Raw genomic sequence first — 57,238 nt, 5'->3', positions numbered from 1 at the left:
TGCTGGTAATCTGTCGCCACGACCGAGGCGGTCGAGGTGTCATCGTAGTAAGTCAACTGCACCGGCAATTTGTGGTTAAGGCTGCTAACGTAGATTCCGCCCGAGGCGTTGACGTTCATCGCCCACATCTTGAGCCCGTCCAAGCTCATCACCCCGTCGGAAGCGAGCGACCCCGAGAGAGGCATCGTCATCCCGATCTTGATTACGGAGGGACCGCTTGGAGTCGGGGCCTGGGTCGTGCTGTAGTAATAGTAGCCACCGCCGACCGCTATGACTACCAGAAGAACAACAATTCCAATCGCCAAACTACGGCCAATTGCAGCTCTGGCTCGCGAGTGCGCGAAAGCCATACTCATTAGGTAACGAGACCTTGCCTTATACGCCTATTGCCTTGTCATCGCTTCGCCCCTCGCGTTTCCTTTGGGTCGAGGGCCCGGAGGCTTCTGGACCCTCTTCTCACGCTGAAACGCAGGAAAGGAGGAAGCGCTATGCTGACCGGTTTGCCCTCGTGGGCCACGCTCATCACCACACCCCTCCTTCGGAGCTCTGCGCTGCTGTAGATGTCCATTAGCGAGCTCACACGCGCACACGGCACGTCCTCGCCTAGAATGGACAAGAGCTTCTCTGCGGTGAACCCGCCGACCGAATGCTGGACGATCGAATTGACATCCTCCCTCGCCAGAATCCTCTCGTTCGTCGAGGAGTAGTGCGGAGGACTCTCGATTCCAAGCTTCGTCACGAGTTTGGCCCACTGCGAGTCCGCTAGCACTCCGATGAAGACGAACCCATCCTTAACAGAGAATATTCCATACGGGGAGAACGCAGGGTGCGAAGAACCCAAGTGGGACGGCTCTCGGCCGTGTATGTCTATGTAGGGGAGCCAATAGCCATTCCAGTATACAACGACGTCGTAAAGTGGCACCTCGACATACGCCGCGCGTCTTGGCCTCTTGAGCAGTGATGCCAGCGTCCCCACGGCCCCAAACGCCGCTGCCGTAAGGTCGACGCAGGGGTTCCCCACCCTGGACGGTCTGCCTCCCTCCGTGCTGGCGACATGCATCAGCCCTCCCTCCGCCTGAGCTATCGTGTCGAAAGCGAGGCGTTGAGAGGAGGCGCTGTCGCTTGCGAATCCCTTGATGGAGCAGTACACGATCCTACCGTTGATGCGCTTCACTTTCCGAAAGTCCAGACCCAGATTCCTTATGGCCCGAGGCGAGAGGCTCTCGACGAACACGTCGGAACGCTTGAGGAGCCTTCGCATCTCTGCCATGCCAGATTCGGACTTCAGGTCGAGGACGACACTCTTCTTGTTCCAGTTGTAGTTGGCCCAGCTCCAAGGGGTCAGCTTCCTCGTGGGGTCGCCACCCGGAGGCTCCACCTTCACCACCTCGGCCCCGAGCATCCCGAGCATACTCCCCAGGGCGGGCGCGGCGACGTAGGTGCCCAGTTCGACCACTCTGATGCCGTCGAGCGCGCCCTTCATTCGCACGCGTGGCACAGCGGTCGGCTAAAACCTTGCTTTCTGGATTGAGAAATGCAGTACATGGTTAAAAGTCCCCAATCTTCGCTGGACTGCGAACGCGCATGGCGATAACACTCCGGGTCAAGGACGTAATGGACAAAAAGGTCGTCCGGATCGACGCGCAAGAGACAGTCTCGAACGTGATTAAGAAGATGGTCGAAGCAAACGTATGGTCGCTCGTGGTCGAGAAGCGTGGACTACCGGAGGGGGTCGTGACCGAAAGGGACGTCATAAGAAGATGCCTCGGCAAGGGCCTGCTCCCAGACAGGATGCCTGTAGAGAAGATCATGTCCTCGCCGCTGATTATCATAAGCCCAGATGCCACTATCAGAGATGCGATGGGCCTGATGGTCGAGAAAGACATCAGGAGGCTCTTCGTCGTCGACAACGGAAAGATAATCGGCCGGGTGACCCAGACTGGCCTTTTCGAGAGCACTCTGAACGTGATGACGAGCCTCTCGTCGATTTCTGGCCAGCTCTAGCGAAGCATCCAAGCCGAACCATCCCTATGCTTTTAACGACTGAACTCTGGAGACCAAGCCTGCCGGGGTCGCCTAGCTCGGTATGTGTCCCCATTTTGGGGCCACCTAACGGTCGAAGCCGCGGTAATAGAATCCTCGACCATGCGGTCTCCGGGCGGAACGTTCTGCTCTACCATTCTGACATCCTTACCTGAGGACGTATCGCGAGTATAAACCTACCACCAAGGCGGCGCGATTGGGGAGACGACGCTCATGAAGGAGCTACTCGGGCTGGGGACGAGCCGCGGGAGTCGGAGTTTCGAGCTTTGCGAAGTAGGCGTCCATCTCCTCGATGAGGTGGATGACGCGGCGGAGGTTCTCCAGGTCACGGTCGGTCATGCGGTGATTGAGCGGGTGGACACCTAACGGCGTGAAGATTGCGAAAGACACCAGTTGATTGAAATCAAATACCACGGGTAGGGGCCGGAAGGGACTCAGTTGTGCACTTGGTTTTCCGACTCGACGCTTGGCATGACCTAGCATAGGAACTGGCGTGGATTCGAACCCATCTAAGGTCAGCCAGTGTGATTGGAGATTACTTAACAGATCGAATTTGTGTTACTACACACACAGGCATAGATTTCTGGCGGTCAAAACGGACCCAAGCGGATAGCCAATGAAACCTTCGCTTAGAAGACTAAACTCCTTCCTCACACACCTTTTGGATGATTTAGCTACTCTGGTCTTTCTGCTGAGGTCATTGGCCTGATAGAAGGCAAACTCTGACATACGAATGATGCCCGAGTCCGAGGTCACGTCGCGAATGGTTAATGCCTCCTGCGTTCCGACCGAAGAAGATGAGGAAATGAGTGACGAGAGGTCAGCTGTACCATGGGCCTTGCGAGCCGAACGTGTTTTCGATCAGCTGAAGACGGATCCTCGAACGGGCCTCACGTTAGAAGAATCAACTAGACGTCTCAAGACTTCTGGACTTAACATGTCGAAGCAGAAAGAGGAATCTCTCCTAGAGAGAATCCTAGAACCATTCCGAGAACCGATGATGATCCTGCTCCTTGTCACCGCTACCCTATTCGCGACGTTGGGGGAGTTAGTCGATGCGGTTGCACTCGTCATAATAATCTCGATCATGGTTGCCGTTGAAATCTACCAAGAGCGGAGAACCGAGAGCTCAATTAGGTCTCTAAGGCTGCTAGCCCTTCCGAGTACCATCGTCATACGCTCAGGACAGTATCTTGATGTGTTATCCAGCGGAGTTGTGCCAGGAGATGTAGTAATCCTCTCCGCTGGACACAGAATCCCAGCTGACGCGCGCCTAATCGAATCCTTCGACCTAAGCTTGGACGAATCGTCTTTGACCGGCGAATCGATGCCGTCCTACAAGGATGCCGCTGTCCTGCTTCCAGAACATTGCGCCCTTGGAGACAGAAGGAACATGGTATTCTCAGGCACGCTTGTCACCACTGGCAGAGGAAAAGCAGTTGTAGTGGGTACTGGTTCTGGAACCGAACTCGGAAGGATAGCCAGTTTAACCGAGTCGATCCATGAGAAACCGACGCCACTACAGGTGAGAATTTCAGAACTCACGAGGCTAATAGCGGTTACCGTCATCGTCCTGACTGCTGCCACTGCAGCGGTGGGGCTTTTGAGAGGTCAATCGCTCGTTGACAGCGCCCTCATCGGATTGAGCTTGTTGGTTGTCACCATACCAGAGGATCTTCCAATCCTAACGTTCGTCATCCTGGTCACGTCAGTAATTCAAATGGCCAAGAAGAAAGCACTCATCAGGAAATTGTACTCTGCCGAGACGCTGGGATCGACCACCACAATTTGCAGCGATAAAACAGGCACCATCACCGAGAACAAAATGAAGGTCTCCGTGATTTACGCCAACGGAACATCATTCGACTCTTCAGATGTCCACACGGGCGTGCCGCAGGAAACCCTTTCCCTGTTAGCCAGGGTGGCCACATTCTGTAATGATGCGGTGCCCCAAGACGATGCGAAATTGTCGGTGGTGGGCAATCCCGTTGACGTCGCGTTGATTTCTCTCGTGGAAGAAATCGGTTTTCAGCCTAGGTCGATAAGGGAAACAGGACAGCTACTGCACGAAGAACCATTCGATAACAAACGCAAGATGATGCTTAGTGTTCATCGAATGAAGGATCAGTCCGTGTTCGTTTCAACAAAAGGAGCGCCCGAGGTAATAATCGGTCGATGCTCTTCCCTTCCTGGTCCAACAAGGGAGCTGCCTATGACTGAAGAGGATCGTCGAGAATTGCTACGCGTCGTGCAGAAGATGACCAGTAGCGGACTGCGTGTCTTGGCCTTCGCGTACAAGGCTTTGCCGCCCCAAGCATTGACTTCGCAAGACGAATATTCTTCAGGCTGGGGTTTCATAGGTCTGGTAGGACTAGAGGACCCACCCAGGCCAGAAGCGAAGGCGGCAATCGCGGAGTGCAAGAAAGCGGGCATAAGGACGATAATGGTTACAGGTGATCACGCGAACACTGCACTCTCCATCGCCAAGGCCGTTGAGCTCACTGGAGACGACCAGGTTATTACGGGCGAAGAGCTCGATGGGATGAGCGATGACCAGCTTTCGAGCAAATTGGCGGATGTTAGTGTCTTCGCCAGGGTGACCCCAGAACACAAACTGCGTATTGTTAGGGCATTGAAAGCCCGGGGCGAGGTAGTCGCCGTCACAGGAGATGGGGTGAACGACGCCCCGGCTCTCAGGGAGGCAGACATCGGCGCAGCGATGGGGTCGGGGACAGACGTGGCCAAAGAAGCAGCCTCGATGACGCTTGCCGACGACAACTTCACGACGATTGTGACTGCGGTTCGAGAAGGAAGGCGGCTATTTGACAACCTGCGGAAAGCAATTCGATACTATCTGCCGAGCAAAATCGGCATTCTGATGACAGTCTTCTTCTCCTTACTTCTAGGAGTGGGCACGCCTCTGACCCCACTTCAGATAATTCTGATGGAAGTTGTGAATGACATACAAGCATCTACAACCTTCGCTACGGAACCTTCAGAAGCCGACATCATGCGTCGGCCACCGCGAAGCAGCAGAGAACGCATCATAACGGCATCAATGAGTTTGCAAATCTTTTCTCGAGCCATCGCGATTTTCCTGGGTGCCTTGGCTGTCTTCCTGCTCTACGTGAACGGAGGCGGTGTCCTTGATAAAGCTCGGACGATGGTATTTGTGAACATTATGATTTCACTCACTCTTCTCGCACTCTTCTCACGTTCAGAGAAGTCCCCTCTTCATCGTCTAGGAGTTAGATCAAACAGCTACATGCTCTACATCTTGCTCCTCTCCGTCCTAGCCATTTACTTGGTCACGGTTCTGGAGCCTCTGCAGCTGGTTTTCAATACTACCACACTCAATCTTCGGGACTGGCTGGTTGCGGTTTCGCTCTCGGTCCTTGCTACTGGATGGATAGAAACAGGCAAGATAATCTCGTCATTACGAGGCAGATCCTCAGAAGGTTCGGGTTCCAGAACTTTGGAATGAATCGCCTTCTACTTTTTATATATGTTTGACCACCAACACTCGAGCAAAGTTGGGTCTAGATGAGCTGCTGGGAATAGCTGCGTTGGGCGTAGTAGGCGTCTACGTCCTGACGCGTGGCACGAAGGATGCTCCAAATCTTGCAAGGACGCTAGGGAAGATGTCTGCAGATCTCCAACAGGCCTACAGGGAAGGCGTGTCCTTCATCTCAGCCGGGCCAGAAGACGGATGCTGAGTTGCTTACTGGAATTGCCGATAAGCTAGGAATAGACACCAAAGGGAAGACGAAGGATCAAATTGCTGACGAGATTGTGAAGAAGCCCAGATAAAGAAGAACGCTTTTTTGATGCGAACTGCCATAAGAAAACTTCACTTTGGGACCCATCGGGATATCAGGATGGGCTGGAAGGGATTCGAACCTACGGAAAAGGGCGAGAATCGAAAGGTTTGCCCCGGCCGGGAACCTGCATCCGCAGTACGGTTCTCTCCCTCCAGTTTCCTACGGGAGGAAGGCATGAACAGACATTCCCAGCCAAGCGATATAAACGCCACTATTTCGAAGCGTGGGTTAGTGCTGAATCGCGGCCTCTTCACGTGTTATGGGTTCAGGTCCGGAGGGATTTGCTTAAATCATTAAGCGAATCCGAAACCGGTGACTCGATATTCCCTCCGATTAGAAAACGCATGGCTAAATCTCGATGCTCTTTGGGTGATTTCACACGAGAGCATAAATGTGCGCCCCCCCCCCCGAACGCGGTGAAGCCCAGCAAATTACGAGACAACGACGATTCAGGCTCGGCTAACTGCGAATTCGAAGCGCTTTCAAAGTGTTCCGGAGTAGTCGTGAACGGAACCTGTGAAGGTCACACCCGTCAGATTTTCCAGATCGCCATGAGGTGAGAAGATGGAAAAGGATGACTTGGGCGACATATGGCTTGCCGTGGTCGCTGGTTCGCTTATTGGTTTTATGGTGGGTTTTCTGTTGGGAGTCTTGTTCGTTCCTCGATGCTGCACACATGACGCGTACCATTGAGGTTTCGATCGATAGATGATTGCGAGGTCTGCAGGAATCGCCGCGCCGTCAGGTCGTGATGTATACGAAATATACGTCGTTGCGAAATCAAGGCCGGGGGTACTTGGCGAAATCTCCGGCCTTCTCGGGCAGAGGTCCGTCGATATCCTGCAAGCTCATGTCCAAGTTTCGAAGGATGGGGGTCTAGGGTACATCATCTTGTATGTGGAGATGGCGGACTCGAAGACAACGGTGAACGAGTTGCTCGACGAACTGAGAAAGAAGGGGTTTGTAACGGAGGTCAAAGCCGAATCAAGAAACTCCATCTTCTTCGAAACGATGATGTTTCCGCTGACCAGCGGCGGGCACTACAGGATATTCGCCGTGGGCGCCAACGAATGGTTGAAGCTGATCGACTCCTTGAAGGCGTCGCTCGGAACGGCCGCAGGCTCCATACTTTTCCAGGAGGGGTCGGCTGCGGGCGGATCTGTGGTCGAGAACATAGGAAAGAGATTCCAAGGAATGGATAAGAGTACTTTTGTCGAAAACTTCAGGGCGTTCTTCAGCGCTTCGGGCCTTGGCTTGCTCGGGGAAATAGGAGAAGGCGGCGCCATCGAGATTACCATCGACAAGCCGGCCGTAACTAGAAAAGACGGAGCCGTCCTCGACGACTTCCTGATAGGGGTCGTCGCGGGGGCGCTTGGGAAGATCAACTCTCGCAAGTACGCTGTCCGAGATCCCAGATGGTCCGACGAGAACAGGTTGCTCTTCCTGTTGGTGGCGGAAGATTGAGAGCGAGTACAGGCTTCGAGGCGGCACGTCCGGTCTCCATTGAGATGTTTCAGGCAGGTCCCCGGCTCGGCATTGGCAGAATCCTGGTGCATTCCACATGAACGCGAAAGGAAGAACCCCACCAGCAACACGAGAAGCTGCTGAAACAAGCCAAGAGGAGCTTGACCTCTACAACATCCCTGCCGTGCAGGACATCCTCAGCCTTCTGATAGAAGGCGAGGTCAGCGAGCTCAAGCCCGTCTTCGACGCAACACACGTTTGCAGTTACCCAGAGGTCGAGAAGGTCACGGACCTCCAGCCCGCCGAGATACCTCTTCTGCTCGAGAAGCTGGCCTCCATGGGAATCCTCAGCACGCATGAAGGCACCTATGTGCCCGCATGTGAGAAATGCGGCTCCCCAAACCTCGCATTGAATTTCCTGTGCCCATCGTGCAGGTCCAACAATGTTGAAAAACGCATGGTTATCGAGCACACCGTCTGCGGCTACGTTGACGTCGAGACCAGTTTCAGGTGGGAGGGGGCTGCGATTGTATGTCCGAGATGCGGCAGGACGTCAAGAACCGACAGACCTGACATCAGGATGAAGGGCAGCTGGTTCTACTGCAACAGCTGCGAGAAGAGGGCCCGCGATCCGGTGATAGCACTGAAGTGCAGGGATTGCAATAGGACGTTCGATGGAGCTGATGTCTCGCTCGTCAGGGTGTTCTCATACACGCTCGGCGAGCAGGCAAGAGAAAGCTCGCTTGTGCTCGTGAAGCCCATCATTAACCAACTGAGGACCCTTGGGTGGGAGGCAGAACGCTCTGGAGTCTTGCAGGGGCGAAGCGGCGTGCAGCACAAGTACACGATGATTTTCAAGAAAGGCAACAAGACAATAGCGATGGATACCGCTTTTTCAAACGTCATAGTCAGCGAGGCGCCCGTCGTCAAGATTTTCGCGAAGGCTTACGACTCGAAGCCCGATGCGGCGATCCTGACCGCGATGCCTGGCTTGACTAGCCAGGCCAAGGGGATGGCCAAACAGTTCAACGTCCACGTGATAGAGGCGTCGGCGAACGACGAGGTGACCGAGAAGTTGGATGTGCTGTTCCGCAGACTGGAAAAGTCATTTGAGGAGATTACAGCGCAGTCTACGGCACAATGAGCGACCCAGCAGCCGCGATCCTGGTCTATGTCGCCCTCGCAACAGGCCTCTTCTCGTTCAACGATGCCGGCTTGCTGTACGTCGCAATGAGGGTCCTCCGCAAAGACTCGCAGATTGCGGAGGTTTCCGACGTCAAAGCACAGGCAGTACCCGACTCGAAATTGCCTGTCATATCGATACTCCTTCCCCTATACAGGGAGAAGAAGACACTGCCCTTCCTGATAGGGAGCATTCTGGGCAGCAAGTACCCGAAGGAAAAGCTGGACGTCCGGTTCTTGGTCGAGCATGACGACAGGGAGACCATCAACGTAATACTTGACCTCCCAGCCGCGAGAGTCGGCGGTATCGATTACGACAAGTACGGGATACCGAGAAGGATAAAGGTCCAGAATGGCCCGACCGTTGAGATAGATTACGTCTACAGGGGCGTGAGGACGAAGCCAAACGCCCTGAACATGGGGCTCGCGAACGCGAAGGGCGAGATAATAACAATCTACGATGCCGAGGACAGACCTGACCCAAACCAACTGAGAAAGGTTGCTGCGTACATGATTGAACATCCAGATGTCGCGTGCGTTCAGGCGCGCCTCTCATACTACAACCCGGACCAGTCTCTGTTGACGAAGTTCTTCTCCGTCGAGTACACGCAGCACTTCCTTGCAATGCTCCCCGAATTCAAGGCGATGAAAGTAATGATACCGCTGGGAGGCACGAGCAACTTCTTCAGGACAGAGGTTCTGAGGGAACTTCAGGGGTGGGACGCTTACAACGTCACCGAGGACGCCGATCTGGGAATACGCCTCGCCAAAAAAGGCTACCTGACCGTCCCAATCAACACGGTCACCTGGGAAGAGGCGCCGCCGAAGCTCTACTACTGGATACGGCAGAGGGTCAGGTGGAACAAGGGCTTCCTCTACACGCTCGTGAAGCACTTCAGGCACCCCGTAAGCTTGGTGAGGAGCGTCGGGCTGAAATCCACGTTCTATGGCTTCTTGCTCCTGTTCTACCCCGTCATCTCGGCGGTCTCCGTGGTGGGCTGGGTGTTCTTCGTTGTTTACTGGGCCAACTGGTTTGGCCTTCCGCTGCAACCTGTGGCGGGCTGGGTTCAGGCGGCGTTCGAGTACAACCCCTACGCTCTCTACATACTGACAGGCGGCTTCATATTCGGAATCCTGTATTCCTCGACCATCTCGGTAGAGGCTCTCTTCAGAGAAGGAAGCGAGAATTCGCTGAGGAAGGTGAAGTATGCGATCTTCACGCCTCTCTACCAGATGCTGCACGCTCTGGCTTCGATAATCGCGATCGCCGAACTCATCGTGAAACCGAATGTCTGGCACAAGACTCCGCATGGCTTCTCCGTCGAAGAGGAGGAAGAGGGTGGAGCCAAGTCCGGTTAGCAAGTTCAGGCATCTCTCGACCAGGCTTGCGAGGAAACCCGACTTCGTCATCTTCCTCGCCAGCTTCGCCATCGCTCTAGTGTCCGCGCTCTACTTGTTGTCGAGAAATCCATACTCCCTTCTGTATTACGGTGATTCGATATCGCACCTGGTCATATCGCGCAAGGTGATCGACTCGATCACCCCTGGCTATGCCCAGCTCGGGACTGTGTGGCTTCCATTGAATCACATCATGATGCTGCCATTCATCTGGAACAACTACCTCTTCCACACTGGTCTGGCCGGGACGATAGTGAGCGGATTCTCGATGGCGGTTACCGACGCCATGCTCTTTAGAATAGCGAAGTTCCAGTTCAACTCCACGAGGGCAGGCGTTCTTGCGTCGATACTCTATCTTCTGAACCCGTCCGTGCTCTACATGGGCATCATACCCATGGCCGAGGCCCCATTCGTGATGTTCTTCATTCTCGCGGTCTATTATCTCCAGATGTGGTATCACTCGACGGACACGTGGAAGCAGTACAGGAGCATCCTGAAGTGCTCGCTCGCAATCTCACTCGCAACGCTCACCCGGTACGAGGGGTGGATTCTTCCTTTCGCATTGATTTTCGTCCTCTTCCTCGTACTAGTGGTGGTAAGGAAAGAGGGCTGGAAGGCCAGGACAAGAGCCTTCTTGGTCGTTGCGGTAGCCTACAGCTCGCTGGGGCCGATAGCGTGGGCACTTTGGAACTATGCGATTTTCCGTGATCCCTTGGCTTTTGTGGATTCACCGTATTCGGCACAGAATCAGGCTTTGGGGAGGCCGTTCAGGGCGCACCTATTCTTGCAGCCGCTGAACTCTCTGCGCGTAATGGGCGAAGTGGCGAACTCGATGTATGGTATGGAAGCACTTGCCGTAGCTCTCGTCGGTCTCGCCGTCTATCTGATAATGCGCTGGCGAACAGGAAAGCTGACGTTCAGCGTTCTGACATTGTTTGCTCTTCTGGCGCCTGTTCTCGCGACTTTTGCCGCCATGGTTGAAGGCTCCGGCGAGATATATCCGTATCAAGGAGGATTTTTTAACGGGGAATTTCTCGTTTTTCTGTATCCATTCGTAGTCTTCTGCTCCGTCGCTCTGGTCATGTTCTTCGCGAGACGAAGAGAATTGGGATTCAAGATCCTATCGGGCTTTGTGGCTGCATTGATAGTCGCATCATTCGGTTACACATTCGTCCAGCAGCCTCTGGTCTTTGGCAAGACCACTGCGATGAATGATCCCCTCGGCGGCAGTTCGGTTAATCAAGCTGATCTTCAGCTTGCTAACGAGCTGGGGAGCACAGTGCATGGCGGCCACATCGTACTCTATACCCTTTCTGGGTCCGCCTCGGAAATAATGTTGCTCAGCAACCTGGACTTGAAATCCTTCATAGTGTTGGGTTCTGGCCAGTACTGGAATACGTCGCAAAGGTCTCCGTGGGTTTACGGAACATATCTTGTTTGGGCTCGCCAACCGAACTGGGAAATCGAGGCGCTCTATAATTACTGGCAGGCTAATTCTACCATTCTCTCGGAGCACTATCAATTGATTTATCAAAACTCTGCGTACTATTTGTTCCAGAATAGGACAGAGCCCGATTACAGTATTTCATTGAACACCACTTTGCCATGATGAAAGAGAATGCTCCTTATGTCGCTGGATGCGCTTTCCATCTCTCAAGGTACCTAGGCTCGGCGCCGCGTGAGATACGGCCCTTGAGGTCAGTCTGAAGAACAGCAACGTGCGAGAAATTACTACACGCTCTGGAAGGAGGGAGATTACCGCAGCCCGCCGTTGTCTGAAGGAACGCAGTAAGGAGTAGAGTGCTACCTACGCCCCAAGGTTAAGCGTTCTTCTCAGCTTATATATAATTAACTCTCTCCCGAGTTAACGATCTTCTCGCGGCCTCGCCCTTCTGGGTGATGTGGTAATACGCCCTTTTTCTCTCACCGACCCTTCCCACCCAACCTCTGTTGAGCATCGAGGAAAGTGCCCTAACTATCGAGGGCGCTTTCTTGTCAAGCCTCTCGGATAGATCAGATGGGGTAAGTCTACCTTCCCGACTGAGTTCATCCAGAATCAATCTTTCCAGGCCGGTTGGAACTCGATGTCTCTCTTCGGTCGTTTCTGGCTCTATGTGCCTCGGGAGTACTTTCTCTGCACGCTCTTTCTTGGCTCTTTCCAGCCCTGCATACGCGGATTCGAGCATTAGGTGGGTGTTGGGCACGTAGAGATCCAGAATCGTCTTCAGCGCTTCCTCGGAGAAGAGTTCAGAAGCAATGGTCTCTGCTTCTGACTCATCCTTTGCAACCTGTGACAGCCCGAGCACCAGCCTGGGACGCAATATCTCCTTCAACTCGTTGAGAGACGTGATGCCTTTGTAATGTTCAACCGAAGAGAACCTCGCCACCGAGGTTACGAGCGAATCCTTAATCGCTTCACCGAATGAGTGTGAAAGTGAGATCATACTCCTCTTGCCCTGGAACCACTCCTGGTTGCCGTCGAAGAACTCGGATAGCAAGTCATCCCTCGGAACCTTGTCTAGCTCGTCTATCGTGAATACAGGCTCCACGCCCTTCTCAGACAGCCCGTTGAGCAGGAGGTCGATCGAGAGCCTCCTATCGACCTCTTTCGTGAGAACTAGCTTTTCAGGCTGCCTCAAACCTGCTCTGTCGAGGAGCTTTTCGATTCCTTCCTTGACAGCATCCGAGGCGAGAAAGGCGGGAGGGAAGACCAGGCCTGCGGCGTCAACTGCTTTCTCGGCCACCCAAGGCACGTAGGTCCTCGCCGTCTTCTTCATCCGCTCAAACCTTTCTCTCAGCGTAGCGACACTGAGGAGAGCTTGGAGTGTTGACTGGTAGAACCTCTCCTCAAGCTCCTGAAGGGAGCTGACGCTTCTGGAACCCTTGACGGAGACCATGACTGGCAGGTAGCTGGAATTGCCTGACAGGCGCAACCCTGCCGCGAGTATCCCTTGGGCCACCGTCGTCTTGCCTATCCCCCTGACGCCGTAAAGAGAGATGCTTCGCCCGTGTTGAAAGACTCTGGGAGCTGCCTTCTCGGCAAATCCATCCACATCGTAATAGAGAAGAGAGAAGAACTCATCTTCATAGCTGAGAAGCCACCTTGTGAGCTGCTGCTGGGCGGCTGTTTGCGTGTCCATGGTGATGATTAACGTGACACCATGTTAATGACATATAAGGAAGATGCGATAGTTAACATGAAGCCCAAACTACAGCTGGGGCCTTGCCTTCGTTGCCTCTGGCAACTATCCATTCAAATTGACTGACAGCACGACAGGTGAGGGTGGACCAGATGCGCGAGCCGAGCCACAGGCCGTTCTGCGGCGCTCCAATGTCTTGCGGATAGTATATCTCCTGTCTGCGCCCAACATTGACAACTGCAACCACATTCAGGCATGTAGCCACCCTATCCTGCCGTCGGGTGATGTTCGTTTGTCTCAAATTCCCTTCTTCGACTTGAAGCCAAACAACAACAGCCCAACCTGCCGTTACGCGATTGCTCCGGCCAGCCTGTCAATTGCAGTTCGACCTGGAGTTCGAATCACATAGGTGTCGTAGTTGAATTGCCGGTCTACCGACGGTATGTCTGCCTCCTCAATCCTCTCTTTCTCCTGTCTCTCAGGACCGCAATCCGCAAGTCTTCTCCCGCCTCGATGGCGCTCAACCTCAAACCGACGTTGTAGAGCAGCCTCCTGTCCGATGGTAGCCTCTCCTCGTCTGGAATTGAGTCTAGTCCTTCCTTCAGGATCCTCAGGTCGTCGAGGCTCATTACGTAGGTTCTTAATGGGACGTACGCCCTTCCCGTCCTCTGCTGCTTCTTCGATACTCTGTTGTGCAAGAGAAGGAGCTTTCTCACCAATGGTATTGACCTTGGCCCTACGTAAACGCACGCCCTTATCGCTGACCTGAGGGACCATTCCCTGAAGGTCAGTCTTACCATCCTGCCACCCACCTACTTGCTCTTGTCATTGGCGTCTTGGGGGAGGGGCGAGCATCCGCAAGGAACGGGTCGTCCCCAGCTTTCACCTCTTCTAGGACCATCTCCTTCCCTTCCCCAATGATTCGTTTCAGTGTGCACAACTCCTTGCCCTCTTTAGAGACCGTTAGGACCCACATCTCCCTGCGCTTGTCCGGCAACCCTTGGATGGCACCTGGCCTGTAGTCCTTCAGCATTCGCCCGATGGCAAAAACGCATATGAAGCCTGCAAGCTCCCAATTCTCCACGTTCGAGATGGCGTAGTCGAGCAGGAGGAGGGGGCGCTTCACCTGCTCCTTGAAGTACTCCCACAGAAAGATCACGGATTGATTCTCATTCGTGATAATCGTCACCTGAGGGGAGGCGCAATCGTCACGCAGGAGCTCCTCACAGAGTTCGACGTTCTGATTGTGGAACTCAGCCAAGCTGATTATATCCTATCACTCCCGCCCTTTGTTCTGAGTACTCGCTGAGCAGGTCCGAGATGTCGTCCACCTCGTACGTGTCCTTGGACGCCCCGATCTCCTCGAGTATCTTCCTCAGGTCGTTGGCATCCTGTTTGCTCGGCACTACGAAGACTACGTACCTCTGGAGCCTCCACGCCTTCTCGTAGTTCTCGATGACGGAGGACTTGGACTTGCGGGGAGTCGTCTCGAACTCGACGTGGAAGGGCTTCGGGTCCCACTCCTTAGTATCCCATTCCTCCCTGACGGTTCCGTCCTCAAGCCTCTTCAGGTGGACAAGTGGCTCCCAGACCTCGAAGTCAGGCCTCTGCTCCTTCTCGTCCCCTTCGTCGACGTTGACATACCAGCCCTTCTCCAAGTAGAAGTAGTACATCACCTTCATCATCTTGACGTGCAGAGGCCCACCGCCCCTCCTGCCGCTAGGTGGTTTGAACTCCAGCAGTCTCTTTGCATTCTCTGTGAGGCCGTAGACGACATCGCGTGATGGAGCGTCTGCCTGACCGGGGGAGGGAGATGTGGCAGACTGTTCGTGCGTAGCTGAGTTGACCAATTGGTCTCGAGCTCCGTGTGAAGGGTCTGGTTTGGCAGTTCTCGGCGTGAAATCTGCTGCCTGCTGTGGGTGGGCGTCGGCGCTCTTTGAAGTTCCTGTTGCCATGTCCTTCACAGGTTGCGCAGACGTGCTGAGTTCACCTCTTGGGGTCTGTGCCCTGCCGTCGAGCGTATTGACTGGCTCGGAGTCGTTTCGTCCGGGATCTGGCTTCCCGTGATCATTGACCACGCCTTCGGGGGCATTGAAATTCCGACTTGCGGGTGCCGGTCTACCATCGCTCCTAGTTTCGACGTAGATGAGGACCAGCGCAGCTGCGAGCGGGACTATCAGCAACCAGGGAACAGCATCTATCGCGAAAGCACTGGACATGAATGAGGTCAGAAAAGCGAAAGTCAGGATAGGCGGGAACCACTTGGCTATGGAGGCCACGACTGCTTCGGTCCTTGCATTCCCGAGCGAGGATAACCAGATGCGGCTCGTCCGCTCTATAGCTATCGACAGAAGGGTCACGATTCCAAGCGAAAGCTCGGAGGAAAAGTCCACCGGCATCAATTATGCTCCTCCAATTATCGGACGACCGTTCTCGTCCTCGCCGACATTGACGGTGTAGTAGTGATAGACGGGCTCTATCAGGGAGACGTAAGCGACCTGCCTTATCGGTGTCTTGGCGAAGTGTCTCAGTATCCTTGTCCTCATGATCAGGATAGCGGCACCAATCGCGGGGAACACTGCGAACAGGTCGAGTGGGAAGCGTCGAGTATAGAGAAGGAGGAATGTGAAAGAGGCCAGAATGGCGATGAGCTTGTACCTCTGCCACTTCGTGAAAGTAGATACGTTCATTTGAACTCCTCCCTCAGCAGGAACAGATAGATTCGAAGCGCCGCCACGAACTCTGTCGCGGGCATCACATCATTTTCGCTGAGTAGGACGCGCCTCAGCATCGAGTTGCTGCCGAGAAGCTCTGAAGCGAGCCTCTTCAAAGGCTTGGCGTCAACGAATTTCTGCATCTTCCATCGCCGCTGTAGTATGGGGACGGATGGGAGATAGGAGTAAGCGCCGAGGTTCGGGGCTCAGTGTCTGAAGCTCAAGCCTCAACCGTTGAGGCTGTGGCTCGTTTCATTCAGGAGGCGGGCGTTCTTCGACCGCAGCGGCAGGCTTTCTCAGCATGACGTCGAGCTCATCTCTTCGACTCTTCATAGCCATCCTTGCGGTATGTGCGGCGAATCCTAGTAATACGGCAGTGATGATTGCCGCGACCAAGAGCACGGTCACAAAGTATGACGGGTAGAGCTGGTAAGCTGAATAGAGTAATCCGACCACTCCCCCCAGGCCAAAGGCGAAGAGAGTCAGTATCACAACGTCGCCATAGCCGAACGCGTTCAGGAACGGTCTGAGCGCCCTCCTTCCCCTCCAGGTGACTTCGACTTCTCTCGGGTCTCGTATCGTTCCCGCTTCCGGTGGCGGAAAGAGGCAGCCGCGCCTCCTCAGCCTGCTAAACGCCGCTGGAACCACCCCCTCGGCTATTCCGAGCTCCTTTCCGAGCTTCTCCGCAGACGGCAGCCTGTCTTCCTTCCTGTGGGTCCCGAGGTAGAGTAGCACCTTTATGTCGCTGAACTCCCACTCTGAAATGTTCTCGGTACCGAAGTACCTCCTGAGGAATTCAAACATCGCCCATCACCATCGCCACGCGAAACCGCTTCTTCAGAGATTCGAAGGTCATGCCAAGCGACTTCCTGCCAAATCAGACTTCGAACCATTCGTAGACCGAGATGCCAAGGGAGAGGAGGAGAAAGCCGTTGAATATGAAGTACCAGGGGCCCAGCACCCAGGAAGGAACGAGGTTCAGCAAGAAGAGGAAGAAGAGGAGGGTGCCTGTCGTCTTGGCGATGTCGTCGCGTCGGGCTGACTTGTACGCCTCGTAATCGCTCCTCATTTCGCGCATGGTGGCCTCGCGCTCCAGATGGTAGCGGTAGACCTCCCGCGGGTCGTTGTACCTCTTTGGACCCAATGCATCGTACAGGGCTCTCTTCTCATCGTCCGACAGGACAGCATGAGCTTCGGAGACCTCCTTGAACCTCTCCTCTGCCTCGGGTGACCTGTTTCTGTCCGGATGGTATCTGAGGGCCAGCTTCCTGTAAGATTCCTTGACCGCATCGCCGGACGCAGCCTTTGTAACTCCGAGCACAGCGTAGAAGTCGCTCATTTAGAAAGGCACCCTGACTATCGCCTCGCCGTCAGGAAGCGGCGCGACATACTCGTACCCCTGGCCGATGTACGACTTGACCTCTCCTAACGGAATCACCTTCTGCCTTGACCCGTTGTTCGTCATCATGCCTAGAAGCTTCTGCCTCACGATGTTCTGAAGCTCCTCGTTCGACAGGTCGTCCAAATCCATCTTCTCCATGTCCTCCTTGCTGTACCCTGACATGAGGAGGAACTGCTCCTTGAACGCCCGTTTGACCTGCTCCTCGGTCGCCGACTCCGCTCTGGTGGAGAGTACGGGCTCGCACTTCTTGTATGCCTCCCTCATCTCCTCTATCATGGTTGGCGACAATCTGCCTTTGTTGGTCGAATACCTGGCCTCTATGTCTCCCTTGTGCCCCATCAGGAACTGGAGATACGGGTGAGAGATCAGTCCTTTTGACTCTGCTATGATCATGCCCGTATCGCAGTATGCTCTCAGCACATAAGGGCGCCACGAGAAGCCACTCTTGACGATTGCCTCCTTGATGTCTCTGGTCACCAGCGACGTCCTCAGGAACGCGTTCTTCTTGACTCCTCTCGGGTCGAAGGCCAGCAAGGGGCTGTCCGCCATCAGTTTCTCTCCCTGCTTCGTCCTCTCGTGAAGGTACTCCTGAATGTACGTGATGGTTTCGTTTCCGACGAATGTAAAATACTGGTGCCTCGCCTTGCTCAACGGGTTCCTGACGGTCAGCATCGAGGGGACTTTGACGAAGGCGATTCCGTCAGAGATGATCTTCGCCTCCTTGAAATCACCCAGCCTCATTCCATCCGTGCCGGTGAAGTTGCCCAGGCTCTCCGGTCTCAATCCGCTCAGGGCCATCAGAGCGACGGACACCCTGCACCTGCGCGACCCCATCCTCAGGATCTTCGCCAGCTCCTCCTTGCTCGGCACCCTCTCGTTCGCTATGGTCGGGGTCTCCGACTTGCCCTTGATGTTCACCTTCAGCTTCACGTCGAGGTTGTTGTATGACAGCCACGAGAGGATCACCTTCTTGAACCTGATTATGTAGGAGCCTGCCTTCCCCTTCCTCTCCATCTCCCTCACGAAGTCGGTGAAGTCGTCCCTGAACTTCTTCTTTGGAGCGTCTTTGAGAATCTGCTTCGGTGCGGTGTGTGCCAGGCCGCAGTAGAGGCCGAGCGTCCTGAGGTAGACCTCCGCCGTGATGGGAGAGTTGGCAGCCAGATTGTCGTGCCATCTCTTCACGTCCTCGTCGCCGTCCAGCAGGTCGCGATACTTCGCCGTGTTTGGCATGGACCAGCCAAAGGAAGGGCATTCATATAAGGGATTCGCTGATAATATTAAGCGGGCCCGGAGGGATTCGAACCCTTGGCCTCCCGATTATCAGTCGGGTGCTCTAGCCAAGCTGAGCTACCGGCCCATCGTCTGCTGGCGCCCCAGAATCAGCTATAATTCCTTTCCAACTGAGAAGAGGATAAGAAGGAAGGCAGTGCTGGCCTCGATTGTGGGCCGGTAGTTCAGCGGTACGAACGCCCGCCTTGCACGCGGGAGAACCTCAAGAGGTCCCAAGGTCGGGGGTTCAATTCCCCCCCCGGTCCACTCCCAGCGTTCGCGATGCATTTCCCCACGATGTTCGGCAAAGAAGGGCGCGGAACCAAATCGCGGGCGAAACTGAACGGCGAATGGCTTTATGTCTCATCTTGCCAGCCGCGTAAGAGCCAGGAGTTGAACGGCAATTAGCAGAGTACGACGGAGTGCCGGTTCCAAGGTGAAGGGTTCCTCGCGGTGGTCCTACTACGTCGCAGTGGACGAAATCTACCACGCCAAGTGGGCAGCGAAGCAGCTGGCGAAGTTCGAGTTAGTCAGAGAGGCGATCAGGCACTTCTGGCCCGAGCCGGATGGGTATCCAGTGAAGCTCATCCAGGTGGCCGGGACGAGTGGGAAGGGCTCGACCTGCCAGTTCCTGCAATCAGGGCTCTCCGCCTATGGAAAGGCAGGATGCTATGTGAAGCCGCACGTGTTCGACTACGCGGAGAGGTTCGTCCTGGGAAACAAGCTGGTCGGGCACGATGAGATAGTCAGGACCTGGGACGAGGAGGTCAGGCCGTATTGCATAGAGAGCGCGAAGCGGGGAGAGGCGTGGCTCCTCGACTACTTCGAGGTCAGCCTCCTCTTAGCGCTGAAGGTCTTCGAGAAGCACAAACTCGACTGGGGGGTGGTCGAGACCGGTTTGGGCGGGAGATACGACCCCGTGACTGCGCTCGATGTGGAAGCGACAGTCGTCACCAACGTGGGCCAGGACCACGAAAACGTCCTGGGGGAGGAGCACTGGCAGAGGGCCCTGGAGAAGGCTGGAATCTGCAGACCTGGCGTGGCCATGTTCTCAGGTGACAGGGATGCAAGGTCGACCGCAGTCATGAGCGGCATCTGCAAAGACGTGGGCGCGCCCTTCTACTCTCTTGCCGCAAGGGAGGTGGAGGCCATAAGGAAAGACGTGGGACGCCTTCCTGTGCAAGGCGAATCTGACCTGCTACTAGGGTCGCAGTATCAGCTCGTGAACGCCGCCCTCGCAGCGAAGGTAATCAAGTACCTGGTCCCCTCGGCCAGGTTGGACAGGTTGGCCCGGAGTTTCCTCGCGGCTCGTTACGTGGGAAGGTTCTGGAAGGTCGAGAAGGACGTCTTCGCCGACGTAGCCCACAACCCGAGCAAGACGAGGGCGCTCTCGGACGATTTGAAGGTCAGGTTTCCGAATGCCAGGATGGTTCTCGTCGTAGGCATTACAGGGACGAGGGACCCTGTCGCAGTCATTGCCCCACTTGTCCGGCATGCGAAGGCGATAATCGTCACGGCCGCGGGGTTCAAGGGGCAGGACCCGGAGAAAGTGTATTCGCGCCTAAGAGATGCGTATCCAGAGGTTCCAATCCATCCTGCTCCCAACCCGGCGACGACACTTTCTGTGGCGAAGAACCTCAGAGCCTCAGGAGAGAAGATCCTCTACACGGGGTCAACTTACATGATTGACCAGGCACTGAACAGCGACGAGAACCTTCGACACCTGAACGGAAGTGTGGGGTGGAGGGACGTGAAACAGAAGCAGATCGCAGGGACTGTGAACTTCGCCATCCCGGAGAAATCGTGATGAAGCCAACGCGTCCGAAGAATGGAGAGGGGCGGTTCGGATACGACACGTACCTCTCGCCCTTCACCTGGCGCTACGGCAGCGAAGAAATGAGGAAGCTCTTCTCCGAGGAGGAGAAGCGTGCGACCTGGAGGAAGGTCTGGCTGGCACTGGCAGAGGCGCAGCAGGGACTGGGACTCCTTACTGAGGAGGAGGTCAGAGACATTCGCTCGAAGTCAGGCAGGGAGCACGTCGACATCCGCAAGGCCCACGCGCTGGAGAAGAAGATTAGGCACGACCTGATGGCTGAGCTCAGGACCTTCGCGGACCAGGCGAAAGTCGGCGGGGGGAAGCTCCACCTGGGCGCGACTTCGATGGACATCGAAGACAACGCGGACATCCTCCTATACAGGCAGGCGATGGACATCCTGACCTCGCGCCTCCTCGGCTGTCTCACTGCGCTCCGCGAGAAGATTGTGAAGCATAGGGACACCGTCTGCATGGCGTGGACTCACCTGCAGCCGGCCGAGCCGACGACGCTGGGTTACAGGTTCGCGAACTACGCCCAGGACCTGGTTCTGGACATCAGGTTCGTGGAGGCCGTGAGGAAGATATTCCTACTCGGGAAGGGGGTAAAGGGTGCAGTCGGAACCGCTGCTAGCTTCAAGGCTCTCCTGGGGAACGACTCTAGGGTCAGGAGACTTGAGAAGTCAGTGATGGGACGGCTGGGGCTCGAGTCGTTCGAGGTCTCGGGCCAGACCTATCCAAGGAAGGTAGACTACGCTGTGCTGGTCTGCCTTGCCTCGATAGCTCAGAGCTGTCATAAGTTCGGGCTCGACCTCAGGGTGATGCAATCGCCAGCCTTCGGAGAATGGTCGGAGCCGATAGAGAACCTGCAGGTCGGGTCCAGCGCGATGCCGTTCAAGCGCAATCCCGTCACAGCTGAGAGGATGTGCTCGCTGTCCAGGCTCGTCTCCGCCATGCCCGCGGTCGCGTTCTCGAACGCGGCAAACAGCATCCTCGAACGGACGCTGGACGATTCTGCTGCGAGGCGGGTCGCCGTGCCAGAGGCGTTCCTCGCGGTGGAGGAATGTCTGATCCTCTACGAACGGCTCGTCAGCGGGTTGAGAGTGTATCCCGTGATGGTTAGGAAGAACCTGGAGAGGTTCGGGCCTTTCGCTGGGACCGAGGCGGTGATGATGAAGCTGGCAGGGGCTGGAGGCGACAGACAGAAGATTCACGAAATGATCAGGGTCAGGTCGTCGGCGGCGTGGGAAGAGGTGATGAAGGGGAAACCGAATCCTATCGAACGGAGCTTGGCAGGCGACAGAGGAGTATCTTCGAAGTTGACGCGAAAAGAGCTGAAGAGGTTGATGGAGCCGACCCAGCACATAGGCAACGCTAAGGAGAAATGCGATGCATTCGTGAAGGGCACGGTCGACCCGCTCCTCTCCGAGTCCCGCAGAAGGCGGCCTGCGACGAAGTCAGGATTCTAGGCCAACAAGCGGATTAGAGAAGCCTGACGCCGTTGACAACTACCCCTTTCCCCCTTCTCACTTGTCCGAGGTGGTGGACTGGGAACCCCTCCCTCCTGAAGGGGCGGGCGACCTTTCCAATCTCGCTCGAAGGGAGAACTAAGCACAGGCCTATCCCCATGTTGAACGTACTGTACATTTCGCGGTCTGTGACCCCTCCTCTCCCTTGCAGCAGTTTGAAGATTGGCTGGGGCGCAGGCAGCCGAATGTCGAACTTCAGGCCGCGACCGCCCACGAGCCTGGTGAGCTTCGTGAAGGCACCTCCGGTTATGTGGGCTATCCCGTGAACTTGGGCCGACCTCATTGCGGCAAGAGTAGGCCCGACATAGATTCGAGTGGGGGCAAGAAGGGCGTCCCCGAGGGTGGTCCCCAGCCCTTCCAGTCGACTATTCAAGGGCAGGCGACCGAGTATCCTCCTTGCCAGCGTGTAGCCGTTTGAGTGGAGGCCCGAACTCTCGACACCGATGACGGCGTCACCTTCCCTAATGCGCGACCCGTCGATGACCGCGCTCTTCTTCACAAGGCCAACTCCCATTGAGACGAGGTCGAAGCCGTTCCCACGCAGGCCCTTGACCATGTCTCCCAGGATGGCCGTCTCGCCCCCCACAATGGCCGTGGCCGAGAGCCTCGCCCCCTCCGCGAGCCCCTTCGCGAGTTCGGACACCAGTCTGTCGTTCTCCTTCTCGAGCGCTACGTAGTCCAGCAGAGCCACCGGCTCGGACCCGAGGCAGACCAGGTCGTTGACACTCATCGCTACGCAGTCGATTCCGACGGTGTCGAACCGTCCCATCCTTTGTGCGACCAGGACTTTGGACCCGACGCCGTCGGTGTGGAGCGCGAGCGCAGAGTCGCCGCCGAGGTCTATCAGGCCTGCGTAGTGTCCGATGGCCATCAGCGGAGCACCCGTCTTCCCGGCACGAAAGGCGAAGGTTCGGCCGAGCTGCCGGGCGAGCGAGGAGTGGATCTCTCTCACCTTTCGGCGGTTCGCACCGGCCCTTGAATAGGATGAGCGTGCCAAGGCAGAGGCTCCTGGCTACAGCCTTTTTCCTGACAGGCTTTCGTACACGGCAGCATACCTCCGGCCAGTCTCCTCGACCAGCCAGTCTGGGAGCGCTGGAGGCTGTGGTGCGCTCTGACCGGACTTCCTCGCTTGGTCGAGCTTCGCCTTGTATCCCTCGGAGATGAGCCAGTCCCTTACCGGCTGCTTGTCGTAGCTCTCCTGGGTCTTCCCTGGCGAATAGGACTTGGCGGGCCACATCCTGAACTCGTCGGGCCCGATCGAGTCGCCTAGTATGATCTTGCCTTTTTCGTCTCTTCCGAACTCCAACTTGATGTCTGCGAGGATGAAGCCAGCGGCAGCCGCACTCCTTCCCATCTTGTCGTAGATCTCGAAGGAGGTGCGCTTGAGCTGTTCGAGTTCAGCAAGGCTCGCCCTTCCTTCTTTGACGATTTCACCTTCGGTTATCGGCTCGTCCTTGACCTCTGACTTGGTGGTGGGGTCGAAGCAAGGCTGAGGAAGCTTCGAGGCCAGGACCTTCTCGCCGAGCAGTTGGACCTGGCCGCTGGAGGCGCGCTCCATGAGGCTCCCGTAGAGGTACCCTCTGACTACGCATTCGACCATTATCATTTTCATCTTCCTGACGACCATCCTGTCCGATCCTTCAACCCTTACCATGTGATTGGGCACCCCTAGCGTCTCGAAGAAGTGGGCCCCAAGCCTGCAGAGGACCTCGCCCTTGCGGGGTATCTTCGTCGGGAGAACGACGTCGAAAGCGGAGACCCTGTCAGTGAAATGGAAAAGCAGGTGCTCGCCGTCGAGTTCGTAGATGTCCTTCACCTTGCCCGACCGGAGGAAGGTGCCCTGAGGCATCATTCCCAGGAGGCCCTCATCTTCGAAAGTCTTTCTCCGAGTGCCGGATCCCCGAGGGCCAGGATTTCGGCTGCGAGTATCCCAGCGTTCCTCCCGTTGTCAATGCCTACGCACCCCACAGGCACGCCGGGGGGCATCTGGACGATGGAAAGAAGGGAGTCCAGACCGTTGATCTTGACATTGACCGGGACGCCGATCACGGGCTTCGTGGTCATCGAGGCCATCACTCCTGGGAGATGGGCCGAGAGACCGGCGACCGCGATGAAGACGTCTGCGGCAGATTGCTCCATGTACTCTCTGAGCCTTTTGGGGTTCCTGTGGGCCGAGATGAACCTTACTTCATGATTGATGTCTAACTCCGTGAGCGCCTTAGAGACGTCGTCAGTGATGGCCCTGTCGCTCTTGCTCCCCGCTATTATCGCAACCGAAGGGGTAGTCATCTGTCCCTAGCCTCAACTCTGACGATTCGTCTCTCTGTAACTATCACGTCGAGCGGCGAGTCACTAGGTCCCTGCGGCACTGCGGGAAATCTCTGTGACTCGAGAGCCAAACCTGCAGCGAGGGCGGTGCCTCTGGACCTCAAAGCCTTGTCGAAGTAGCCCTTGCCGTAGCCGAGCCTGTGGCCCTTCTCGTCCCAGGCGACGATGGGCACCAAGACGATTTCGGAGTCGCTGAGAGGGAACCCCTGGGCGCCTTTGCCGGGTTCCAGGACGCCGAAGGAGCCGGGGGAGAGTTCGGAAAGGGAATGGATTTCGAAGAAGCTGAGTTCGAGGGAGGCAGGGCCGGCCCTAGGCACAAGGACCCGCTTCTTCCGAGCGAGCGCAGCGTCGATTATGCCCGCAGTCTGCACTTCGTCACTCTTCGCGACGTAGGTCGCCACTGTCCTCGCCTCCATGAACTCTGGGAGCTGCAAGAGCACGCGCTCGACCTCGGCACTGAGGGTTTCGATGCTCTGGCTGGTGAGGGAGCGCCTGGATTTCAGAGCCGCCTGCCTGAGGTCTGTCTTGCTCAACTCTGGACCACCGAGGAAACGAGAAGTCCGGCCTGCTTCGAGGCCGCGATCAGGGTGTTCTGCATCAACATTATGACAGTCATGGGGCCGACTCCGCCGGGCACTGGGGTGATGAAGGAGGCCTTTCTTGAGACGGCCTCAAAGTCGGCGTCGCCAACAAGCTTTCCATCGACGCGGTTCATTGCAACGTCGATGACGACCGCGCCTTCCTTCACCATGTCTGCGGTGAGTATGAACCGGGGGCGCACCCCGACGGCCGTGATTACAATGTCGGCGCGCTTGGTCGCCTCGGCGACTTCTGCAGACTTCGAGTGACAGACCGTCACCGTGGCATCCTCGTTGAGCAGGAGATGGTAGAGCGGCTTTCCGACGAGGGTGCTCCTGTTGATTATGACAGCGGTGGAAGAGATTATCTTGATGTTGTAATGGTGAAGGAGTTCCATCACGCCTCTCGGTGTGCATGGAATCAGGTCCGACTGGCCGTAGAAGAGCCGGCCGGTGTTCGTGGATGTGAGGCCGTCAACGTCCTTCTCCGGACTGATGCGCTCTATCATCTTCCGCTCGTTGAAGTGGCCGGGGAGGGGGAGCTGAAGGAGTATCCCGTTGACCCTCCTGTCCATGTTGAGGCCCTCGATCAGGGAGGTCAGTTCCCCCTCGCTCGCATCGGCCGGGAGGGTGTGACTCTCGGATGTAATCCCGGTCCTCTGGGCCGCCTTGTGCTTGCTGCCCAGGTAAACCTTTGAGGGAGGGTCGTCCCCGACGAGGATAGTCGCCAAGGTTGGTTCCTTGCCATCCGATTTCATCCTAGAGACCTCGGCGGCGAGCCTCTCCGCTATGCTTGCGGCGAGTGCCCTGCCGTCCATGATCGTCGCGGTCATCTTTTGACCAGGACCCCCCGACCGACGATCCTCAAACGGCCCTGGACGAAGAGCCTGACGGCTTCTGGGTAGATCCTGTGCTCTTGCCTGAGGATCCTGGATGAGAGCGACCCCTCGTCGTCTCCTTCCTTCACGGCGACGGCTTTCTGAATTATGATCGGGCCAGCGTCGACTTCCGGGACCACGAAGTGGACGGTACACCCCGAGACCTTGACTCCATGCTCCAGGGCCTGGCGCTGGGCGTTCAGCCCTGGGAAGGCGGGGAGGAGGGACGGGTGTATGTTCATGATTCTACCTCGGTAGAGCTCGACGAAACTTCTAGGCAGGACTTTCATGAACCCGGCGAGGAGGACGAGTCCCTCGCGTGGGCTGACGCCATGCTTCCTCAGGGCAACGGAAAGCGCCGAACCGAATTCCTCCGACGAGGCAGAACCCTGGGATACGGTGACCGCTTTGGCTCCATATTCCCTAGCGATCCGGAGTGCCCTCGCCTCCGCTCTGTTGCTTATCACCACCGAGACCTGCGCGCCTTTGATTGCGCCCTTCTGTATCGACTTCAGGATCGATTCTAGGTTTGAGCCCCTGCCGGAGACGAGGACACCGATGCGCATCAAGAGTTCGTCTTCACTTCCTCGGCTTCGTTCATGGGCTTTGGTGCGTTGAGTTTCGAGTAGTCTCCGTTGATGCAGGCGAAGCATAGGCTGTCCTTTGGTAGGCCGATGGCCTCGCTCAGACCTTCGATGTCGTTGTAGAAGAACTCGTCCGCCCCTATCGCCTCTGCAACCTTCGAAGCTGTCTCGGCAACCGAGTCCTGCTCCTCTGCAACGTTGTGCACGAGGAGCTCTTCTTTGCTCGGGAAGTCGATTCCCATGTGGCATGGATGGCGTATCGGAGGGAAGGTGACTGCCATCTTCACAGATTTCGCTCCGGCCTTCCTCAGGGACTTTACGATCGCCTTCGAGCTTGTGCCGCGCACTACGCTGTCGTCCACTACAATCACATCCCTGCCCTGAATCGTCTCTCGTATCGGGATTATCCTCTTCACGACGTCCTCCCTTCCAGTCTGCCCGGGCTCGATGAAGCTTCTGATGCTCCCTTTCCTGCTGTACCTGTCCTTCATCAGCCCCTCGTCCATGGGGACCCCGCTTTCGACTGAGAAACCCAAGGCAGAAGGCCTCGCAGAGTCCGGGACGGGGATGACCACGTCCCCTTTCGTCTGGGATTTCTTCGCCAGGACCCTGCCGACCTTTTTCCTGGCCTCGTAGACCGACACGCCATTGAGGCGAGATGATGGGTGCGCGAAGTAGGTGTACTCGAACGAGCAGTAGGCCGTGGGCACTTTGGGTGCGAACCTGAAAGACTCCAGTTCGCCGTCCCTGGTTCCGAACTTCACCATCTCGCCGGGTTCGACGTCGCGGACGAAGTCTGCCCCGACAGCCGACAGCGCACAGCTCTCGGACGCCGCGACATAGGTCCGGGTGGCCTCGTGCCATCCAAGGCAGAGGGGCCGGTACCCTCTCGGGTCCCTCACTGCGAAAACGTTTCTGAACGAGTCGATGATTGCGAAACAGTAGGCGCCCACCAGCTCCGCCGACAGTTTCTGGAAGGAAGTGAACATCTCCTTGTCGTCCTTCAGGAAGTGAAGGAGCCGATAGCCTGCTGCCCGGGTATCTGACTCGCAGGAGAGGCCGAACTCTGCTTCGACGGGAGCGGAGAGCTGCTCGACCTTGATGAGGGTCCCGTTGTGGGCGATGGCGAAGGCTGAGTCTATCTGAAGCGGCTGGGCGTTGTCAAGGATTGACCTGCCCTTGGTCGAGTACCTGACGTGTCCGATTGCTGAGCTGTCCCTGTAAGAAGAAAGCTGTCCGGCTTCGAGGTGCCAGTTCGCTACCAGGCCCATCTTCCTGAAGACCGGCTTCCCTGCCACGGCAATCCCCCAGGATTCCTGGCCTCTGTGCTGGAGCGCCTCGAGGCCTTGGAGGGTTTTCCTCACGACGTCCTGGCCGGTCGCTGAGCGTGCGGCGAAGAGGCCGCACTTCTCCCTGAGGTCCATCAGTTCATCAGCTCCGGGAGGGCGCCCTCCCAAGCCTCCTTCATGGCGCGGACGTTGAGGCGCATGACTTTCTTCCCAGCGTGAGACACGACCAGGTGCTCTCCCCCAGTCGTGCCGATGCGGGAGTAGGGCAGTCGCGAGGCGTTAAGGAGCGATTCGGCTTGCTTCGCCTGTCGGGTTGAGAAGACGAATCTCCCGTGAGACTCTGAGAAGAGCGCGTGGGCTGGGGTCAGAGCCCGCTTGGCCATCCCGGAAAGGTCGACCGCCACTCCGATTCCGGAACCAATGCACATCTCTGCCAACGCGACCCCAAGGCCGCCCTTCGAACAGTCGTGAATCGAACCCGCAAGGCCCTTCCTGGCGAGGCGCAGCACCGCCCTGTACACCCGGGAATCGACCGCTGCGTGAGGCTTGGGGACGGCGCCCCCCGAAACGCGAAGTATGCTCTCGTGGTACTCGGAGCCTCCTAGTTCGGGCTTCGTCACTCCGACGAGGAAGACCTGGTCGCCACCCGAAATGAATGAAGAGGAAACACGTCGGGTTGCGGGAGGTGCGAGGCCGACGACCATCGCGACAGGGGAGGGTTTGATCGGCCGCTTGGAGGCTTCGTCTTGGTTGTAGAAGCTGACCTTCCCACCGACCACGGGCAGAGAGAGCCGCCTGCAATACTCGGCCATGCCTTCCACCGATTCTTTGAAGGTCCAGTACACTTCCGGGTCGGAGGGGTCGCCGAATTGAAGGTGGTCGACCATGGCTATGGGTTCCGCGCCCACCGCGACTATGTTTCTGCACGCCTCTGCGACGCAGCCTGCGGCCCCCCGCCTGGGGTCGAGGGAGCTGTGCTTGCTGTTGCCGTCGGCCTTTACCGCGAGCATTGAACCGTTTGGCAACCTCATCAGGGCGGCGTCCGCCATGCCGGGCTTCAGAACTGTGCTCGTGCCCACCTCGTGGTCGTACTGCTCGTAGACCCATCTCTTGCTTGAGATGTTGGGGGACCCCAGGAGAGCCATGAGGGATGCTCCAACGTCCGGGGTCTTTCCCGTCAGGACTGAGGCACTATTTGGGGGGAGCGGCCTTTTCACAGGCCTCGGGACGAGCGGGGCGTTCGCTACGAGGTCGGCGGGAAGTTCCACGACCTTCTTCCCGTTCCACCTGAGCCTCAGGGCACAGTCCCCCGTCACCGAGCCGATGACCGCGTAGGGAACTTCGTACTTGTCCAGAACATTGAGCACTGGGGCCGAACGCTTGGGGTCCAGGATGAGCAGCATCCTTTCCTGAGATTCGGAGGTCATGATCTCTGTCGGGGCCATGTCGGGCTCCCTGACCCTCACCCTTGTCAGCTCCACTTCGACGCCGGTGCCGCCCTTGGCCGCGATTTCTGACAGGCCGGTAGAGAGGCCTCCGCCTCCGAGGTCCTTCATTCCCCGAATCAGGCCTGTGCCGGCGGCCTCAAGGAGAGAATCGATCAATAGTTTCTTCATGAACGGGTCGGGGACTTGGACCGAAGACCTGTCCGACCCCGGCAGTTTCGCCAGGTTCTTGGAGGCGAACGCCGCGCCTCCGACGCCATCTCTCCCGGTTGAACCACCAGCGAGAATTATCATGTCTCCCGGGTTCCGGGCCTCGCCCAGAATCAGCGAGTCTTTGCGGGCCACCCCGACGCAGGCGACGTCGACGAGGCAGTTCCTTTCGAAGGATTCGTCGAATTCTATGTCTCCGGCCACGGTCGGGACGCCCACGCAGTTTCCGTAGTCGGCTATGCCCCTGACGACGTTCCTAAGCAGCCACTTCGAGTGCGGGCTCGACCTGGGGTCCCCGAAGCGGAGGATGTCGACGAGTGCGAGGGGGCGGGAGCCCATGGAGAGGATGTCCCTGATGACGCCCCCGATGCCGGTCGAGGCGCCGCCGTAGGGGTCGACCGCGGAAGGGTGGTTGTGACTTTCGATGTGGAGGGTCACCGCGTACCCCTTCCCGACGTCCACGACCCCGGCGTCGTACCCCGGGCCGAGGAGGACTCGGTCGCCGCTGGTCGGGAAGAGCCTGAGGAGAGCCTTCGAGGATTTGTAGGAGCTGTGCTCTGACCACTCTGCGTCGATGATGGCCCACTCCGTCTCGTTGGGTTCGCGGCCGAGGGTCCGTCTTACTGTCGCTACCTCCTCCCGTGAAAGCCCCAGCATGATGTTTGATGTTATCAATTCACTCCCTCCTGAGCAACGATGCGAAGAGCAGGGCGCCGTCCTCGGTGTCGAAGGGGCTGAGTATCCTGTCGGCAGCCCTCTCAGGGTGGGGCATCAGACCGACGACGTTCCCGTCCCTGTTGCAGATTCCTGCGATGTTGCGGAGGGTCCCGGTCGGGTTGGAAGCTGCGGTGACGTCGCCGCCCAGGTCGCAGTATCTGAAGACCACGCCTCCCCGCGAGGAGAGGCTGCTAAGGTCTGCCGCGGTCGCGGCGTATCTGCCCTCGTTGTGCGCGATGGGCATGCGAAGGACCTGGCCCTTCCTCATGTTCCTTGTGAAGGGCGTGCGGTTGTTGTCGACGCGCACCGTGACCCACCTGCAGACGAACCTCAGGGTTGTGTTCCTCAGCAGTGCGCCGGGGAGAAGGCCGGCTTCAATGAGAATCTGAAAACCGTTGCAGATGCCAAGTATCGGTACCCCCTTCTCTGCGAGCCTAGCTATCCTCCCGAGGGCCGGGCTCCTCGCGGCTATGGACCCTGCGCGGAGGTAATCGCCGAAAGAAAAGCCGCCGGGGAGGACGACGGCGTCGTACCCTGCGACGGCCCCGTCCTCGTGCCAGACAAGGTCTGGCTTGACCCCTCGGACTGCCTTCAGTGCGCGCACAGCGTCGAGGTCGCAGTTGCTGCCGGGGAACCGGACGACCGCGACCCGCAGACTCGCGACCATCAGGCTTCGACCGTTATCGAATGTGCGGCAGGGTTGTAGATTCTAAGCTCGTCGCAGATCTTCGCGACGAGGTCCCTGGCGCTCCGTGCGTCTGTAGCAAGGACTTCGAAACGAAGAAACTTCCCGCTCCTTATGCCCTTGACTTCGTCGAAACCGGACTTCGAGACTAGGTCGCGGTAGATCGTCTCGCCCTCGGGATCGCTGGCCCCCTCGCGGTTGGAAATCACGACCTTCACGGAGAATTCGCGCGCCCTTGGCACAAAAAATGATGCATCTACGTTGGATATATAAGATGAGACTGAGTCGTTCATGCTAAAAACCTGCGATGATGAAAAGCCCCGTTAATTAGCGGAGGGAAGGCGCTGGGACTCGAATGGAAAAGCCAGACAGTCCTGTCAAGGTGGAGACAGCGGTGCTGAGCGTCTCTGACAAGCAGGGGCTCGTCGAGTTCGCGAAGGAGCTGGAGAGGTTTGGGGTCGAGATGCTGGCAACTGGGGGGACGTATTCGGAATTGAGTCGGGGAGGAGTCCGGGTCAAGAGCCTGCAGGAGGACATGAAGCTCCCCACTGCGATTTCGGGGAGGGTGAAGACGCTGCACGCGCCTCTGCAGGCGGCGATACTCGCCAAGAGTAGCGAGGAGCACCTGCAGGAGCTGAAGGCCATGGGCGTCAGGCCAATCGACATGGTGGTCTGCAACTTCTACGCGTTCCAGGAGGCGCTCAAGAAAGGGACTGGCGAGGACGCGGAGCTGGTCGAGAACATAGACATTGGAGGGCCCACGATGGTAAGGGCGGCGTCGAAGAATTTCGAGCGGGTCGCGGTGGTGCCTTCTCCGAGGCTGTACCCGGCGGTGGTGGAAGAGCTCAGAAGGATGTCGGGGAAGACGACGCTCGGATTCAGGAGGAGGCTCGCCCTCGAGGCGTTCTCAATGACCTCAGCCTACGACGCGTCGATCTTCAACGGGCTCAGGCGCGGAGAGGAGTCCTTCCCGAGCAGGTTCCTTCTCTCGGCGACGAAGTTGCAGGACGCGAAGTACGGCGAGAATCCCGACAGGAAGGCGGTCATCTACGCCGTGGACGGTTGGAAGACGATGGGGGAGTGGAAGCAGCTCGCGGGGGATGCCCTCTCTTTCAACAATTTCCTGGATGTGGGAAGCGCCTACAAGATCGTCGAAGGGCTGGAGGGGGCCGCCGGAGTCGCAACGGTGAAGCACGGCCAGATAAGCGGGTTCGCCTTCGCCCCGAGCGTCTCAGAGGCATACGCGCTCGCACATGGTTGCGACCCCGAAGCGGACTTCGGAGGGTCGGTGGTCACCAACAGGGAGGTCGATGCCGCTGCGGCCAAGCTCATAGGGAGGAACGACGGGACAGATGACGGCTCGGTCTACACGGAGATAGTCATAGCTCCAGGGTACTCGCCCGAGGCGCTCGAGATCCTGAAATCGAAACAGAAGAAGCCGATTAGGTTGATTCAGACGACTGGCCGCCCGGACATCCCCTACGACCTGAAGGTCGTGGAGGGCGCGATTCTTCTTCAGGACGCGGTCGACTACAGGCAGAGGCTCGACCCGGCTGGAGTGACTGTGCCCACGAAGAGGAAACTGGACGCTGCAGAGATGGCGAAGCTTCTGGCTGCCTGGGAGGTAGTGAGGAAAGTGCAGTCGAACGGAATCGTGATTGCCGAAGGGGGCTTCGAGGGAAGGGAGCTCAGGAGGTTCTGGACGCTCGGGGTCGCCAGTTTCCGTAAACGAAACGGGGCAGTCAGGATTGCGCTGGAGAATGCCGGAGAGCGGGCGAGGGGTGCAGTCTGCGCGTCTGACGGGTTCTTCCCGTTCCGCGACTGCGTCGACCTCCTGGGAGAGGCCGGGGTTTCGTCGGTGATCCAACCCGGTGGGTCAGTGAAGGACGGGGACTCGGTCCGGGCCGCTGACGAGCACGGGATGGCCATGGCGATTACACACGTGCGGGCTTTCAAGCACTAGGCGGTAGCTACGACCCGGCGGAGCGTGCGGAGGTGGGCAGAAGAATCCGTGATGTCGCGGCGGCTCGCGATGTCGGTGCGCCACCTGAGCGGGCCCGATAGAGCATTCGTCCCAGCTAGGGACCGCCTGCGAGCTGCTTCAACCGAACCCCCGAGGCCGACGACGGCGACGGTCCGAGACGTCCCCATTTTGGAGACCCCCGCTTCGACTCGGATGTCCATCGGGAAGACCCTGAGCCTGTCCGGGTGCCGCCTGCTGAATTCATAGGCGGGGGCAAGGTCGACGTACTGGTTTTCAGCGGGGACGGCGGGCTCAACCCCGTAGGACGATGGGACCGCGCAGGTCACGACCGAGGCCTCTCTCGTGAAACGGATTCCCTTCAAGGAGCCGTCGAGGATCCGATGGCATACGTCTACGAAGTCGTCTGCCATGGTCGCGAGTATGTTGATGACCTCCGTGTTACCTCCCCTGCTGTTCCTCTCGAGGACCTTGAACCCATTCCCGGTGTGCATGATGGCGTCGTAGAGAACGATGCCACGCAGCCCGGGGTCAGAGCCACGCCCCTTCCACCTTCTGAACGCAGCCTCTTCTGCATCGACTAGCCTGTCCCACTCCGCAGGAGGGAGGAAGGGAAGACCCCGGGAAGCATTCCTGTAGCTCCCCATCCCTCCTGTCAGCTTTCCCTTGTTTCCGTCGAGGCTCCTCTTGTAGTCGCGTGTGAGGGGGGCCGGGACGAAGTGCCGCCCGTCGCTGAAGGAGTGGAAGCTAGATTCCTCCCCTTCGACCTTTTCCTCGACCACGACCCTTCCCTTGGAGAGAGCGTTCAGGAAGAATGCGGACATCGCCTTGTCGGATCGGAAGTCCTTCCCCCAGACTCCAACTCCTGCACCTCGGGCAGGGGCGTCCGGCTTGACCACCACTTCACTCAGCTCTGAGGCCGTCCTACGGAACTGGGCCAGGGCATCTGAGTGGTCCCGGTATTTCGCTGGGTCGAAGATTCTGTACCGTGGGTTGGCGCCACTGAATACCCTGTCGAAAAGCTGCCGCTGCTCGGCCTTGCTTCGCTCCACCGCGTACTTCCTGGTCACGCACAGCATCTGAATCCCTGCGTCCTTCTCCATGGCATCTCTGCCTCCGGCAGTAACGAAGTCCTCGGTGTCGGTGAGGCCGAAGGAGACCCGGTCTCGGAATCTTCGGGCTATGCGAGTCACCTCCCTGAGGTTCAGGTCGGGGACGACCGCGTGGAACTTCGCCCTCTCCAGGTTGAAGGGGTTCGCCTGTTTCTCTACCACATAGAACTCTGGACGGTACTTCTGGCTCCGCATGAAGGTGTCAATGATTGCTGCAGAGCTGAGACACTTGGAGACGACGAGGATCCCGACCCTGTCCATGTGGAATCGGCGATAAGGCGATGGTATAAACCGATGCCAGGGGCGCTGCCCCTAGGCTTCTTTCCAGCGGGTGACGCGCGCCCCAATCAGGATGAAGGCCAGGGCGAGCGCCCCAGTTATCCCTATGTTGAAGAGGGCGGCGGACACGTTTCCGACTATCATCGAATAGACCTCTTGCGTAATATCAATTGTAGCGCCTAGTCAAGCACATCTTCCATCGGCTGTTATCCGCTTGGTCTGCCGCATGATACGCCGGTACGTTTGCTCTCGTACGGTAAGCTTGCGAGGAAGCCAGAGACCTTCAGGTCGTTCACGGGTCTTGACGTGCCGGAGTTCGACGCGCTTTACGGGAAGGCCGAGCCCGGATACATCGAATCCGAGCGGAAGAGGCTCTCCAGGGGCGACAGAGAGAGGAGATTCGGATGGGGAGGGAGGCCCGTTCAGTCTCCCCTTGAGCGACAGGTTGCTGATGCTGCTCGTATACTACAGGCTGTACGTCACGTTGACCTTGGTCGGGTACCTGTTCGACCTCGACCAGAGCAACGTGTACAGGGATATACGCTACCTGGAGCCACTGGTGAGGGGGTGCGTCCCGATCCCGAAGAAGATTCACAGGCTGACCAGGAGGCTGAGGACGATAGACGAGGTCGAGGAGTTCTTCCCAAGCTTCAAGGCGTTCATCGACTCGACCGAGCAGGAGATTCCCAGGCCGAAGAACCCCAAGAAGAGAAAGACGCACTACTCGGGGAAGAAGAAAAGGCACACCGTCAAGACACAGCTCACCGTCAACTCGAAGGGGCTGATCGTCCACAGGACCAACCACGCCAGAGGGAGGAGACACGACTACGACATCTTCAAGGGCAATCGCCCGAAGCTTCCCGATGGCGTGAGGCCTGGGGTGGACCTCGGGTATGATGGCATCCAAAGAGACTTCCTGGAGCTCAAGGCGATCATACCGTTCAAGAGGAGGGGAGGGAGGAACAAGAAGGGTGTGGAGCTCACACCGGAGCAGAAGAGGTTCAACAAGGAACTCTCGAAAGCGCGGGTCGTGGTCGAGCACACGATATCTAGGGTGAAGAAATTCAACATCTTCGGCCAGGAGTTCAGGAACAGGCTCAGGCACTACGATGCGATGACGGACATAGTCTCCGGGTTGGTCAACATGAGGATAATGGGAACCAAGGCGGCCTAGGGGAAGGAAGGGAGAGCAGAGACAGACATGGAGAACGGATGACGGCTGGTATTCGTATTACGCAAGAGGTCTAATGAGTGACGCAGTTGTTGATCTGCATTGTCGCCACTGGGTTACTTTGGCCGAGCCAGTCTTCATCCCCTTGAAACCGTTCTCGCGCGCAATGAGGAGTTATCCAAATGTCGAACCCCTAGGAAAATGGAATGCCTAGCAGCGGCGGGAATCGCACGAGAGAGTGTTCCCGAGCCGGCTGATTTGTCAACGTTCCGAGCCTTCAGACATGAACGAACCCACGCTGGCTCTGTTGATGAGGTCGAAGGTGCCCCGGTGGGGATTGGGACAACCATATGGGTGCCCTTTGCCAAACAAATCTTCAGGCAGGTGCCTTCGCACGAAAGTACAGCAGTCCAAGACCGACGAGATACGTGGCAAGAAAGCAACTAAAAATGGGTCCGTTCAACGGGTTCAGGCCTCGCTGGATTCGAACCGAGATGCGGGCCGGAAGGGATTCGATTCCCAATCCATCGCTGGCGCCTGGAAACTCTGGCGATTCGGGTCCTTGTCAAGGACAAGTCTGCGTCCCCTTTCGTCCATCGACTTGGGCCCCTACCGACCCATCATCGCTCCGCTGCTGTTGCATCTGAATCACAGGAGGCGCGCAGGTCGCAAGGGGTCGTCCTTGCGAACGCTTTTACCAGAAAACGGCGAAGGGATGCAAACCAGGGCATGCATTACTACATAATCCTGACAAAGGAGTGCAACCTCTTCTGCACCTACTGTGGCGGAGGCAGCGACACCCCTCCGAGAGAGATCCAGTACTCGGTCGCTGACCTGCAATCCTTCCTGTCCCGGGACAGCGACCCGGTCGTCGAGTTCTACGGGGGCGAGCCTCTGCTCCGTATCAGGACTATGAAGAGCATCATGGACGTGGTCCCGGGGCGGTTCGTGGTCCAGACCAACGGCATCTTCCTGGACAGAATCGAGCCGGAGTACCTGGCGAAGTTCCACTCCATCCTCGTCTCCATCGACGGGACCAAGGAGGTCACCGAAAAGGAGCGGGGGAAGGGCGTGTACGATCGAGTGACGCGCAACCTGGAACTCGTGAGGCAGCAGGGCTTCCGCGGCGACCTCGTAGCCAGGATGACCGTGGCCCAGGGGACCAACATCTACGAGAACGTGCGGCACCTCCTGGGAACGGGGCTGTTCGACCACGTCCACTGGCAGCTCAGCTTCAGCATGTTCTGGGAAGCCGGGGAGAACACAGAGCCTGGGCTTGTGGAGTGGCTTACCGCGTACAATTCCGGCGTTTCTTCGCTCGTGCGCTTCTGGGTGGAGGAGATGTCACGCTCAAAGCGCGTCCCAGGCATAGTGCCGTTCATCGGCGTGATGAACTCGCTGCTCTCAGGCGAGAAGTCGCGCCTGCGGTGTGGCTCCGGAATAGACTTCTTCTCCGTCACGCCGGACGGCAGGGTCTCCGCGTGCCCGGTGTCCGTCGACTTCGACTTCTCGGTGGTAGGCTCGATATTCGACGACGCCCCGAGCTCGCTCTGCGGCAGAGCCACGCTCGGCGAGCCGTGTACATCCTGCGACATATTCGATGTCTGCGGTGGCCGATGCCTCTTTGTGAACAGGTCTCAGGGGATGCTCCGGGAGAACGGCTATTGCTACATCTGCTCGACTGTGAGGCACTTGGTGAAGGAGCTGCGTGGCGCCCTGCCCCAGATCCAGGCGCTCATCGAGGACGGGTCCGTGAGCAGGTCAGACTTCAACTATCCTGAACTCAATAACGGCTGTGAGATCATCCCGTGACCTCGCCCCTTCCTTGGGGAGCAGTTCAGGGTGGGGCAAAATGGGCCGGAAGGGACTCGCACCCTGAAGGATATTTTTTCTCCGGTTTGGGAATGGTTATGCAAGTCCTAGCTGGAACGTGCCTGTCAACCGAAGATTTGAAGTCTCGAGCCGATATATAGGTTGCAATTTATATATCGTCGGCTGAAGTGAGAACTCCATGATTTCGCTGGCAGGGGAGCCAGAAGTAATTGCTGCCCAGAAGGAACGGGAAAGGCTGCGAATCGTGGGCAGTACCCTAGTAAAACGGGGCTTTGCGCACATGCTGAAGCACGGAGTTGTCATGGACATCACCAACGTAGAACAAGCACAGATAGCGGAGGATGCAGGAGCCGTCGCCGTGATGGTCCTCGACAAGCTTCCATACGATATCAGGCAGCAGGGGGGAGTTGCAAGAACAGCGAGCCTGAAAGTGATTGAGGAGATTCTGAATCATGTTACAATACCGGTGATGGCGAAGTGCAGGATAGGGCACACCTACGAAGCGAAGGTGCTCCAAGAGGCCGGAGTCGACATGGTCGACGAATCGGAAGTGCTCACTCCTGCTGACGAGGAGAGGTTCATCTGGAAGTGGGACTTCACCACACCGTTCGTAAACGGCTGCAGGGACCTCGGCGAAGCGCTCCGCAGGATCACCGAAGGGGCATCCATGATCAGGACCAAGGGAGAGCCCGGGACGGGCAACGTCGCAGAGGCGGTAAAGCACGTAAGGGTCCTGAATAACGAGGTCAGGAGACTCAGAGGAATTTACGAGTCGGGAGACAAGCAGGAACTCCTCAGGATTTCAAGGGAACTCAAGGTGTCGCTCGAGCTCGCTGAAGAAACAGCCCGACTCGGGAGGCTGCCGGTCGTCAACTTCGCCGCGGGAGGCATCGCGACACCGGCTGACGCAGCCCTCATGATGACTCTGGGGTGCGACGGCGTCTTCGTAGGCTCCGGGATATTCAAGGCGGATGACCCGAGAGAAAGGGCGAGGTCTGTGGTGGTGGCGGTCACCTACTACGACGACCCCAAGGTGGTCGCAGAGGCCCAGAAGATGGTCGACGAAAGGAAGTCGATGATGGGGACGGGGACGAAAGAGCTTCCGCTGAGGATGCAAGAGAGAGGTGTGAACGTTTGAGCGGGTTGACGGTTGGCATACTGGGGCTCCAAGGCGATATCGAGGAGCACCTCTCGGCTACAAGCCTCGCCCTGTCGAGGTTAGGTGTCGAAGGAGAACCTTCGCTTGTAAAGAGCACCGATGATGCGAAGAGAATCAGCGCGTTGATAATCCCGGGTGGGGAGAGTACTGTGATGGGGGGCCTATCGTCAATCAAGGGGATTCTGCCTACCCTACGCGAAAGAATCACCAACGGTCTCCCAACCCTCGGAACTTGTGCTGGGATGATAACGCTCGCGAAGAGGGTTTACGACAGGGTCGTGGGAGAGACAAGCCAGACGCTGATAGGAACCCTGGACATCACTGTTGAGAGGAATTCGTTCGGAAGACAGAGGGAGTCCTTTGAAGCTGACCTGAAGCTGGACATGCCAGGAGGTGGTGGATTCCACGCGGTGTTCATCAGGGCCCCATCAGTCAAGTCCCTTGGTCAAGGAGTGAATGAGCTCGCAAGGCTGGGTGATGCTGTGGTGGCGGTTCAGCAAGGTAATATGATTGCAACTGCATTTCATCCAGAGCTGAGCGGAAGCACCATCTTGCATGAGTACTTGATCAGACTCGCCAAAGCTGATACTGTCCAAGCGTAGAAAAGACTCGCAATACAACATCCAGCTTGCCTTCGGCTCATCCGAGAAGGCCGAGGCAGTCTCTCGTGCTGTACCCGCCTTCCAAACTCCATGATGCACGGTGCGGGGCTCGAGTGGCGCGCAATTCACAATGTAGCGAATCGGAATTGTAAAGCTTCATAAGCGACCCAAGAAGCCTAACCCACAGGCGGGTGAGCGGGCCTCCGTCCGTTCCGCCTCATAAACCCCGGAGTAGGAGGTAGTGGGAAGCGCGAAGAGAAGAAGAAAGACTTCTGCCTGTATCAGAGATTTTCTTCAGCGTGCAGGGTGAGGGGGTATACGCGGGAACGCCGAGCGTCTTCCTCCGCACGTACTATTGCAATCTCACCTGCGCTTGGTGTGACACCAAGTATACGTGGCTGAACCAGAGCAAGGCGCAGGCAGGAATCCACTATCAACAGATGAGCGCGAGCGAGGTGTTGGAGAAGCTCACAGATTACGGTTGCCACCACCTTGTCGTCACTGGTGGTGAACCTCTTCTCCATCAGAGAGTCCTTTCCTCTCTGCTCTCGGAACTGAAGCAATTGGACTTCTTCATCGAGGTCGAAACCAACGGCATGGTTGTTCCATCAGTCGAAATGGTTGGACTTGTCGACTGCTTCAACGTCTCACCCAAGATAAGCAATAGCCTCGTGGAGAAAACTGTCAGGGTTCGTCAGACTGCACTGAAAGCTTTCGTAAGGTCGGGCAAGGCCTGGTTCAAGTTCGTCGTGTGCGAACCGAACGATGTTGTCGAGGTCGAGGAATTGATCTCCGCTTACAACCTTCCACGCGAAAGGGTCCTTCTTATGCCCGAAGGGACGGATGTAGAGACCCTTTCCGAACGCGGCAAATGGCTCGTGGAGGTCTGCAAGCAGCGTGGCTTTCGATTCACTCCACGTCTGCATATTCTGCTCTTCGGCAACAGGAGGGGAACCTGAATGAGGAAGGAGAAAATAGTTCCTTTGATGCGAAACTCCTTTGCGACTAAAACATGAGCGTGCTATAAGTCACTTATTTAGCGATTTATAAGACAGCGGATCCGTGGCGCAACTCAGCCAGCAAAAGTTGAAGACATCAAAGTTAGCCGTACTGAGCATACTGACGGCTTTGGGCGTCGTCTTTTCCTTCTATCCGGGTCCCATACCTGTTGGCCCGACGCTTGTCTTTCCCTTTCAGTCAATGATAAACGTGATCGCTGGGATTCTACTTGGGCCTTGGTACGCCGCCGCTGTGGCGTTGGCGGTCGGCATAATTCGCATGTCCGTTCATACCGGCACCGTCTTCTCGCTACCAGGTGGCATACCCGGTGCAATACTCGTGGGACTGACATACAAAGCGACGAAGAGCTACTTTTCGGCCTTCGCCGAGATACCCGGCACAGCACTTGTTGGGGCCTTTCTGAGCTCGTTCCTTGTGGCCCCGATAATCGGAAGGAGCGCTACGCTTGGATTCTTCATTCTAGCATTCACTCCGCCTGCAGTATTGGGCAGCGTCGTCGGATACATTATCATGATTGCTCTAAGGAAGAGGGGGATAATTGCAAGAATTCCGCTTTGAGAGGTTTGAAAACAAGAGGACCTTGATAACAGGGGAGACGAGTTCTGGCAAGACGAAGGTTACCGCTTCACTGCTGCGCCAAGCAATCTCGAGAATCGAGCCTGTTGAGACAACGGTACTCGATTTCGCCCCAGCACAGAGAACGATTGATGGCCTGAGAATTGGGGGTCGGATCACGGACTTCCTACCCAGCCCAGAATGCCGAGTGTATGACCCCTCTGCCCCAATTAGGGCTCCAAGGTTGGAAGGCCATCATGCTGGCGAAGTGGTGAAACTCGCTGAAGATAACGCGGTATTGACATCAGCTCTTCTTAGGCAGTATCTTGCTATCCCGACATCATGTCTGTTCATCAACGATTTGACAATTCACCTGCACGCCGGGGATCCGAACCTGCTTTTGGAGGCGGTCAGAAGGAGCGAGACCTTCATAGGGAATGCCTACTCCGGCTCTTCACTGGCGCCTGACCACGGCTCCGGCCTGTCAGGACGTGAAAGGGAGCTTCTTCAAAGAGTCGTCAGCGTTGTTGACGTGGTAATCGAGCTTCCATCGCTGCGAACAGGAAGGGAAGCTTCGTAGAATGGGGCAGGATTACAGGTCTGTCCTCGACCGAGCTTCCTGGACAGGCATCCACTGGACCGTCTTCTCTTCAACGGCCTTGGGTTTCTTCGCTTGGGGCTTTGTCTACTCGTTATCTATCCTCGTTACCTCCTGGCCAATAGTTCCAAGTGGGGATATCCCCATTCTTCTAACGATCTCGCCAATCTTTCTAGTAATCGGAAATTTCCTTCTCGGCTCGCTCGCAGACAAAGTGGGAAGGAAGCCTGCTTTCATGGTTACGGTAGCCGTCTACGCTATAGGGATAGCGGGGATAATCCTCTCTCCCAACTTCTACGCCTTGCTTCTCTTCGTCGCGATAGCTCAGCTGGGCGTGGGAGGTGAAGAACCACCAGCGCTAGCTGCGCTGGCAGAGTTTACCCCTGTGAGACACAGGGGGAAGGCAATAGTGCTCTCGTCCAACTTCTATAACATCGGTGCCTTTGTCGCGGCGTCTTTGATCCTCTACGGCCTCTCATCCGTCGCGTTTCAGAAGACAGTCCTCAGCATGGCCACGCTGTTGCTGATAGGCACAATACTCTTCACAAGGAGAAGGCTACCCGAGTCTGTCAGATGGTTGGTGAAAAGAGGCAGGGTGAAGGAGGCCGAGCTGCTGTTGGGCTCCGTCAAGGGTCAGGTTAAGGAGGCGGCTGGCCTACAAAACGTGGCTGTCCCCACAGGGCCGAGGTATTCGGCACGCTTCGCTTTTACGGTCCTTGCCCTGCTTGGCGTATCCCAGCTGACCACGTACGGCCTCCTGGCCTTCATCATAGGGCCATACAGCTTCTCTTCGATAGCCCCTCAGATAGTCATGGTTGCGAATGCGGGCGCTTCAGTCGCCGGCTTTCTTGGTGCTTACGTTGTTGACAGGCTAAGCAGGCGGTTCTTCTCCCTCTTCTCGTACCTGGGCGGTTTGGTAACAGTAACGTTCGTACTCGCAGCAGTTGGCGTTGTCTCAAGCAACATTCTCGTGTTCTTCGTCTTCCTCTTTCTTAACATGATCTTCAGCGAGCTGGGATGGGCGGCCAGGGTCGTGCTTGAACCTGAGCTCGCAATGGGCACGAACCTGCGCTCCACGTTCATAGCACTCGTCAGGGTTGTGGCTTGGGGCTTCTACATAACCTCCATCTACCTTACCTCGAGCCTGAGCACGTTCGGCTTCGTAGAGTTGAATGTGCTCCTTTGGGGTCTTGGAGCCATGGCGGCGTTTGCCTGGTTTATGAGAGGGGTGGAGACGAAGCACGAGAGTTTGGAGTCGATCACCGGTGAAAGCCATGCCTGACTTGGAAAGAAAGGTTCGGGTTGCACTGACCATAGCTGGAAGCGATTCCGGCGGAGGGGCGGGGATACAGGCCGACCTGAAGACCTTCGCAGCGCTCGGGGTTCACGGAACCTCAGCGGTGGTTGTGATTACGGCCCAGAACACGAGGTCGGTTACGGGAGTTCAGGAGGTTAGTACGGAGATTATCAGGAAGCAAATCGACGCGGTAGCCTCAGACCTGGGAGTAGATGCTGCCAAGACCGGTATGCTCAGTAGTTCAGGAATCGTCTCGGCGGTCGCAAGGTCGATAAGGCTTTACAGATTTCCTTTGGTGGTAGACCCCGTCATGATATCGAAGAGCGGCGCTCGGCTGCTTCGAGACGATGCGGTCGAGACGCTCATCAAGGATCTGCTTCCTCTGGCAGCAGTGGTTACGCCGAACATACCCGAGGCGGAGAGAATCACAGGTTCGAAGATATCGAGCCTGGACGACGCAAGGGAGGCTTCAAGGAAGATAGTGAAGGAATACCGCGCAGGGGCAGCTGTGGTGAAAGGCGGGCACCTTGGAGGCGCGGAAAGCATAGACGTCTTGTATCACGAGGGGAAGTTCAAGGAGTTCAAAGCGCGCAGAATCAAAACGAAAAATACACACGGAACAGGCTGCGCATTTTCGGCGGCCATCGCGGCAGAACTGGCCAGGGGAAGCGATATCGCCGAAGCGGTCGGAAGGGCAAAGGCATTCGTAACCCGTGCGATAGAGTATGCTCTTCCGCTAGGAAAGGGGAACGGCCCGGTCAATCCACCCTCCTGGGTCCTCATACCTGCGGAGAAACTGCATGTTTTCGAATCGATCAAGGAGGGCATAAGGATACTTGAGTCATCCCCGGAGGTTGCTGAAGTTGTGCCCGAGGTTCAGATGAACCTTGCGATGGCACTCCCCCTGTTCTACGCCAGGAGTGAAATGGATGTAGCCGCCGTGCCGGGGAGGTTGGTGAAGATTGATGGGAGGATAAAGGCAGGCTCGCAACCTGCCTTCGGTTCTTCATCGCACTTGGCAAGGGCGGTCCTGACGGCAATGAAGCACGACGAAAGAATCAGGGCCGTAGCCAACATCAAGTACTCGAAGGGAATCTTGAACGCAGCCAGGAGACTCGGATACACGGCCACGTTCTACGACAGGAAGAACGAGCCCGCAGATGTGAGGGCAAGGGAAGGTGCCACCCTACCCTGGGTGATAGAACGGGCGATAGAGAAGACGGGAAGGGTGCCTGACCTAGTCTACGATAAAGGCGATATCGGTAAGGAACCAATGATAAGGATGTTCGGAATAGACGCCGCTGATGTCGCTGGCAAGGTAATGAATATTGCCAAGCAGCTCCGTCGAGGTGACATTTCGCAAGGCGACAGAAAAGGGCAAGAGAATGCTTGATATCGAGTCATTGTTTCGTAACAACAGTTCCACGATACAAGCGCGTAGTCACGATGCTGTCGCGCCGCGGGCGACAAGCAATAGCTTGATGGCCGTCTCTGCAGGCCTCGGATAACTCTTAACTTCCGAGCTGCGCAATCGTTTGACGAAGAGGTTGGTCAACGGCGAGCTTGCCGGAGTTAAGCTTGGAGATGGCTACCCCGTCAGGGTCATGGGAACCATAAACGTCAGCCCGGAGTCCTTCTACAAGGGCTCGGTGAAAACCACGTCAGAAGGCATATCCGAACTGGCAGCTGTCATGGTGAAGGAAGGTGCAGATATAATCGACGTAGGCGGCATGTCGACTGCACCATACCTTACCACCGAGGTCCCTCTGGAAGTGGAGGTCGGGAGGTTGACCATGGCCATCGGTGCGATTAGAGATGCCGTCAAGGTGCCCATCTCAGTAGATACGCCGAGGTCCATTGCTGCGAGAGCGGCATTGGAAGCGGGGGCGGGCATCGTCAACGATGTCAGCGGCCTGAAGCACGATGAGCGGATGGCAAAGCTCATCGTGAAACACGGGGCCTCTGCAATCTTGATGGCTCACGAGACCCGGCATCGCTCTGGCGAGCCAATAAAGAGAATCTTGGCAGCACTGAAAGAGACACTCGACTTGGGCGCTAAAGCGGGTATACCAGAGGGGAGAATCGTGATCGACCCGGGGTTGGGGTTCTTTCGCAGGGAGGGAAGGGGATTCGGGTTCTCTCCTGCGGAGGAACTTCCCTGGTACGCATGGGATTGCATGGTTATCAGGGAACTCGGTCAATTTCGAAGCTTGGGCAGGCCCTCTTGCATCTCAATCTCAAGGAAGTCATTCATTGGTAAGATACTGGGCCTCCAAGAACCAAATGAACGACTCATCGGCTCTCTAGCTGCCACGGCGGTAGCCGTCTTCAACGGAGTCCACCTCGTTAGAACTCATGACGTCGGTGCGACGACTCAAGCCGTTAGGATGGCTGAGAGCATCAAGAAATTGGGAACGTACGGAAGTCTCGCACGAGTCAGGGCGCATCCTTGAATATCTTGTTGCTTTGGATTCTTCATGCCGGGGGCAGATGAGCAGAATTGAGCAAAGAGAAAAGAAGACACTGCAGAGCCGATGATTGATGGCGGATAAGATTTTCATCAAGAATCTGGTCGTGCCATGCAGGGTGGGCGTTCCGGATAGGGAGAGAAGTAGGAGGCAGGATGTGATTGTCGACGTTTACATCTTCCATGACCTGAGGGAGGCTGGAATCACCGATGATCTGGGCAAGACGGTGAGTTACTCAGAAGTCAGGCAGAAGATATTCGACTTCGTCTCCAAGGGCGAGTTTAGGCTCTTGGAAAGCATCGCTGAGGGAATAGCATCCCTCTTGGTGGGGAGTTCAGCGGTGACGAAGGTGAGGGTCAGGGTGAGCAAGAAAAAATACTCGAAGAGTCCGAACATAGGGATAGAGATTACAAGGATCCAGCATGGTTGACGTCTTCATTGGCCTGGGCTCCAATGTTGGAGACAGGGAAGGTAACCTGAGGAAGGCCATAGAGTTACTGAAGGAGAAGATGAAACTCGTGAAGGTCTCCTCCATGTACGAAACCGAGCCGATGTACCTCAAAGACCAGGCTTGGTTCGTGAATTGCGTGGCGAAACTCGAGACGAATCTGACACCGAAAGAACTGTTGGTTTGTCTCAAGGACATTGAACGAAGGCTGGGCAGACAAGAAAGTGTTAGGTACGGTCCTAGGAGTATTGACCTGGATATACTATTTTACGGAGACGAAGTCGTAGAGGAAAGCGACCTGAAGATTCCTCATCCCAGAATTCACGAGAGAGGATTTGTCCTGGTTCCCCTCGTTGAAATAGAGCCCGACCATGTTCATCCAATCTATCGAAGGAGCGCTTCCACGCTCCTTGCCAACCTGAACCCAAATGGATTTGTACGAAAGTTAGGGCATCCAAGCTAGCGGATATGCCCTCGTCGTCTCCCAGAAGAGAAATAGCCGCCTGCCTAAGAAATCTATTGCTTCCTTCACTCCCACCCACCACAGCATCCACCAGTCAATCGCGCTGACTGGAAGTATCCTTGGTCTGACCTAGCAGACTCGAATCAGGTGAGGTGGATCCCGAGTCATGAAGGGTTCATCTGGGGTAAGATTCGCGGTCAGGAATATCTGGGCCAACCTCCAACCCCACATATCTTGACGACGTTTAGAAGCTCTCCTTTATCGTCTGGAACGCGACGCAGGTCTGTGTCTTCTCGATGCCCTTCATCATTCTCAGCCTGTCGACGACCAGGGTACCGATATCCTCCACCGAGCCGGCCCTCACCTTGAGCGCTATGTCCCACTCGCCGGAAATCACAATCACCTCGTAGACCCCAGGGATCTTGGACATCTGTTCCGCGAGGCTTCGTTGAGAGACGTTCTCAGCGTTCCTGAAGGAGACAAGGACGAGGGCAGTGACCTGCTTTCCTATCTTCGAATAGTCGGGAATCGCCACGAATTTCCTTATGACGCCAGAGTCAACGAGCTTCTTCAGCCTCTCCTGAACCGTCGCTCTGGGAATCCGCAGTTCCTTTGAGATTTCTACAACCGACTTCCTGCCGTCTTCGAGCAGCTCTGCCAGTATCTTCTGGTCCTTCGTGCTTAGCATGCCAGCAAGATGCTGGAAGCGAGGCACTTATATGATTTACATTCCGGCAAAACACCACAAATTATGTCAGAGTGTTTATAGATATCGGCAGAAGTTGTCTCGACATGGCTAGGACGGTCGAGGCGACAGAGGTCCTCGAGATTCCGAAGCCTCTGGACGAATTGTCTGAGGGTGAAATGGTAAGGAAAGCACATATCGGCAGGGTGAGCACCGAGGTTCTCAGGTACCTTACCGATGCTTTCGCAGGCAGGGGATTCGCCTGGCTGCTTCCTGTGATCTTCTCCAAGTCGACAGATCCCTTGTGGCCTGACCCCGGGGCGTCGATCGAGAAGAGGGTCGAGACAGAGATCTACGGCGAGACGGTCAGGACAACTCTGAGCATGATAATCCACAAGCTTGTTGCGAGCTCGACGGCATACCCGAAGTTCTTCGTTCTCTCTCCGAATGTGAGGATAGAGAAGAGGGAGAGAAAGGCGACTGGATGGCACGCATACGAATTCACACAACTCGATTTCGAGATGAGAGATGCCGGTTCCAAGGACATTAAACGCCTTGTTGAAGCCGTTATAGCTGGACTGGTACGCCATGTCAAGAAGCAGGCAAAACGGGACCTGACATACCTTGGCAGATACGGCAGTCTCAAGGCGCCCGAGACGCCGTTCAGGGTCTATGACAGGGAAGACCTTGTGGCGAAGTACGGAGACGAGTGGGAGACGAGACTGCCCCAAGAGACCCGGGAGCCGGTCTGGGTGACCAACATCCCGAGAGAGTTCTACGATTTTGAAGACGCGGCCACGGGCAGGTGGGACAACTACGACCTTTTCCTTCCGCGGTATGGGGAGGTCCTCTCAGGCGCTAGACGCGAGTGGGAGCACAGTAAAATCGCGGCGAAGATGGAGCGCGATGGCGTGAAGAGGGAGAACTACACCCTGCTCCTTAAGATGGCGAAAGAAGGTAAACTCAAGCCATCGGCGGGCGCTGGAATAGGCGTGGAAAGACTCGTGACCTGGGTCACTGGAGCCAAGCACATAGGAGAAGTCCAGGCCTTTCCGAAGGTTCCGGGAGTTGTCTACGAACTCTAAGAGAGATTGTCAGGGGCTAACGCCAAGAAGCGTGCTGACAACGCCGGTTAGCGTCTCCTCGCCGACCATCTTTCCAACGTTGTAGTCGAAGGCGACGGCCGTCCCTCTCCTTCTACATCGCTACTTCGACCCTCACAACTCTGAGTTCGCCACGCGGTTTGACGAAGGAGGGTGATGGAACGGCTCGAGTCCGGTGGGGTTTGAACGCTAATAGGGTTCAAACACCTTCTTGGGCTGAAGGTGGAAGTTTGAATACCGGGCAGAAGAGGTGAACGCAATGGTTCCACTATTTGACACCGTGATCCTCTGGGCGCACTTGTTCAGCGCAGTCCTCTTCGTGGGTGGGTCCTTCTTCATGTGGCTGGTCGTGATGCCAGCCTCCTACCTCATCACGGAGGACGAGTCGGAAAGGACGCTTATCGTGGGCAAGATTGCGAAGTCCTTCGGAAGGCTTACGAACCCAATACTCGTGGTGTTGATTCTTACCGGTCTGTACAACGCAACATGGTATCTTCCTTCGGCGAGCGCCCTTCTCGGCACCGGAGCAGGGTTGTTGCTTCTTTCGAAGAGTGTACTCGTAGCTGTCCTTGTGGCTTTGATTTACGCACATAACGTATACTTCGGCAGGAAGATCGTAAGGCTGGCCCGCGAAGGGAAGCTCGATGAGCTAAAAGCGCTCAGGAAGAAGAGCAGAATTGTTTCTTTCGCCAATCTGGGATTGATGGTCGTAATCCTCGCCCTTGTCGCCGTGATGCAGATGTCCCCCTGAGACGCCCTATCCTAGCCTTCCCGCCACAAGCACGCATGCTGGGTGAGTCGAGAGGATCTCCATAATGGGCGAAGGATCTGGCCCTACTTCCTCCGCAGACGTCTTAGAACCCACACGTGCCGCAGGGGCCTTTCAGCACTCTTCCTCTGATTCTCCTCATGAGGTCGCTTTCCCTGTAGGTCCTTACTAACCCGTCCTCCTTCACGTTTCCCACCCTGACTGGCAGGAATCCGCCGGGATAGATTGCGCCGTCATAACCAACGAAAACAATCCCGTCTCCATCCAGAGTTCCCTTGGGCCGCAGGCTCGACCCTCCGGACGGCCCTCCGTTCATTCTCACGAAATCTCTCTTCAGCGCGTGATAAGTCTCGTGCTGCCAATAGTCCCCCTTTTCGTTTCTTTCACTCACAACCCTTCGGATGAATGGCGCTTCGACGCACCTGATTGTCATACCGTAGTGAGATGCATCGTATAGGAGGTTGCACACGCTTTCGTATTCCTCGGGCGCCAAGTCGTCGACTGCGGAGCCCCTTCCCACCTTTACCAGGAAGAACAGTTCCCATATATTGACACCCATGTTTCTTATCAGGTGGAAGATCTGTGGAAGCTCGCGGAAATTGCTCTTCATGATGGCCGTGTTGACCTGAACGCTTATTCCCAGTTCGGTCGCAGCCTTGATTCTCTCCATTGTCCTGTCGAAGGTCCCCTCTACACCCCTTATGGAATCGTGGGTCTCCTGGCACGCCCCGTCAAGGCTGACGGAGATTGAGGAGGCGCCGACACTTCTGATTCTATCCAGAGTCGCGTCGGTCAAGAGCCCTGTCACCGCAGAGGAGACTGCAAACTGCACCCCCGCCTTGCTTGCGTACGACGCCAAGTCAAACAGGTCGCTCCTCATGAGGGGGTCCCCTCCCGTGAGGACTACCGTAGGGCTCGGCCTCCCAAAGGACGCGACCTGCTCTATGAGGTCGAAGCCATCCTCCTTCGTGAGTTCGCCTGGAAGCGGCTCCGTTATTGCTGAGGCCCTGCAGTGCACGCAGGCCAGAGGGCATGCCCTCGTAGTCTCCCAGAAGACAAGTATCGGTCTGCTAGAGAAATCCATCGTCCGTTTGGCGTCCTCGTAACCCATTCTTTACTGTTTAATGGTTGCGGCAATCCGTGGTCATTTTGTGGAATTCGTGTTAATCCTTCGACATCAAGGCACTTCAGCTCGATGTTTTCCCTCTGTTAAGGGTCGTAGAAACATAACGGGCCCAGTGGGATTCGAACTCTGACAGGATTCGACTCGGAAAATGGCCGAATACTCGCCTATTCGCCTCCTTTCTTTTGCGAAGGGCGTCCCAATCGAAACCGCCCTCCTCTCGATACGTTCGCCCGAACGGCGGGTACTATCCCCTTCGGAAGGAAGACGGCCACACCGATTATCATGGCTGAAAGAACCAAAGTGTCTAGGGTGCTGTTGGGCAGGAAGCTGGTGACTTCGTAGTTGAGAACGCTGAAGATCAGTGCTCCTCCGATGGGGCCTTCGACCGTACCTGCGCCTCCGATGATGACCATGAAGATCGGAAAGAGAGAGAAGTTCAAATCAGTGAAGAGGGTTGTGTTCACCGTACCGATTATCTGAAGATAGTAGGAACCAGCGACCGAAGCTACAATACCGCTTACAATGAGGGCAATCGCCTTGAAGGACAGCACGTCGATGCCGACAGAGGAAGAAACGAGCTCGTCTTCACCCAGCGCCTTGAGCGCGTAGCCCACCCTCGACCTGATCAAGAGGTAAGACCCAAGAATCGTTAGCCCGCTCATGCTGATTCCCAGGTAGTACAGAGCAACCGGTCCAAGAATCGCTTCCTGCGGGACTCTGAAATCAGCTACGCCCGCCACAAGTTCGACCAGGGGCTTGATCACAAGCGGGACGAACAACGTGGCAATCGCGAAGTAAAAGGTCCGGAACCTGAAAGTGGGAATCATGGCGAATGCGACGAGGGATCCCGCTAGGCCAGATAGCGCGATCGACTCGCCGTACGAAAGGCCAGAAGTCAGCGCGACCGCCCCAACAACGCTCCCGAGGGCAAAGAAGGCGACCAAGCCAAGGTTCAGAAGCTTGGCGTATCCTCCCGCCAAGTTCCAGCTTACCGCCAGGGTTACCCAGACGAAGTAAACGGAATATGAATTCAGCGAGTTGAGGCCCACAGCCGGCAGTAGAAGGGGATAGAGCCCAAGCATGACCAATCCGACGAGCACTACCAACCCCGAAGGCAAAGCGCGGACCGAGTTCTTCAACGACCATCTGCCTCTTGATTCTGACAGTCCGCACTCAACTCAACTGGCCGGGCTCCGCCTGGCCGAAGAGGCCCGCGGGCTTGAGCGTCAGGACCGTTAAGAAAATGATGAAGGTGAACAGACTTCCTAGGTCAGAGTGGAGACCGGACTGCGCGGGAAGGTTGAATGCTACCAATGAAGACACATTCATCACCAAGCCAACGATGAAGCCAGCTGCCAGCGTACCGATCATGCTCCCCATTCCTCCGATGATTATGATTGCTAGGATAATCGGCAGGATTGCGGCCCCTCCAGAAATTGGGGTTACGGGAGTGAGGAAGGCCAGGAAGCCTCCTGCCACACCCGCCGTAGACGAACCAATCACAAACGAAATCAGGTTCACCCTCCGCGTGTCGATTCCAGAGAACTCTGCCGCCTCGGGGTCCTGCGAAGTCGCACGAAGGGTGCGCCCGAAGTAGGTTCTGGACAGGAAGAAATGGAGAGAAGGAATCAAGACGAGTGCTGCGAGCAGAGCCAAGAAGCCCGCCTTTGCAAGGAATATCGGCCCAATTTTCCAAGAGGTGCTAGAATAGGTCTGGTATTGGGCCAGTGCACCAATCCCGCTCGAGGGGTCGATTGGCGGGATGGGCCCAAAGCCGTTCTGCATAACGTACTCCAACAAAATCGAAAGCCCGAAGGTTGCTAGCAAAATCGTCTCGAACCCTGTCTTGGCTGCCCTGATGATGATCGCGAAGTACACTGCGCAACCTAGCAACCCTATGACAATCGCGTCGAGGGGGACAGAAAACAGAGGGTCGATATGCAGGGCAGGGGTAATCAGTATAGAGAATTGGATGGTAACGAAGGCTGCCAACACGATGAAAGCTCCATAGGCGAGATTCAGGACCTTCTGAACGCCGAATATCAGAGAAAGACCCACAGATGCCAGGGCGAAGAATCCACCCTGAACCACGCCGTTCATTACGGACTGGACCAGCTCTGCCACGCCCAACACCAGCGTCTCAGCCTCCGTTCCCCAGATACGCCGTCCTAACTGCCGGGTCTGTCAGAAGGTCAGAACTCATCCCAGAGGTCGAAATGCACCCGTTCTCCATTACATATGCGCGTTGAGCCACCTCCAGTGCGAGCCCCGCATTTTGCTCCGCGAAGAGGATTCCGACCCCGCCTTGATTCACTTTTGTCATGCTCGCTACCACTGCATCGACCGCAGAGGGGGAGAGGCCGAGGGACGGCTCATCTATGAGGAGCATCGCGGGTTTCGCCATCATTCCCCGTCCAATGGCCAGCATCTGTTGCTCCCCTCCGGAAAGTGTGCCCGCAAGCTGGTGCTTCCTCTCTGCAAGCAACGGGAAAGCATCATATGTCGCATTGAATCTCTGGGCAAGGTCGGAGCATTTCCCGGGTGCCCCCACCCTGAGGTTTTCCTCCACGGACAACTTGGGAAAGAGCCGCCTACCTTCTGGAACGTAGGCTATTCCTCTGGCGACCAAGACGTGGGGCCTCAGTCCAGACATCTGCTGTCCCCTGAAACTTATCCTTCCCTTGCTAGCTGCGACGAGGCCCATTATTGCCTTGAGCAAAGTCGACTTCCCGGCTCCGTTGGCGCCTAGGACCGCGACGATTTCTCCATCCCCAACGTTCAGGGATGCGTCCCAGACCGCCGCTATGTTTCCATAAGACACAGAAACGGAATCAACCACCAGCCCTGAGCTCACAACGCTCACCACTAGCCCCAGGTCGACTCAGCTTGGGAGCGAGTTTCCTCGGGTGCGGACTCCCATGTAAGCATAGACCACGCCCTCTTTACGCAATACCTCAGGCGGAGCCCCCTCCGCGAGTATCACACCCCTATTCATCACTGTTAGCCTGTTGCAGAGCTCTACGATCGCTCTTGTCAGATGCTCTGTCACCAGAAGCGTCAGTCTCCCTTCCTGCTTTGCCAGTTTGATTATGGAAACCATTTCAATTGATTCGGGCCGAGTCAGACCAGCCATCACCTCGTCAAGGATCAACACCTTTGGATCCGTCGCGAGCGCCCTTGCGAGCTCCAGCCTTCTCTGTTCTGAAAGAGTCAACGCAACCGCCAAGGTTCCTGACTTGTGCTCGAGAGAGACCAAATCCAAGACTTCGGAAGACCTCCTTCGGGCGACCCCAACGGACATACTCCTTCTCCTCCCGAAGAGGAGGCCCACCATTACGTTCTCCAACACACTCATTCGTCCGAACGGCCGAGGCGTCTGAAACGTCCTGGCGACACCCAATCGAGAAATCTCTTGGGGTTTCAACCCAGAGATCGTCCTCCCTTCGAGCCTTATCGAGCCTGAATCAGGCCTGAGGATTCCAGAGATCAGGTTGAACAGAGTCGTCTTTCCCGCCCCGTTGGGACCGATCACTCCCATGGCGTCCCCGGCGTCCACCGTAAGAGACACCTCGTCGACAGCTCTTAGCCCACCAAAGGACTTGCTCACGCTGTCAATTTCGAGCGCCTGATTCAACGCGTCGCCTACCTCTTCGATCGTTGAGGAAGAGCTGTCGCGGGTGCCGCAGTGACCAAGAGTCCTTCGCAGACCCTATCTCTTGGCATACTCCCCCAACCCGATTTCAGACGGCTCCCAATCCTGCATGCTCCCCTTGTTGTACTCGTCGTAAGCCGAGAGGTCGAGAAGTCCGTGCCCACAATTGTTGAACACGATCACCTTCTTCTCGCCGCTTCTCCGGCACCGGAGAGCCTCGTCGATGACGTACTTCAACCCGTGAGCGGATTCGGGCGCGGTGACAACACCTTCGGTCTGTGCGAACATTTTGGCGGCCTCGAAGACGCTGGTCTGCGAAAATGCAGTCGACCTTACGACCCCGGCGTGAATCAACAACGAAAGGCTGGGGGCCTTACCGTGGAAGCGCAACCCTCCCGCGTGAATCGGCGGGGTCTCGAACCTGTGCCCCACAGAATACATCTTCACCAGGGGCGTGTGCTCCGCAGCGTCTGCGTAGTCGTAGTCGAACCTTCCCCTCGTGGTCGACGGGACAGCCGAAGGCTCGCAGGCTACAAATTCAGTATCGATTTTTTTCCTGAGCTTTTCTCTGACGAACGGATAAATAAACCCGGAAAAATTCGAGCCGCCGCCTATGCAGCCGCACATCACGTCTGGTGTGATGTCAAGCATTTCGAATTGCTTCTGCGTCTCTAGGCCGATTATCGTCTGATGTGCGAGCGCGTAGTTGAAGGCAGAGGCGAGGAGGTACTTTGAGCCATCAGTAGCTAGGGTGTCCTCGATTGCTTCGCTGATGGCTATCCCGAGCGACCCAGGATGATTCGGATTCTGCGCGAGAAGGTTCCTCCCCGTGGGCGTATCGGCGCTCGGGGACTCCCTGACCTCGGCGCCGTAGGTCTCCATGAGTATCTTCCTTCCTGGCTTCTGTCGGGCGCTAACCCTGACCATGTATATGCGGGCAGCCAGGTGGAAGATCGAGCAGGACATGGCGAGAGCCGAGCCCCACTGCCCTGCACCTGTCTCGGATATGGCCAGGGCAAGGCCCTGCCTCTTAGCATAGAATGCCTGTGGAAGGGCGGTATTGGGCTTCATGCTTCCAACGGGGGACAGATGCTCCGACTTGTAGAAGATCATCGCGGGGGTCCGCAGCTGCGCCTCGAACCTCCTCGCCCTCAGCAGCGGCGTTGGCCTGGGAAGCATCCTGTAAGCATCCAAGACCTCTTCCGGAATATCGAACCACCTTTCCTGCGAGAACTGCTGCCTAACCAGCTCCTTCGGAAAGAGTTGTTCGAACCGCGCAGGGCCGACCGGCTCCAACGTTTGAGGGTCCAGCATGGGCGCGAGCGGAGTCGGCAAATCAGGGACGATGTTGTACCATCTTCGGGGCAGTTCCTCTGGGTTCAGGAAGGCGCCGTATGCCCGCTCTGCGTAACCCCTCGGGACAGTAGATTCGGCTTTCATGCAGGCGGCCACGGAACCCGTTGCTGGTTGATCGTGGTGTAAGGGTAGATGACGTAGCTGGTCGTAGCGATACCGGTGGGCTCGAGGATTTGCAGCGCCTGGATGGTCGTCCCGCTGACGACAACGTTCTGCCACTGCATCAGTAGCATGTACTTGCCCGATTGCACCCACTGGCCTCCTGGCGTGAAGCTCACCTGACCCTGTGGTGTCTGGAAGGTGGTCGAACGGAGCGCGTTCCTTATCGAGGTTCGGTCAAGCGTCCCAGCGGCTTGGATTGCGTTCGCCGCGACCAGAACCTCCGTATAGTAGACACCTTCCAGCGTCGGTGGATGATGCCAAAACGCCTCGTACTTCCCAACAATGTCAGAATTGTTTACCTGGTGCCCCAGAAGAATTCCGGTGTATGGGACCGCGGGTTGCCAGGGGAACGCGGACATGACGCCAACCGAGAGATTCCCCCCTCCTCCCAGAGCAGGAATTGCGAAAGGCGCGACCGCGGTCCCTCTCGTGAGCAGCCAAGCGTTCGGGGAGTAGTCCAGCTGATGCGCAGTCTGCACCATCAGGACCGCGTCGGGGGGCAACGGAAGGCCGTACACAGCCTCTGCGCCCGCGCTCTTTGCGGCCGTTATGAAGCTGGACATCTCTGAAGAGCTCCCAGGAGTGAAGGTGAGGTCAGAGCATGTGCACACGGTGTAGCCTAGCGACCTCGCATAAGCCTCCCCGGCGAGGTTGTTCGCTTCGGCTGCAGGGTCCCCTTCTCCAAAGAAGGCGACTGTCACTTTGTGCGAAACTGTGGACGGATCTATTGTACGGAACCAATCGAAGAAGATGCGAGCTTCGTTAGTTTCGTTCTGGAATGGAGAGAAGACCCAAGAGTTCGAACACGAGCCGGTGCACGACTTGAAGGACGAAATGTAAACAGGCCCGATGTAAGGGACCTGGTTCCTTGTCGCAAACTCCTGGGCGACCGAATCTTGGACGCCCCCGAGCTCCCCCAGTGCAATCAACGAATTGTACTGCGACACCAGGGTCTGTAGGTTGGTCTGGGCTACGGTCGGGTCCGTCTTGTCGTCGAGGACTACCAACTTGACGAGGGCGCGGGAACCGTTAGCGAGGGGAATGCCCCCATAGCCGTTGATGGCGCTCACGGCCAAGCTGAGTGTCCAGTTCTGCTCCTGACCAAATGCCTGAAGCGGCCCGGTCATTGAAAGCGTAGCGCCGAACACCACATTGACTGTCTTGGCGCCAGAGACCGAGCTTGATCCCGGCCTTGTGCCCCCGGTCAGGAAAACGTACCCGGCTATGGCAGCCACCAAAATCACAACGACAACGATCAAGGCGAGGACCGACGTAGAAATCCCGCTCCTGCGACGCAGAAAGTTCAATTCTCTCCGGTCGACTCTCCAGTCGTTCTTGGCATTCTCATACGACCCTATGCCGAGACGGTTATATGCATTAATGCACACATATGTGCATTTTCAGGCCTAGCCATGTCAGAATGGAGAAACAGTCAGTCTCGTCGACGCAATATTAGTTTGTGCCATTGATTCTGGACGGGCCCGGAGGGTTCCGGCACATCTTTGTGTCGGGCCCCTTTTGTATTCGCAGTTTTCTTGGGCAATGTCATTAGACAACTATCCATCTGAGTATTAATACGCCACTCTTGACGGTTCTCCAAGATCCATGGACGACGCATCCATGGGTAACTAGGCCAAGGGCGTGGGCCGGAAGGGATTCGAACCCTTGGGCATGTATCTCCTACATTTGAGCGCGGAATGAAAAGACCAATGCCAGTCGCGATTTGCTTCAGGAGGTCGTCCAGCCCAAACCTGAATTTCGCCTTGATTCCCTCCGACCCAATTATGGGAGTGGACGAGTTTACTCTCTTACTGTATTCGCTGCAGCTCGAATAGAGCGAGACGCAGGTCTCACTCGGCGGGTTCCCGAACGTCTGTCCACAGGAGAGTCGGCAGTGCCCAACGGCAAACTATTTAAAGTAAGAAAGTAAGAATTCCCGTCGGGATAAATGGAGAAGGCCGACGTCGTCGTCGTGAGCAGCAAGGGCCAGGTCGTAATACCTCAGCATATGAGGCAAAGACTTCGAATCGGGGCGAAGAGCAAGCTCCTCGTCTACCCCTACGAGGATGCGTTAATCATGAAGAAGATAGAAGTCAAGAACGTGGAGAAAAGACTTGAATCGCTCTACAGGCGAGTCGGGGCCAGAAGGGCCAAGTACGGCGAGCTCAGCGACGCAGAGATAGACGAGTTAGTTCAGAAGCACAGGCACTACAAGAGCTAAGGTCTCCGGATGAGAGTCGTACTGGACACGAACGTCTTGATCTCCGCTTTAATCAAGAGTGGAAAGCCGCAACACCTCCTCAAACTGCTGCTTGGTCCCGACCACGCATTGATACTCTCGGAACCAATCATAGAGGAGTTTTCAAGAGTGACAGCGGACGAGAAGATTGAAAGGTACGCAGATGACGAAGCAGTCACAATGTTTCTGGAAGTCCTTCTCTCCAGGGCCGTCTTCGTGAGGCTCAGATCAAGAGTGCAGGTCTTCGACAATCCCGATGACGACGTGCTGAACACGGCGAAAGAAGGGGATGCGGATTTCATCGTCACGGGAGACAAACATATGCTCGAACTGAAAGAGTTCGGGCGGACTAAGATTGTCACGGTTAAGAAGGCACTCTCGATTATGGAACGGAAGCGATGAGCTAGACGCGAAACGAGACTCTGGTTCTGTCGTGGGGTAACTCCAGCGGGAGCCGGTTGTGTGCGCACGCGGTGAACTATTTCAGAAGGACAGCCAACCCCAACCTGAACTTCGCCTCGATCTCCTCTTTCCCGACCACAGGCATGGGCGAGTTGCCCCTCTCATTGTAGTTGCTGTAGGTCGAATTGCCGTGTGGCACGGTTACCCTGCTCAATTCTTAAGGCAAGGTCAGCGTAGGGCGCCCCGTGCCGGGGTCGCCTAGCTCGGTA

Annotated in this window: 56 protein-coding genes and 2 tRNA genes (1 of these 58 cut by a window edge); 27 read left to right on the top strand and 31 right to left on the bottom strand. The window is 56.7% G+C overall.

The window, feature by feature from the left end; translation table 11 throughout:
- Together LYZ69_03970 and LYZ69_03965 are read right to left on the bottom strand one after the other, a co-directional pair.
- A protein-coding gene (locus LYZ69_03970) for an amino acid ABC transporter substrate-binding protein (GenBank protein MDV3277607.1) crosses the window boundary here: on the bottom strand, positions 1-305 show its 5' end (the start). Its footprint begins 934 nt before the window's first position; the window shows 305 of its 1,239 coding nt (coding positions 1-305); the start codon lies at positions 303-305; the stop codon falls past the left edge of the window.
- Between the two features lie 89 nt (positions 306-394).
- Complete coding sequence (locus LYZ69_03965; protein ID MDV3277606.1) at positions 395-1,483, bottom strand: CoA transferase; 1,089 nt, start codon at positions 1,481-1,483, stop codon at positions 395-397.
- A 101-nt stretch (positions 1,484-1,584) separates the two neighbouring features.
- Between LYZ69_03965 and LYZ69_03960 the strand changes: the two genes are divergently transcribed.
- The 7 genes from LYZ69_03960 (at position 1,585) to LYZ69_03930 (ending at position 11,517) form a co-directional block, all read left to right on the top strand.
- Positions 1,585-2,004 carry a CBS domain-containing protein gene (locus tag LYZ69_03960; protein MDV3277605.1) on the top strand — a complete coding sequence of 140 codons (420 nt, stop codon included), beginning with the start codon at positions 1,585-1,587 and terminating at the stop codon, positions 2,002-2,004.
- A 775-nt stretch (positions 2,005-2,779) separates the two neighbouring features.
- A complete protein-coding gene (locus LYZ69_03955; protein ID MDV3277604.1) occupies positions 2,780-5,527 on the top strand; it encodes a cation-transporting P-type ATPase in 2,748 nt (915 codons plus the stop codon).
- A gap of 49 nt (positions 5,528-5,576) precedes the next feature.
- Positions 5,577-5,759 (top strand): hypothetical protein, encoded by a 183-nt coding sequence (locus LYZ69_03950; protein MDV3277603.1) that lies wholly within the window; start codon positions 5,577-5,579, stop codon positions 5,757-5,759.
- Positions 5,760-6,572: 813 nt separating this feature from the next.
- On the top strand, positions 6,573-7,328 hold the full coding sequence (locus LYZ69_03945) for an ACT domain-containing protein (GenBank protein MDV3277602.1): 756 nt from the start codon (positions 6,573-6,575) through the stop codon (positions 7,326-7,328).
- Between the two features lie 97 nt (positions 7,329-7,425).
- A complete protein-coding gene (locus LYZ69_03940) occupies positions 7,426-8,472 on the top strand; it encodes a hypothetical protein (GenBank protein ID MDV3277601.1) in 1,047 nt (348 codons plus the stop codon).
- Positions 8,469-9,869, top strand: coding sequence for a glycosyltransferase (locus LYZ69_03935; protein MDV3277600.1), 1,401 nt, complete (start codon positions 8,469-8,471; stop codon positions 9,867-9,869). The genes LYZ69_03940 and LYZ69_03935 overlap by 4 nt, the downstream gene beginning before the upstream one ends.
- The gene (locus LYZ69_03930; protein ID MDV3277599.1) at positions 9,820-11,517 is read left to right on the top strand and encodes a glycosyltransferase family 39 protein; all 1,698 of its coding nucleotides are present in this window, start codon (positions 9,820-9,822) and stop codon (positions 11,515-11,517) included. The genes LYZ69_03935 and LYZ69_03930 overlap by 50 nt, the downstream gene beginning before the upstream one ends.
- 229 nt (positions 11,518-11,746) lie before the next feature.
- On the opposite strand, the gene LYZ69_03925 is transcribed toward LYZ69_03930, so the two are convergent.
- The 10 genes from LYZ69_03925 to LYZ69_03880 all read right to left on the bottom strand — a co-directional run bounded on the left by LYZ69_03925 (position 11,747) and on the right by LYZ69_03880 (position 18,521).
- Positions 11,747-12,805 carry a MarR family transcriptional regulator gene (locus LYZ69_03925; GenBank protein MDV3277598.1) on the bottom strand — a complete coding sequence of 353 codons (1,059 nt, stop codon included), beginning with the start codon at positions 12,803-12,805 and terminating at the stop codon, positions 11,747-11,749.
- Positions 12,806-13,479: 674 nt separating this feature from the next.
- Positions 13,480-13,848, bottom strand: coding sequence for a hypothetical protein (locus tag LYZ69_03920; protein MDV3277597.1), 369 nt, complete (start codon positions 13,846-13,848; stop codon positions 13,480-13,482).
- On the bottom strand, positions 13,842-14,309 hold the full coding sequence (locus tag LYZ69_03915; GenBank protein ID MDV3277596.1) for a hypothetical protein: 468 nt from the start codon (positions 14,307-14,309) through the stop codon (positions 13,842-13,844). Before LYZ69_03915 ends, LYZ69_03920 begins: the two co-directional genes overlap by 7 nt.
- The gene (locus LYZ69_03910; GenBank protein MDV3277595.1) at positions 14,302-15,447 is read right to left on the bottom strand and encodes a hypothetical protein; all 1,146 of its coding nucleotides are present in this window, start codon (positions 15,445-15,447) and stop codon (positions 14,302-14,304) included. Before LYZ69_03910 ends, LYZ69_03915 begins: the two co-directional genes overlap by 8 nt.
- A 3-nt stretch (positions 15,448-15,450) precedes the next feature.
- The gene (locus LYZ69_03905; GenBank protein ID MDV3277594.1) at positions 15,451-15,738 is read right to left on the bottom strand and encodes a hypothetical protein; all 288 of its coding nucleotides are present in this window, start codon (positions 15,736-15,738) and stop codon (positions 15,451-15,453) included.
- The gene (locus tag LYZ69_03900) at positions 15,735-15,905 is read right to left on the bottom strand and encodes a hypothetical protein (GenBank protein ID MDV3277593.1); all 171 of its coding nucleotides are present in this window, start codon (positions 15,903-15,905) and stop codon (positions 15,735-15,737) included. Before LYZ69_03900 ends, LYZ69_03905 begins: the two co-directional genes overlap by 4 nt.
- A gap of 109 nt (positions 15,906-16,014) precedes the next feature.
- On the bottom strand, positions 16,015-16,566 hold the full coding sequence (locus LYZ69_03895; GenBank protein MDV3277592.1) for a hypothetical protein: 552 nt from the start codon (positions 16,564-16,566) through the stop codon (positions 16,015-16,017).
- Between the two features lie 73 nt (positions 16,567-16,639).
- The gene (locus tag LYZ69_03890) at positions 16,640-17,101 is read right to left on the bottom strand and encodes a DnaJ domain-containing protein (protein ID MDV3277591.1); all 462 of its coding nucleotides are present in this window, start codon (positions 17,099-17,101) and stop codon (positions 16,640-16,642) included.
- Positions 17,102-18,394, bottom strand: a complete 1,293-nt coding sequence (locus LYZ69_03885; protein MDV3277590.1) for a hypothetical protein — start codon at positions 18,392-18,394, stop codon at positions 17,102-17,104. It abuts the gene before it with no gap.
- A 52-nt stretch (positions 18,395-18,446) separates the two neighbouring features.
- A tRNA-Ile gene (locus tag LYZ69_03880) sits at positions 18,447-18,521 on the bottom strand.
- 86 nt (positions 18,522-18,607) lie between these two features.
- Between LYZ69_03880 and LYZ69_03875 the strand changes: the two genes are divergently transcribed.
- The 3 genes from LYZ69_03875 (at position 18,608) to purB (ending at position 21,715) form a co-directional block, all read left to right on the top strand.
- Positions 18,608-18,700 (top strand) — tRNA-Ala (locus LYZ69_03875).
- A 169-nt stretch (positions 18,701-18,869) separates the two neighbouring features.
- A complete protein-coding gene (locus LYZ69_03870) occupies positions 18,870-20,240 on the top strand; it encodes a hypothetical protein (GenBank protein MDV3277589.1) in 1,371 nt (456 codons plus the stop codon).
- On the top strand, positions 20,240-21,715 hold the full coding sequence (gene purB / locus LYZ69_03865; protein ID MDV3277588.1) for an adenylosuccinate lyase: 1,476 nt from the start codon (positions 20,240-20,242) through the stop codon (positions 21,713-21,715). The genes LYZ69_03870 and purB overlap by 1 nt, the downstream gene beginning before the upstream one ends.
- Positions 21,716-21,728: 13 nt before the next feature.
- Here the strand turns inward: purB and purM are convergent, their stop codons facing one another.
- From purM to purS, 10 genes are read right to left on the bottom strand one after another with little or no spacing between them, the layout of a single operon-like run.
- Positions 21,729-22,772 (bottom strand): phosphoribosylformylglycinamidine cyclo-ligase, encoded by a 1,044-nt coding sequence (purM, locus tag LYZ69_03860; protein MDV3277587.1) that lies wholly within the window; start codon positions 22,770-22,772, stop codon positions 21,729-21,731.
- Between the two features lie 15 nt (positions 22,773-22,787).
- On the bottom strand, positions 22,788-23,627 hold the full coding sequence (gene purC / locus LYZ69_03855) for a phosphoribosylaminoimidazolesuccinocarboxamide synthase (GenBank protein MDV3277586.1): 840 nt from the start codon (positions 23,625-23,627) through the stop codon (positions 22,788-22,790).
- A complete protein-coding gene (purE, locus tag LYZ69_03850; GenBank protein ID MDV3277585.1) occupies positions 23,624-24,064 on the bottom strand; it encodes a 5-(carboxyamino)imidazole ribonucleotide mutase in 441 nt (146 codons plus the stop codon). The genes purC and purE overlap by 4 nt, the downstream gene beginning before the upstream one ends.
- On the bottom strand, positions 24,061-24,636 hold the full coding sequence (locus LYZ69_03845; protein ID MDV3277584.1) for a 5-formyltetrahydrofolate cyclo-ligase: 576 nt from the start codon (positions 24,634-24,636) through the stop codon (positions 24,061-24,063). The genes purE and LYZ69_03845 overlap by 4 nt, the downstream gene beginning before the upstream one ends.
- Positions 24,633-25,514 carry a bifunctional 5,10-methylene-tetrahydrofolate dehydrogenase/5,10-methylene-tetrahydrofolate cyclohydrolase gene (locus tag LYZ69_03840; GenBank protein ID MDV3277583.1) on the bottom strand — a complete coding sequence of 294 codons (882 nt, stop codon included), beginning with the start codon at positions 25,512-25,514 and terminating at the stop codon, positions 24,633-24,635. The genes LYZ69_03845 and LYZ69_03840 overlap by 4 nt, the downstream gene beginning before the upstream one ends.
- The gene (gene purN, locus LYZ69_03835) at positions 25,511-26,125 is read right to left on the bottom strand and encodes a phosphoribosylglycinamide formyltransferase (GenBank protein MDV3277582.1); all 615 of its coding nucleotides are present in this window, start codon (positions 26,123-26,125) and stop codon (positions 25,511-25,513) included. Before purN ends, LYZ69_03840 begins: the two co-directional genes overlap by 4 nt.
- Entirely contained in the window at positions 26,125-27,567 is a 1,443-nt protein-coding gene (purF, locus tag LYZ69_03830; GenBank protein MDV3277581.1) for an amidophosphoribosyltransferase, read from the bottom strand. Before purF ends, purN begins: the two co-directional genes overlap by 1 nt.
- Positions 27,567-29,762: a phosphoribosylformylglycinamidine synthase subunit PurL gene (gene purL, locus LYZ69_03825; protein ID MDV3277580.1), complete on the bottom strand. Its 2,196-nt coding sequence runs from the start codon at positions 29,760-29,762 to the stop codon at positions 27,567-27,569. The genes purF and purL overlap by 1 nt, the downstream gene beginning before the upstream one ends.
- 1 nt (position 29,763) lies before the next feature.
- Positions 29,764-30,471 carry a phosphoribosylformylglycinamidine synthase I gene (gene purQ / locus LYZ69_03820; GenBank protein MDV3277579.1) on the bottom strand — a complete coding sequence of 236 codons (708 nt, stop codon included), beginning with the start codon at positions 30,469-30,471 and terminating at the stop codon, positions 29,764-29,766.
- On the bottom strand, positions 30,471-30,731 hold the full coding sequence (gene purS, locus LYZ69_03815) for a phosphoribosylformylglycinamidine synthase subunit PurS (GenBank protein ID MDV3277578.1): 261 nt from the start codon (positions 30,729-30,731) through the stop codon (positions 30,471-30,473). Before purS ends, purQ begins: the two co-directional genes overlap by 1 nt.
- A gap of 113 nt (positions 30,732-30,844) precedes the next feature.
- Between purS and purH the strand changes: the two genes are divergently transcribed.
- Positions 30,845-32,452 (top strand): bifunctional phosphoribosylaminoimidazolecarboxamide formyltransferase/IMP cyclohydrolase, encoded by a 1,608-nt coding sequence (gene purH / locus LYZ69_03810; GenBank protein ID MDV3277577.1) that lies wholly within the window; start codon positions 30,845-30,847, stop codon positions 32,450-32,452.
- Here purH and LYZ69_03805 read toward each other — a convergent pair.
- Positions 32,449-33,843, bottom strand: coding sequence for a hypothetical protein (locus tag LYZ69_03805; GenBank protein ID MDV3277576.1), 1,395 nt, complete (start codon positions 33,841-33,843; stop codon positions 32,449-32,451). The two genes, purH and LYZ69_03805, sit on opposite strands and share 4 nt — an antisense overlap.
- Positions 33,844-34,294: 451 nt before the next feature.
- Between LYZ69_03805 and LYZ69_03800 the strand changes: the two genes are divergently transcribed.
- The 12 genes from LYZ69_03800 (at position 34,295) to folK (ending at position 45,475) form a co-directional block, all read left to right on the top strand.
- Positions 34,295-35,035: a transposase gene (locus LYZ69_03800; GenBank protein MDV3277575.1), complete on the top strand. Its 741-nt coding sequence runs from the start codon at positions 34,295-34,297 to the stop codon at positions 35,033-35,035.
- 726 nt (positions 35,036-35,761) lie between these two features.
- Positions 35,762-36,844: a TIGR04084 family radical SAM/SPASM domain-containing protein gene (locus tag LYZ69_03795; GenBank protein MDV3277574.1), complete on the top strand. Its 1,083-nt coding sequence runs from the start codon at positions 35,762-35,764 to the stop codon at positions 36,842-36,844.
- A gap of 322 nt (positions 36,845-37,166) precedes the next feature.
- The gene (pdxS, locus tag LYZ69_03790) at positions 37,167-38,003 is read left to right on the top strand and encodes a pyridoxal 5'-phosphate synthase lyase subunit PdxS (protein MDV3277573.1); all 837 of its coding nucleotides are present in this window, start codon (positions 37,167-37,169) and stop codon (positions 38,001-38,003) included.
- Complete coding sequence (pdxT, locus tag LYZ69_03785) at positions 38,000-38,626, top strand: pyridoxal 5'-phosphate synthase glutaminase subunit PdxT (protein ID MDV3277572.1); 627 nt, start codon at positions 38,000-38,002, stop codon at positions 38,624-38,626. Before pdxS ends, pdxT begins: the two co-directional genes overlap by 4 nt.
- A 299-nt stretch (positions 38,627-38,925) precedes the next feature.
- A complete protein-coding gene (locus LYZ69_03780) occupies positions 38,926-39,585 on the top strand; it encodes a 7-carboxy-7-deazaguanine synthase QueE (GenBank protein MDV3277571.1) in 660 nt (219 codons plus the stop codon).
- Between the two features lie 103 nt (positions 39,586-39,688).
- Complete coding sequence (gene thiW, locus LYZ69_03775) at positions 39,689-40,204, top strand: energy coupling factor transporter S component ThiW (protein ID MDV3277570.1); 516 nt, start codon at positions 39,689-39,691, stop codon at positions 40,202-40,204.
- Positions 40,185-40,781, top strand: coding sequence for a hypothetical protein (locus LYZ69_03770; protein MDV3277569.1), 597 nt, complete (start codon positions 40,185-40,187; stop codon positions 40,779-40,781). The genes thiW and LYZ69_03770 overlap by 20 nt, the downstream gene beginning before the upstream one ends.
- Position 40,782: 1 nt before the next feature.
- On the top strand, positions 40,783-42,081 hold the full coding sequence (locus LYZ69_03765) for a sugar porter family MFS transporter (protein ID MDV3277568.1): 1,299 nt from the start codon (positions 40,783-40,785) through the stop codon (positions 42,079-42,081).
- Entirely contained in the window at positions 42,074-43,489 is a 1,416-nt protein-coding gene (locus tag LYZ69_03760; protein MDV3277567.1) for a bifunctional hydroxymethylpyrimidine kinase/phosphomethylpyrimidine kinase, read from the top strand. The genes LYZ69_03765 and LYZ69_03760 overlap by 8 nt, the downstream gene beginning before the upstream one ends.
- Positions 43,490-43,631: 142 nt before the next feature.
- Positions 43,632-44,549 (top strand): dihydropteroate synthase, encoded by a 918-nt coding sequence (folP, locus tag LYZ69_03755; GenBank protein MDV3277566.1) that lies wholly within the window; start codon positions 43,632-43,634, stop codon positions 44,547-44,549.
- Positions 44,550-44,637: 88 nt separating this feature from the next.
- Positions 44,638-44,994: a dihydroneopterin aldolase gene (folB, locus tag LYZ69_03750; GenBank protein ID MDV3277565.1), complete on the top strand. Its 357-nt coding sequence runs from the start codon at positions 44,638-44,640 to the stop codon at positions 44,992-44,994.
- Positions 44,987-45,475, top strand: coding sequence for a 2-amino-4-hydroxy-6-hydroxymethyldihydropteridine diphosphokinase (folK, locus tag LYZ69_03745; protein ID MDV3277564.1), 489 nt, complete (start codon positions 44,987-44,989; stop codon positions 45,473-45,475). Before folB ends, folK begins: the two co-directional genes overlap by 8 nt.
- Positions 45,476-45,719: 244 nt before the next feature.
- On the opposite strand, the gene LYZ69_03740 is transcribed toward folK, so the two are convergent.
- Complete coding sequence (locus LYZ69_03740; protein ID MDV3277563.1) at positions 45,720-46,163, bottom strand: Lrp/AsnC family transcriptional regulator; 444 nt, start codon at positions 46,161-46,163, stop codon at positions 45,720-45,722.
- Between the two features lie 104 nt (positions 46,164-46,267).
- Between LYZ69_03740 and LYZ69_03735 the strand changes: the two genes are divergently transcribed.
- Entirely contained in the window at positions 46,268-47,245 is a 978-nt protein-coding gene (locus LYZ69_03735) for an asparagine synthetase A (protein MDV3277562.1), read from the top strand.
- Positions 47,246-47,522: 277 nt separating this feature from the next.
- The gene (locus LYZ69_03730) at positions 47,523-48,014 is read left to right on the top strand and encodes a CopD family protein (protein MDV3277561.1); all 492 of its coding nucleotides are present in this window, start codon (positions 47,523-47,525) and stop codon (positions 48,012-48,014) included.
- 103 nt (positions 48,015-48,117) lie between these two features.
- Here LYZ69_03730 and LYZ69_03725 read toward each other — a convergent pair whose 3' ends face one another.
- The 7 genes from LYZ69_03725 to LYZ69_03695 form a co-directional block, all read right to left on the bottom strand.
- Positions 48,118-49,143 (bottom strand): TIGR04053 family radical SAM/SPASM domain-containing protein, encoded by a 1,026-nt coding sequence (locus tag LYZ69_03725; GenBank protein MDV3277560.1) that lies wholly within the window; start codon positions 49,141-49,143, stop codon positions 48,118-48,120.
- 179 nt (positions 49,144-49,322) lie between these two features.
- Positions 49,323-50,297: a branched-chain amino acid ABC transporter permease gene (locus LYZ69_03720; protein ID MDV3277559.1), complete on the bottom strand. Its 975-nt coding sequence runs from the start codon at positions 50,295-50,297 to the stop codon at positions 49,323-49,325.
- A 34-nt stretch (positions 50,298-50,331) separates the two neighbouring features.
- Positions 50,332-51,282 carry a branched-chain amino acid ABC transporter permease gene (locus tag LYZ69_03715; GenBank protein ID MDV3277558.1) on the bottom strand — a complete coding sequence of 317 codons (951 nt, stop codon included), beginning with the start codon at positions 51,280-51,282 and terminating at the stop codon, positions 50,332-50,334.
- Positions 51,283-51,298: 16 nt separating this feature from the next.
- Positions 51,299-52,012, bottom strand: coding sequence for an ABC transporter ATP-binding protein (locus LYZ69_03710; GenBank protein ID MDV3277557.1), 714 nt, complete (start codon positions 52,010-52,012; stop codon positions 51,299-51,301).
- Positions 52,013-52,039: 27 nt separating this feature from the next.
- The gene (locus tag LYZ69_03705) at positions 52,040-52,792 is read right to left on the bottom strand and encodes an ABC transporter ATP-binding protein (protein ID MDV3277556.1); all 753 of its coding nucleotides are present in this window, start codon (positions 52,790-52,792) and stop codon (positions 52,040-52,042) included.
- A 75-nt stretch (positions 52,793-52,867) separates the two neighbouring features.
- Positions 52,868-54,250 carry a TrpB-like pyridoxal phosphate-dependent enzyme gene (locus tag LYZ69_03700; protein ID MDV3277555.1) on the bottom strand — a complete coding sequence of 461 codons (1,383 nt, stop codon included), beginning with the start codon at positions 54,248-54,250 and terminating at the stop codon, positions 52,868-52,870.
- Entirely contained in the window at positions 54,247-55,635 is a 1,389-nt protein-coding gene (locus LYZ69_03695) for an ABC transporter substrate-binding protein (GenBank protein ID MDV3277554.1), read from the bottom strand. Before LYZ69_03695 ends, LYZ69_03700 begins: the two co-directional genes overlap by 4 nt.
- Before the next feature lie 641 nt (positions 55,636-56,276).
- On the opposite strand from LYZ69_03695, the gene LYZ69_03690 reads away from it, so the two are divergent.
- Positions 56,277-56,549: an AbrB/MazE/SpoVT family DNA-binding domain-containing protein gene (locus LYZ69_03690; GenBank protein ID MDV3277553.1), complete on the top strand. Its 273-nt coding sequence runs from the start codon at positions 56,277-56,279 to the stop codon at positions 56,547-56,549.
- 9 nt (positions 56,550-56,558) lie between these two features.
- Positions 56,559-56,969 carry a putative toxin-antitoxin system toxin component, PIN family gene (locus tag LYZ69_03685; GenBank protein MDV3277552.1) on the top strand — a complete coding sequence of 137 codons (411 nt, stop codon included), beginning with the start codon at positions 56,559-56,561 and terminating at the stop codon, positions 56,967-56,969.
- The last annotated feature ends 269 nt before the right edge of the window (positions 56,970-57,238 follow it).

The organism is Nitrososphaerales archaeon, from assembly GCA_032906765.1.
Taxonomy (GTDB): Archaea; Thermoproteota; Nitrososphaeria; order Nitrososphaerales; family Gagatemarchaeaceae; genus DASPPF01.
Note: the sequence above shows the minus strand (reverse complement) of the source record. Positions and strands in the feature narration are given on the sequence as shown.

Bases quoted from the DNA above. Each gene is read 5' to 3' on its own strand.
- LYZ69_03965 (MDV3277606.1), bottom strand. From the start codon at position 1,483: ATGAAGGGCGCGCTCGACGGCATCAGAGTGGTCGAACTGGGCACCTAC.
- LYZ69_03960 (MDV3277605.1), top strand. From the start codon at position 1,585: ATGGCGATAACACTCCGGGTCAAGGACGTAATGGACAAAAAGGTCGTC.
- LYZ69_03955 (MDV3277604.1), top strand. From the start codon at position 2,780: ATGCCCGAGTCCGAGGTCACGTCGCGAATGGTTAATGCCTCCTGCGTT.
- LYZ69_03945 (MDV3277602.1), top strand. From the start codon at position 6,573: ATGATTGCGAGGTCTGCAGGAATCGCCGCGCCGTCAGGTCGTGATGTA.
- LYZ69_03940 (MDV3277601.1), top strand. From the start codon at position 7,426: ATGAACGCGAAAGGAAGAACCCCACCAGCAACACGAGAAGCTGCTGAA.
- LYZ69_03935 (MDV3277600.1), top strand. From the start codon at position 8,469: ATGAGCGACCCAGCAGCCGCGATCCTGGTCTATGTCGCCCTCGCAACA.
- LYZ69_03930 (MDV3277599.1), top strand. From the start codon at position 9,820: ATGGCTTCTCCGTCGAAGAGGAGGAAGAGGGTGGAGCCAAGTCCGGTT.
- LYZ69_03925 (MDV3277598.1), bottom strand. From the start codon at position 12,805: ATGGTCTCCGTCAAGGGTTCCAGAAGCGTCAGCTCCCTTCAGGAGCTT.
- LYZ69_03920 (MDV3277597.1), bottom strand. From the start codon at position 13,848: ATGGTAAGACTGACCTTCAGGGAATGGTCCCTCAGGTCAGCGATAAGG.
- LYZ69_03910 (MDV3277595.1), bottom strand. From the start codon at position 15,447: ATGCCGGTGGACTTTTCCTCCGAGCTTTCGCTTGGAATCGTGACCCTT.
- LYZ69_03905 (MDV3277594.1), bottom strand. From the start codon at position 15,738: ATGAACGTATCTACTTTCACGAAGTGGCAGAGGTACAAGCTCATCGCC.
- LYZ69_03900 (MDV3277593.1), bottom strand. From the start codon at position 15,905: ATGCAGAAATTCGTTGACGCCAAGCCTTTGAAGAGGCTCGCTTCAGAG.
- LYZ69_03895 (MDV3277592.1), bottom strand. From the start codon at position 16,566: ATGTTTGAATTCCTCAGGAGGTACTTCGGTACCGAGAACATTTCAGAG.
- LYZ69_03890 (MDV3277591.1), bottom strand. From the start codon at position 17,101: ATGAGCGACTTCTACGCTGTGCTCGGAGTTACAAAGGCTGCGTCCGGC.
- LYZ69_03885 (MDV3277590.1), bottom strand. From the start codon at position 18,394: ATGCCAAACACGGCGAAGTATCGCGACCTGCTGGACGGCGACGAGGAC.
- purB (MDV3277588.1), top strand. From the start codon at position 20,240: ATGAAGCCAACGCGTCCGAAGAATGGAGAGGGGCGGTTCGGATACGAC.
- purC (MDV3277586.1), bottom strand. From the start codon at position 23,627: ATGATGCCTCAGGGCACCTTCCTCCGGTCGGGCAAGGTGAAGGACATC.
- purE (MDV3277585.1), bottom strand. From the start codon at position 24,064: ATGACTACCCCTTCGGTTGCGATAATAGCGGGGAGCAAGAGCGACAGG.
- LYZ69_03840 (MDV3277583.1), bottom strand. From the start codon at position 25,514: ATGACCGCGACGATCATGGACGGCAGGGCACTCGCCGCAAGCATAGCG.
- purN (MDV3277582.1), bottom strand. From the start codon at position 26,125: ATGCGCATCGGTGTCCTCGTCTCCGGCAGGGGCTCAAACCTAGAATCG.
- purF (MDV3277581.1), bottom strand. From the start codon at position 27,567: ATGGACCTCAGGGAGAAGTGCGGCCTCTTCGCCGCACGCTCAGCGACC.
- purQ (MDV3277579.1), bottom strand. From the start codon at position 30,471: ATGGTCGCGAGTCTGCGGGTCGCGGTCGTCCGGTTCCCCGGCAGCAAC.
- purH (MDV3277577.1), top strand. From the start codon at position 30,845: ATGGAAAAGCCAGACAGTCCTGTCAAGGTGGAGACAGCGGTGCTGAGC.
- LYZ69_03805 (MDV3277576.1), bottom strand. From the start codon at position 33,843: ATGGACAGGGTCGGGATCCTCGTCGTCTCCAAGTGTCTCAGCTCTGCA.
- LYZ69_03795 (MDV3277574.1), top strand. From the start codon at position 35,762: ATGCATTACTACATAATCCTGACAAAGGAGTGCAACCTCTTCTGCACC.
- pdxS (MDV3277573.1), top strand. From the start codon at position 37,167: ATGGACATCACCAACGTAGAACAAGCACAGATAGCGGAGGATGCAGGA.
- LYZ69_03765 (MDV3277568.1), top strand. From the start codon at position 40,783: ATGGGGCAGGATTACAGGTCTGTCCTCGACCGAGCTTCCTGGACAGGC.
- LYZ69_03760 (MDV3277567.1), top strand. From the start codon at position 42,074: ATGCCTGACTTGGAAAGAAAGGTTCGGGTTGCACTGACCATAGCTGGA.
- folB (MDV3277565.1), top strand. From the start codon at position 44,638: ATGGCGGATAAGATTTTCATCAAGAATCTGGTCGTGCCATGCAGGGTG.
- folK (MDV3277564.1), top strand. From the start codon at position 44,987: ATGGTTGACGTCTTCATTGGCCTGGGCTCCAATGTTGGAGACAGGGAA.
- LYZ69_03740 (MDV3277563.1), bottom strand. From the start codon at position 46,163: ATGCTAAGCACGAAGGACCAGAAGATACTGGCAGAGCTGCTCGAAGAC.
- LYZ69_03735 (MDV3277562.1), top strand. From the start codon at position 46,268: ATGGCTAGGACGGTCGAGGCGACAGAGGTCCTCGAGATTCCGAAGCCT.
- LYZ69_03730 (MDV3277561.1), top strand. From the start codon at position 47,523: ATGGTTCCACTATTTGACACCGTGATCCTCTGGGCGCACTTGTTCAGC.
- LYZ69_03725 (MDV3277560.1), bottom strand. From the start codon at position 49,143: ATGGGTTACGAGGACGCCAAACGGACGATGGATTTCTCTAGCAGACCG.
- LYZ69_03700 (MDV3277555.1), bottom strand. From the start codon at position 54,250: ATGAAAGCCGAATCTACTGTCCCGAGGGGTTACGCAGAGCGGGCATAC.
- LYZ69_03690 (MDV3277553.1), top strand. From the start codon at position 56,277: ATGGAGAAGGCCGACGTCGTCGTCGTGAGCAGCAAGGGCCAGGTCGTA.
- LYZ69_03685 (MDV3277552.1), top strand. From the start codon at position 56,559: ATGAGAGTCGTACTGGACACGAACGTCTTGATCTCCGCTTTAATCAAG.